Annotated in this window: 50 protein-coding genes, 1 other RNA gene, 1 pseudogene and 1 riboswitch (2 of these 53 cut by a window edge); of the genes and pseudogenes, 19 read left to right on the top strand and 33 right to left on the bottom strand. The window is 68.1% G+C overall.

The window, feature by feature from the left end; translation table 11 throughout:
• The 4 genes from HDC96_RS15490 to HDC96_RS15475 form a co-directional block, all read left to right on the top strand.
• A protein-coding gene (locus HDC96_RS15490) for a YcaO-like family protein (protein WP_179460786.1) crosses the window boundary here: on the top strand, positions 1–1,290 show its 3' portion. The gene continues 48 nt to the left of window position 1, outside the view; the window shows 1,290 of its 1,338 coding nt (coding positions 49–1,338); the start codon falls outside the window, past its left edge; its stop codon occupies positions 1,288–1,290.
• Between the two features lie 14 nt (positions 1,291–1,304).
• Entirely contained in the window at positions 1,305–2,051 is a 747-nt protein-coding gene (locus HDC96_RS15485; protein WP_179460785.1) for a SagB/ThcOx family dehydrogenase, read from the top strand.
• A 196-nt stretch (positions 2,052–2,247) separates the two neighbouring features.
• The gene (gene dusB / locus HDC96_RS15480) at positions 2,248–3,240 is read left to right on the top strand and encodes a tRNA dihydrouridine synthase DusB (protein WP_179460784.1); all 993 of its coding nucleotides are present in this window, start codon (positions 2,248–2,250) and stop codon (positions 3,238–3,240) included.
• A gap of 10 nt (positions 3,241–3,250) precedes the next feature.
• Positions 3,251–4,078, top strand: coding sequence for a methyltransferase domain-containing protein (locus HDC96_RS15475; RefSeq protein ID WP_179460783.1), 828 nt, complete (start codon positions 3,251–3,253; stop codon positions 4,076–4,078).
• Between the two features lie 13 nt (positions 4,079–4,091).
• On the opposite strand, the gene HDC96_RS15470 is transcribed toward HDC96_RS15475, so the two are convergent.
• The 3 genes from HDC96_RS15470 to HDC96_RS15460 are packed head-to-tail and all read right to left on the bottom strand — an operon-like array spanning position 4,092 to position 6,496.
• Complete coding sequence (locus HDC96_RS15470; RefSeq protein WP_179460782.1) at positions 4,092–4,532, bottom strand: hypothetical protein; 441 nt, start codon at positions 4,530–4,532, stop codon at positions 4,092–4,094.
• Positions 4,529–5,605 (bottom strand): metal-dependent hydrolase, encoded by a 1,077-nt coding sequence (locus HDC96_RS15465; protein WP_179460781.1) that lies wholly within the window; start codon positions 5,603–5,605, stop codon positions 4,529–4,531. Before HDC96_RS15465 ends, HDC96_RS15470 begins: the two co-directional genes overlap by 4 nt.
• 48 nt (positions 5,606–5,653) lie before the next feature.
• The gene (locus tag HDC96_RS15460) at positions 5,654–6,496 is read right to left on the bottom strand and encodes a UDP-2,3-diacylglucosamine diphosphatase (RefSeq protein WP_179460994.1); all 843 of its coding nucleotides are present in this window, start codon (positions 6,494–6,496) and stop codon (positions 5,654–5,656) included.
• A gap of 346 nt (positions 6,497–6,842) precedes the next feature.
• Here HDC96_RS15460 and metK point away from each other — a divergent pair, with 346 nt between their 5' ends.
• Positions 6,843–8,054 carry a methionine adenosyltransferase gene (metK, locus tag HDC96_RS15455; protein WP_019182462.1) on the top strand — a complete coding sequence of 404 codons (1,212 nt, stop codon included), beginning with the start codon at positions 6,843–6,845 and terminating at the stop codon, positions 8,052–8,054.
• 148 nt (positions 8,055–8,202) lie between these two features.
• On the top strand, positions 8,203–8,712 hold the full coding sequence (locus HDC96_RS15450; RefSeq protein WP_179460780.1) for an acyl-CoA thioesterase: 510 nt from the start codon (positions 8,203–8,205) through the stop codon (positions 8,710–8,712).
• 97 nt (positions 8,713–8,809) lie between these two features.
• Here the strand turns inward: HDC96_RS15450 and ppc are convergent, their stop codons facing one another.
• On the bottom strand, positions 8,810–11,521 hold the full coding sequence (ppc, locus tag HDC96_RS15445) for a phosphoenolpyruvate carboxylase (RefSeq protein ID WP_179460779.1): 2,712 nt from the start codon (positions 11,519–11,521) through the stop codon (positions 8,810–8,812).
• A 248-nt stretch (positions 11,522–11,769) separates the two neighbouring features.
• Positions 11,770–14,304, bottom strand: a complete 2,535-nt coding sequence (locus tag HDC96_RS15440; RefSeq protein WP_179460778.1) for a prolyl oligopeptidase family serine peptidase — start codon at positions 14,302–14,304, stop codon at positions 11,770–11,772.
• 126 nt (positions 14,305–14,430) lie between these two features.
• Positions 14,431–14,520, top strand: a riboswitch (S-adenosyl-L-homocysteine riboswitch).
• Positions 14,521–14,555: 35 nt separating this feature from the next.
• Between HDC96_RS15440 and ahcY the strand changes: the two genes are divergently transcribed.
• From ahcY to HDC96_RS15425, 3 genes are all read left to right on the top strand, one after another.
• The gene (gene ahcY, locus HDC96_RS15435) at positions 14,556–16,001 is read left to right on the top strand and encodes an adenosylhomocysteinase (RefSeq protein WP_179460777.1); all 1,446 of its coding nucleotides are present in this window, start codon (positions 14,556–14,558) and stop codon (positions 15,999–16,001) included.
• Between the two features lie 257 nt (positions 16,002–16,258).
• On the top strand, positions 16,259–16,732 hold the full coding sequence (ybaK, locus tag HDC96_RS15430; protein ID WP_179460776.1) for a Cys-tRNA(Pro) deacylase: 474 nt from the start codon (positions 16,259–16,261) through the stop codon (positions 16,730–16,732).
• Complete coding sequence (locus HDC96_RS15425) at positions 16,732–17,247, top strand: hypothetical protein (RefSeq protein ID WP_179460775.1); 516 nt, start codon at positions 16,732–16,734, stop codon at positions 17,245–17,247. The genes ybaK and HDC96_RS15425 overlap by 1 nt, the downstream gene beginning before the upstream one ends.
• Positions 17,248–17,449: 202 nt before the next feature.
• On the opposite strand, the gene HDC96_RS15420 is transcribed toward HDC96_RS15425, so the two are convergent.
• The 5 genes from HDC96_RS15420 to HDC96_RS15400 form a co-directional block, all read right to left on the bottom strand.
• A complete protein-coding gene (locus tag HDC96_RS15420) occupies positions 17,450–18,007 on the bottom strand; it encodes a DUF3228 family protein (RefSeq protein ID WP_179460774.1) in 558 nt (185 codons plus the stop codon).
• Positions 18,008–18,061: 54 nt separating this feature from the next.
• Positions 18,062–18,802 (bottom strand): LytTR family DNA-binding domain-containing protein, encoded by a 741-nt coding sequence (locus HDC96_RS15415; RefSeq protein ID WP_179460773.1) that lies wholly within the window; start codon positions 18,800–18,802, stop codon positions 18,062–18,064.
• On the bottom strand, positions 18,799–19,869 hold the full coding sequence (locus tag HDC96_RS15410; RefSeq protein ID WP_179460772.1) for a histidine kinase: 1,071 nt from the start codon (positions 19,867–19,869) through the stop codon (positions 18,799–18,801). Before HDC96_RS15410 ends, HDC96_RS15415 begins: the two co-directional genes overlap by 4 nt.
• Positions 19,870–19,889: 20 nt before the next feature.
• On the bottom strand, positions 19,890–20,810 hold the full coding sequence (locus HDC96_RS15405) for an alpha/beta hydrolase (protein WP_179460771.1): 921 nt from the start codon (positions 20,808–20,810) through the stop codon (positions 19,890–19,892).
• Positions 20,811–20,931: 121 nt separating this feature from the next.
• Positions 20,932–21,822, bottom strand: a complete 891-nt coding sequence (locus tag HDC96_RS15400) for a TIGR01777 family oxidoreductase (RefSeq protein ID WP_179460770.1) — start codon at positions 21,820–21,822, stop codon at positions 20,932–20,934.
• A gap of 125 nt (positions 21,823–21,947) precedes the next feature.
• Here HDC96_RS15400 and metF point away from each other — a divergent pair, with 125 nt between their 5' ends.
• Positions 21,948–22,775 carry a methylenetetrahydrofolate reductase [NAD(P)H] gene (gene metF / locus HDC96_RS15395; RefSeq protein ID WP_179460769.1) on the top strand — a complete coding sequence of 276 codons (828 nt, stop codon included), beginning with the start codon at positions 21,948–21,950 and terminating at the stop codon, positions 22,773–22,775.
• A 50-nt stretch (positions 22,776–22,825) separates the two neighbouring features.
• Entirely contained in the window at positions 22,826–23,392 is a 567-nt protein-coding gene (locus HDC96_RS15390) for a hypothetical protein (protein WP_179460768.1), read from the top strand.
• On the opposite strand, the gene HDC96_RS15385 is transcribed toward HDC96_RS15390, so the two are convergent.
• From HDC96_RS15385 to HDC96_RS15375, 3 genes are all read right to left on the bottom strand, one after another.
• On the bottom strand, positions 23,382–24,341 hold the full coding sequence (locus HDC96_RS15385) for a Nudix family hydrolase (protein ID WP_179460767.1): 960 nt from the start codon (positions 24,339–24,341) through the stop codon (positions 23,382–23,384). The two genes, HDC96_RS15390 and HDC96_RS15385, sit on opposite strands and share 11 nt — an antisense overlap.
• A gap of 201 nt (positions 24,342–24,542) precedes the next feature.
• The gene (gene secA, locus HDC96_RS15380) at positions 24,543–27,275 is read right to left on the bottom strand and encodes a preprotein translocase subunit SecA (protein WP_179460766.1); all 2,733 of its coding nucleotides are present in this window, start codon (positions 27,273–27,275) and stop codon (positions 24,543–24,545) included.
• A 168-nt stretch (positions 27,276–27,443) separates the two neighbouring features.
• Entirely contained in the window at positions 27,444–28,394 is a 951-nt protein-coding gene (locus HDC96_RS15375) for a M23 family metallopeptidase (RefSeq protein ID WP_019182479.1), read from the bottom strand.
• Between the two features lie 12 nt (positions 28,395–28,406).
• Here HDC96_RS15375 and HDC96_RS15370 point away from each other — a divergent pair, with 12 nt between their 5' ends.
• Entirely contained in the window at positions 28,407–28,847 is a 441-nt protein-coding gene (locus HDC96_RS15370; protein WP_179460765.1) for a DUF721 domain-containing protein, read from the top strand.
• Positions 28,848–29,143: 296 nt separating this feature from the next.
• Here HDC96_RS15370 and lpxC read toward each other — a convergent pair whose 3' ends face one another.
• The 15 genes and pseudogenes from lpxC to mraZ all read right to left on the bottom strand — a co-directional run bounded on the left by lpxC (position 29,144) and on the right by mraZ (position 46,097).
• Positions 29,144–30,055 carry a UDP-3-O-acyl-N-acetylglucosamine deacetylase gene (lpxC, locus tag HDC96_RS15365; protein ID WP_179460764.1) on the bottom strand — a complete coding sequence of 304 codons (912 nt, stop codon included), beginning with the start codon at positions 30,053–30,055 and terminating at the stop codon, positions 29,144–29,146.
• Between the two features lie 216 nt (positions 30,056–30,271).
• Complete coding sequence (ftsZ, locus tag HDC96_RS15360; protein ID WP_176990394.1) at positions 30,272–31,504, bottom strand: cell division protein FtsZ; 1,233 nt, start codon at positions 31,502–31,504, stop codon at positions 30,272–30,274.
• A gap of 266 nt (positions 31,505–31,770) precedes the next feature.
• Positions 31,771–33,006, bottom strand: coding sequence for a cell division protein FtsA (gene ftsA, locus HDC96_RS15355; protein WP_017355446.1), 1,236 nt, complete (start codon positions 33,004–33,006; stop codon positions 31,771–31,773).
• Positions 33,003–33,755, bottom strand: coding sequence for a cell division protein FtsQ/DivIB (locus HDC96_RS15350; protein ID WP_179460763.1), 753 nt, complete (start codon positions 33,753–33,755; stop codon positions 33,003–33,005). Before HDC96_RS15350 ends, ftsA begins: the two co-directional genes overlap by 4 nt.
• Positions 33,752–34,735 (bottom strand): D-alanine--D-alanine ligase, encoded by a 984-nt coding sequence (locus HDC96_RS15345; RefSeq protein ID WP_179460762.1) that lies wholly within the window; start codon positions 34,733–34,735, stop codon positions 33,752–33,754. Before HDC96_RS15345 ends, HDC96_RS15350 begins: the two co-directional genes overlap by 4 nt.
• Positions 34,732–36,168 carry a UDP-N-acetylmuramate--L-alanine ligase gene (gene murC, locus HDC96_RS15340; protein WP_176990397.1) on the bottom strand — a complete coding sequence of 479 codons (1,437 nt, stop codon included), beginning with the start codon at positions 36,166–36,168 and terminating at the stop codon, positions 34,732–34,734. The genes HDC96_RS15345 and murC overlap by 4 nt, the downstream gene beginning before the upstream one ends.
• Positions 36,169–36,205: 37 nt before the next feature.
• The gene (gene murG / locus HDC96_RS15335; RefSeq protein WP_179460761.1) at positions 36,206–37,300 is read right to left on the bottom strand and encodes an undecaprenyldiphospho-muramoylpentapeptide beta-N-acetylglucosaminyltransferase; all 1,095 of its coding nucleotides are present in this window, start codon (positions 37,298–37,300) and stop codon (positions 36,206–36,208) included.
• On the bottom strand, positions 37,297–38,625 hold the full coding sequence (ftsW, locus tag HDC96_RS15330; RefSeq protein ID WP_179460760.1) for a putative lipid II flippase FtsW: 1,329 nt from the start codon (positions 38,623–38,625) through the stop codon (positions 37,297–37,299). Before ftsW ends, murG begins: the two co-directional genes overlap by 4 nt.
• A complete protein-coding gene (mraY, locus tag HDC96_RS15325; protein WP_088433957.1) occupies positions 38,625–39,710 on the bottom strand; it encodes a phospho-N-acetylmuramoyl-pentapeptide-transferase in 1,086 nt (361 codons plus the stop codon). Before mraY ends, ftsW begins: the two co-directional genes overlap by 1 nt.
• Entirely contained in the window at positions 39,700–41,094 is a 1,395-nt protein-coding gene (gene murF, locus HDC96_RS15320; RefSeq protein ID WP_179460993.1) for a UDP-N-acetylmuramoyl-tripeptide--D-alanyl-D-alanine ligase, read from the bottom strand. The genes mraY and murF overlap by 11 nt, the downstream gene beginning before the upstream one ends.
• A gap of 15 nt (positions 41,095–41,109) precedes the next feature.
• Positions 41,110–42,570 (bottom strand): annotated as a pseudogene (locus HDC96_RS15315) (UDP-N-acetylmuramoyl-L-alanyl-D-glutamate--2,6-diaminopimelate ligase); the annotation flags it as partial.
• Complete coding sequence (locus tag HDC96_RS15310; RefSeq protein ID WP_179460759.1) at positions 42,567–44,411, bottom strand: penicillin-binding transpeptidase domain-containing protein; 1,845 nt, start codon at positions 44,409–44,411, stop codon at positions 42,567–42,569. The gene HDC96_RS15310 and the pseudogene HDC96_RS15315, both read right to left, overlap by 4 nt.
• Positions 44,408–44,671 carry a cell division protein FtsL gene (gene ftsL / locus HDC96_RS15305; RefSeq protein ID WP_123728341.1) on the bottom strand — a complete coding sequence of 88 codons (264 nt, stop codon included), beginning with the start codon at positions 44,669–44,671 and terminating at the stop codon, positions 44,408–44,410. Before ftsL ends, HDC96_RS15310 begins: the two co-directional genes overlap by 4 nt.
• Positions 44,668–45,636 carry a 16S rRNA (cytosine(1402)-N(4))-methyltransferase RsmH gene (gene rsmH, locus HDC96_RS15300; RefSeq protein WP_179460758.1) on the bottom strand — a complete coding sequence of 323 codons (969 nt, stop codon included), beginning with the start codon at positions 45,634–45,636 and terminating at the stop codon, positions 44,668–44,670. Before rsmH ends, ftsL begins: the two co-directional genes overlap by 4 nt.
• Positions 45,637–45,650: 14 nt before the next feature.
• Positions 45,651–46,097, bottom strand: coding sequence for a division/cell wall cluster transcriptional repressor MraZ (gene mraZ, locus HDC96_RS15295; protein ID WP_176990404.1), 447 nt, complete (start codon positions 46,095–46,097; stop codon positions 45,651–45,653).
• A gap of 324 nt (positions 46,098–46,421) precedes the next feature.
• Between mraZ and HDC96_RS15290 the strand changes: the two genes are divergently transcribed.
• The 3 genes from HDC96_RS15290 to rnpB all read left to right on the top strand — a co-directional run bounded on the left by HDC96_RS15290 (position 46,422) and on the right by rnpB (position 48,304).
• Complete coding sequence (locus HDC96_RS15290; RefSeq protein WP_179460757.1) at positions 46,422–47,198, top strand: NRDE family protein; 777 nt, start codon at positions 46,422–46,424, stop codon at positions 47,196–47,198.
• A gap of 235 nt (positions 47,199–47,433) precedes the next feature.
• Positions 47,434–47,913: a DM13 domain-containing protein gene (locus HDC96_RS15285; protein ID WP_179460756.1), complete on the top strand. Its 480-nt coding sequence runs from the start codon at positions 47,434–47,436 to the stop codon at positions 47,911–47,913.
• A gap of 40 nt (positions 47,914–47,953) precedes the next feature.
• Positions 47,954–48,304, top strand: an RNA gene (rnpB, locus tag HDC96_RS15280) — RNase P RNA component class A.
• Between the two features lie 174 nt (positions 48,305–48,478).
• Here rnpB and rsmI read toward each other — a convergent pair.
• Positions 48,479–49,300: a 16S rRNA (cytidine(1402)-2'-O)-methyltransferase gene (rsmI, locus tag HDC96_RS15275; protein WP_121042690.1), complete on the bottom strand. Its 822-nt coding sequence runs from the start codon at positions 49,298–49,300 to the stop codon at positions 48,479–48,481.
• A gap of 79 nt (positions 49,301–49,379) precedes the next feature.
• Between rsmI and HDC96_RS15270 the strand changes: the two genes are divergently transcribed.
• Genes HDC96_RS15270 through HDC96_RS15255 form a run of 4 tightly spaced genes read left to right on the top strand, consistent with a single transcriptional unit; the run spans position 49,380 to position 53,399 of the window.
• Complete coding sequence (locus HDC96_RS15270; RefSeq protein ID WP_179460755.1) at positions 49,380–51,101, top strand: penicillin-binding protein activator; 1,722 nt, start codon at positions 49,380–49,382, stop codon at positions 51,099–51,101.
• Positions 51,102–51,106: 5 nt separating this feature from the next.
• A complete protein-coding gene (locus HDC96_RS15265; protein WP_176990454.1) occupies positions 51,107–51,475 on the top strand; it encodes a YraN family protein in 369 nt (122 codons plus the stop codon).
• Entirely contained in the window at positions 51,475–52,011 is a 537-nt protein-coding gene (locus HDC96_RS15260) for a metal-dependent hydrolase (RefSeq protein ID WP_179460754.1), read from the top strand. Before HDC96_RS15265 ends, HDC96_RS15260 begins: the two co-directional genes overlap by 1 nt.
• Positions 52,012–52,013: 2 nt before the next feature.
• Positions 52,014–53,399 carry an FAD-linked oxidase C-terminal domain-containing protein gene (locus tag HDC96_RS15255; protein WP_179460753.1) on the top strand — a complete coding sequence of 462 codons (1,386 nt, stop codon included), beginning with the start codon at positions 52,014–52,016 and terminating at the stop codon, positions 53,397–53,399.
• Positions 53,400–53,405: 6 nt separating this feature from the next.
• On the opposite strand, the gene thiL is transcribed toward HDC96_RS15255, so the two are convergent.
• The 4 genes from thiL to ribB all read right to left on the bottom strand — a co-directional run.
• Positions 53,406–54,380, bottom strand: a complete 975-nt coding sequence (thiL, locus tag HDC96_RS15250; RefSeq protein ID WP_179460752.1) for a thiamine-phosphate kinase — start codon at positions 54,378–54,380, stop codon at positions 53,406–53,408.
• An 8-nt stretch (positions 54,381–54,388) separates the two neighbouring features.
• Entirely contained in the window at positions 54,389–54,868 is a 480-nt protein-coding gene (gene nusB / locus HDC96_RS15245) for a transcription antitermination factor NusB (protein ID WP_176990411.1), read from the bottom strand.
• Positions 54,865–55,332 (bottom strand): 6,7-dimethyl-8-ribityllumazine synthase, encoded by a 468-nt coding sequence (ribH, locus tag HDC96_RS15240; protein WP_019182514.1) that lies wholly within the window; start codon positions 55,330–55,332, stop codon positions 54,865–54,867. The genes nusB and ribH overlap by 4 nt, the downstream gene beginning before the upstream one ends.
• Before the next feature lie 133 nt (positions 55,333–55,465).
• Positions 55,466–55,577, bottom strand: the end of a protein-coding gene (gene ribB / locus HDC96_RS15235) for a 3,4-dihydroxy-2-butanone-4-phosphate synthase (protein WP_179460751.1). Its footprint extends 1,004 nt past the window's final position; 112 of the gene's 1,116 nt are visible here — the last part of the coding sequence; the start codon falls outside the window, past its right edge; its stop codon occupies positions 55,466–55,468.

Genomic DNA, 55,577 nt, shown 5'->3' with positions numbered 1-55,577 from the left:
TCGTCGCACCTGCTGCATGGCGCGGCGCGTCCGCGCTGCGGTCTGGTGCGCCCGGCCCAGCCGATCGAGGCCAATCCCTGCGATGCCACCGGGCCTCTGTTCGAGGGACGGCGCGTGCACAATGCCGCCACCCCGGCCGACCCGGCCAATCCCTGGCAGGGTGTCTCGGGCGCGGTCGCGCTGGACGCCGATGCGGCCGCTGATGGGGCGGTCGCCGAGGCCCTGGAGCGACTGGCGGCGGCGCAGGCGGGCCTGGAAGTGCGGCGCCGCGATGCGCTGACGCCCGCGCAACGCCTGGACGAATCGGCCTTCGCGCTGTTCTCGGCCGACCAACGCGCAACGCCGGGCTTCCCGTGGCCGATGCCCGAACGCGGGGACGATCTGTTCGCAGCGGTGCATGCGCTGGATGACAACCGGATGGCCTGGGTGCCGCAGGAACTGGTCGGACTGGGGCCGCGCAGCGGCCAGGCGCGATTGCCGTCGACGTCCAGTGGCCTGGCGGCCTGGCGCGATGGCCGCGATGGCGCTTGGCTGGCGCTGCTGCGCGCGGCCCAGGAGCTGCTGGAGCGCGATGCGCTGGCGGTGACCTGGCTCAACGGCGTGGCCGGCCGGAGAATCGCGCTGCCCGCCCAATGGCAAGCATTCGTGGACGCGCGCGGGGGCGAACTGCAGGCCTTCGACCTGACCCAGCACTGGAACCCGCACCCGGTGGTCGCGGTCGCGGGCGGCATCCCGTTCGAAGGCCGCGCCCGGCACGTCCTCGGCATCGCCTGCCGTGCCGATCCGGGTGAGGCGCTGCACAAGGCGCTGCTGGAATGGCAGCAGGCGCTGACCTTCGCCGCGCATCTGTGTGGCCGCGAAAGCGCGCGGCTTCCGCGTGAACCGGCCGCGCTGCGCAGCTTCGACGAACATGCCGCGTTCTACACCCTGCGCCCGGACCTGTGGCCGCAGTTGCCGCTGCTGCGGGAGGCGGGCGACAGCACGTTGCAGCTGCCGCCGCCGGGCGCGGCAATCCGGCCCGCCGCGCCGCGCGCCATCGCCGAGCTCGATCTGCTGCGGCGCCGGCTGGGCCGTGCCGGCATCGCGCTGTACTACCGCGAGCTGACCACCGCCGATGTGGCCGCGGCCGGCCTGCGGGTGCTGCGGGTGCTGTCGCCGCAGCTCAGCGGCCTGCATGCCGACGAGCGTGCGCCGTTCCTCGGCGGCCGTTGCCAGGACGTGGCCTGGCGGTATCCCGGCGTGCCGCACAGCGGCGCGTTTCCGAACCCTTTCCCGCATCCATTGGGCTGATCCCCGAGGACCGCATGCCGTCACCGCCTTCCCCCTGGCAGGATGCCCCGCTGTTCCATCTGTTCTGGCACAACGGCGAGCTCAATCCCGCGCGTGCTGAAGTGATGCGCGCGCGCATCGCCGAGGATGCCGCACGCGCCTGGTCACCGCCGCGGCCGGTGCATGCCGCGGCCGGCATCGCCCTGCCCGACCCGGTACATCCCGGCGATGCCTTGGCGCAGCGCCACAGTGGCCGTCGTTTCGGTGACGCACGCTGGGGGGCACAGGAACTGGGGCGCGTGCTGGCCCCGCTGCGGGCGCGGCCCGGCGACAGTGACACGCGGCGCCTGCCGTCCGGCGGGGCCAAATACCCGATCCAGGCGTATGCCGCGCTGTTCGGCACCGATGACGCGATCGCCGTAGCGCCTGGCATCCATTGGTACGACCCGATCGGGCATGCGCTGGTGCCGGTGGGGCCCTGCCCGGCATGGCCGGCGCTGTCCAGGCTGCTCGGCGTGGACTGGCCGGAGCGGCCGGCGGCCGTGCTGTTCCTGATCGCCGAACCGGCCGGCACGCTGGCCAAATACGGCGAGCGCGGTGGCCGCTTCGTGTTGATCGAGGCCGGGGTCTGGCTGGGGGCGCTCGGGCAGGAAGTGGCGGCGATGCATGCCGCCGGCTGCGCGATCTGCTCGTTCGAGGACGCCGCCGTGCTGGCCCTGCTCGGGCTGGACCCGCAGCGGCATCTGGCCGTGCTGGCCTATGCCTGTGGTCCAGCGCCCTGAGCGCGACCGTGGGTCGGTACGTATTCGCGCATGACCGCGACCGGTAACCGGTCAGCATCCGCCGCCGCTGGGGGCGGCGGAAGCCATCGTCAAGCATATGCTCATGACCGGAGCGCATCAGGCCCTTCCGGATCGGCCTGAACAGGTATCGGTACCTGCGTGGTTGCCGGCCAGCGGCCGGCACTACAATGCGCACATGCAGATTGGCCCCTACAACATCCAGCCCAACGTGGTGCTGGCGCCGATGGCCGGTGTCACCGACAAGCCCTTCCGCCTGCTGTGCAAACGGCTGGGCGCGGGTCTGGCTGCCTCGGAGATGACCATCTCCGATCCGCGCTTCTGGAACACCCGCAAATCGCTCCACCGCATGGACCATGCCGGCGAGCCGGACCCGATCAGCGTGCAGATCGCCGGTACCGAGCCGCAGCAGCTGGCCGAGGCGGCGCGCTACAACGTGGACCACGGCGCGCAGATCATCGACATCAACATGGGCTGCCCGGCGAAGAAGGTCTGCAACGCCTGGGCCGGCTCGGCCCTGATGCGCGATGAAGACCTGGTCGCGCGCATCCTCACCGCCGTGGTCAACGCGGTGGACGTGCCGGTCACGCTGAAGATCCGCACCGGCTGGGATTGCGATCACCGCAATGGCCCGCTGATCGCGCGCATCGCCGAAGACAGCGGCATCGCCGCGCTGGCCGTGCATGGCCGTACCCGCGACCAGCACTACACCGGCACCGCCGAATACGAAACCATCGCCGCGATCAAGGCCGCGCTGCGCATTCCGGTGATCGCCAACGGCGACATCGATTCACCGCAGAAAGCCGCGCAGGTGCTGAAGCAGACGGGCGTGGACGCGGTGATGATCGGCCGTGCCGCCCAGGGGCGCCCGTGGATCTTCCGCGAGGTGGCGCACTACCTGGCCACCGGCGCGCTGCTGGCGCCGCCCTCGATCGCCGAGGTACGCGACCTGCTGCTGGGGCACCTGCACGCACTGCATGATTTCTACGGCGAGCAGCAGGGCGTGCGCATCGCGCGCAAGCACCTGGGCTGGTACGCCAAGGACCGGCCGGAAAACGCCGCCTTCCGTGCGGTGGTCAACCGCGCCGAGGACGCCGCCAGCCAGGTCGCCCTGACCACCGACTATTTCGATGCCCTCGCTGCCGGCGAGCCGTTGTCGTCCGCTGCCTGAGCCTTCCGACATGACCCCGCCGATCACTGCACCGACCTACCTCCACGGCTTCTCCGATACCGAGCAGCACCGCCTGGTCACCCAGTCGCGCCTGTTCGAATCGAGCATCTTCAGCGGCATCGATTACAGCGGCGCGCAACGTCTGCTGGAAGTCGGCAGCGGCGTCGGGGCGCAGACGGACATCCTGCTGCGGCGCTTCCCGGAGCTGCATGTCACCGGCGTGGACCTGAGCGAGGCGCAGCTGGCCACCGCCGCCACCAACCTGGCCAAGACCCCGTGGTGCCGCGAGCGTTACACGCTGCTGCAGGCCGATGCCGGCAACCTGCCGTTCGGCGCCCGCGAGTTCGATTCGGCGTTCCTGTGCTGGGTACTGGAGCACGTGCCGTCACCGGCGCGGGTGCTCAACGAAGTGCGCCGCGTGCTGGTGCCCGGCTCGCCGGTGTATGTCACCGAAGTGATGAACGCCTCGTTCCTGCTCGATCCGTATTCGCCGCACATCTGGCGCTACTGGATGGCCTTCAATGATTTCCAGTACGACCACGGGGGCGATCCGTTCGTCGGCGCCAAGCTCGGCAACCTGCTGCTGGCCGGCGGCTTCCGCGACGTGCACACCGAGATCAAGACCATCCACCTGGACAACCGCGAACCGGCGCGTCGCAAGACCATGATCGCGTTCTGGGAGCAGCTGCTGTTGTCGGCCGCCGATCCGCTGCTGGACGCCGGCCTGGTCGACCAGGAGACGGTGGACGGCATGCGCCGCGAGTTCAGCCTGGTCCAGAACGACCCGAACGCGGTGTTCTTCTTCTCCTTCGTGCAGGCCCGCGCGACCGTGTACTGACCGCGTCGCGGACCTACCGCGTCGCCCAGGCGATCACGGTCACCACGACCGCGGCGGCCAGCAGCAACCAGATACCCAGTCCGCCCCGGTCCCCCGGGGCCACCGTGCTGCCACCGGCGGTGTTGCGGGCGCCTTCGCGCGGACGCGCGGTCGGCGTGGTGCCCACTTCCAGCATACCGGTGGCCGGTCGCTGGCTGCGCTCGGTGATCTTGTTCTGCATGCGTCGCGCGCGCTCGGGATCGACCTTGCGCAGCTCGTCCAGCAGCACCTGTTGCTGGCGTTCGCGGTCCGGCTGCGCCTTGGCCTTGCGCATGATCTCGCGCAACGGCACCGCCGGCTGCTCGGCGGACCGGCCCGGGGTCAGCTCCAGCAGCAGGGCGCGATACTCCGGCGGCACATCGGCCAGCCGGGTGTAGCGCGTGCCATTGATTTCCATGTCGAACCGCTCGGTCACGGTGCCTCCGTCCATCCTGCCTTGGGTGCGATGACCTCGGCGTTCGTCGGTGTGTGCCAGATGCGTTGCCACATCCCCGCGAACCGGCGCTTCACCATCGCCCTGCCCTGCTCCCCTTCATACGCCGGACGCAGCTGTCGCGGCGTGATCGCCGCCCAGCCTTCGCCGTCGGCCCGCGCCACCGCGAAGGTGAAGGTGTAGTCCGGCTCCAGGCCCATGCGCAGGTCGCTGAGCCGCAGCTCGCCATCGACCACCTGCGCGCGCATGAAGCCGCGGTTGAACCAGTTCAGTCGTTGCACGGCCGGCAGCGTGGCCGCCTGGCGCAGGGCCTGCACGTTGGAGGGATGGCCCTCGAAGGTCATCGGGCCGCGGTCGGCGATCAGCGAGCGCTCGCCGATCACGTAGCCGTTGGGCGTCATCGCGACGACCTGCCAGAGCAGCGTGTTGAACGGCATCGCCACCGAGAAGCGCGGGGCATCGCCCAGGCCCATCGCGGCCAGCGCACGATCCGCCTCACGATCGACGGTGTGCTTGGCCAGCAGCGACCAGCCCAGGTAGCCACTGCTGAGCACCAGGCCGGCCACCAGTGCCTTCTGCGCCAACGGCCGCGCCCGCACGAACCACGCCACCGCGCAGGCGAGCAGCAGCCACACCGTGTACAGCGGGTCGATGATGAAGACGCTGGCCCACATCGTCGGGGGCGGGGTGAACGGCCACCACAGCTGGGTACCGTAGACGGTGAAGGCATCCAGCAGCGGATGGGTGATCAGCGCCAGCAGGATCGCCCAGAACCAGCGGCCCGGCGCCTGCGCCACGCGGCCGTGACCAAAACGTTTGAACAGCCACCAGATCAGCGCGGCCACCCACGGCAGCACCAGCAGCGAGTGGCTGTAGCTGCGGTGTTCGACCATCAGCGCCACCGGATCGGCAGCAGTGAAGGCCAGCACCAGCGCGTCCAGGTCCGGCAGGGTGCCGAGTGCGGCACCGGCCAACAGCGCAGCGCGGCGATGGCCGGCCGGGGCGATGGCGGCGGCCACTGCGCCGCCGAGTACGATCTGGGTAAAGGAGTCCATCGGCCGATGCTAGCAGCCGCGAGCGTGCGTGCGCCGGGGCCGTTGCGCTCAGGCGGCTCTGGCCCATGCGGCGTTGCCGGGCAGCGCCACCAGGGTCCGCCCGGTGTGATCCAGCAGTCGCAGGGTCCCGTCCGGATCCTCGGCCAGCACGGTCAGGCTTTCGACCCAGTCACCGTCGTTGGCATAGATCAGCCCGTCGCGCTCCACCAGCGCGGCGCGGTGGATGTGCCCGCAGACGATGCCATCCAGGCCGCGCCGGCGCACGTCGTCCAGCCCGGCCTGGACGAAGCGCTCGATGTAGCGCTCGGCCGCGCCGCTGCGTTTCTTCAGGAATTCGGAGAGCGACCAGTAGCGCTGGCCGAGCCGCCGCCGCGCCGCATTGAGCAGGTGGTTGCCGGTGAGGATGCGGTAGTACAGCCAGTCGCCGAACTTCTCCTGCAGACCGCCGAAGTGGGTGACACCGTCGTAGTCATCGCCGTGCACGACCAGCAGCCGCCGCCCGTCCGCGGTCACATGGATTGCCCGGCGACGCACCTGCATGGCCGGCAGCATCAGCCCGCAGACCTTGCGCAGCGAGGCATCATGGTTGCCGGGGATGTAGATGATCTCGGTGCCCGCCCGCTGCAGCGCGTGCAGGGCCTGGATCACGTCGCTGTGGGCCGGCCGCCAACTGGCCCGGCGGTGTGCCATCCACCACAGGTCGATGATGTCGCCCACCAGATAGAGGCGCTCGCAGCGCAGGTCGGCCAGGAACCGGGCCAGCTCGGCGGCGTGGCAGTGGCGAGAGCCGAGGTGGACGTCGGAGAGAAACACGGCCCGCCGATGGGGCGCCAGGGTCGTCACGGGCCGCTTGGCGGCCTCCCGCGCGTCGCGCTGCTCGAGATCCTGCATGGCGTGCTCCTCATGCCCGGCGGCTGGATGCGCCGAAGCCTGCGCCAGACGCACGACAAGCCGATGGCGGTTCAACGACAGCGGGATGACGATCGGCCGCGGCTTGTGCGCCGGCTGCGCGGCCCTTGGGCGCCGGGAGGCCCGGGCTGCGGACCGCTGCCGCCCACTGTCACGCTGGTGGAACACTGGGCGGTGACGCTGGCCCTCAATCCCGTCACACCGGGCCCTGCGACGGGCACGCGGGCTTAACCACGGGCAACCCGTGCTGGCGCACAATGCAAGTGCGCGACTTGCCGTGTATCATTCGCGCCCATCTTTCCATCCGAATCAAAGGATATTACGCCTGATGTCCAGCTACCTGTTCACCTCCGAATCGGTCTCCGAAGGCCATCCGGACAAGATTGCCGACCAGATCTCCGATGCGGTGCTGGACGCGATCCTGACCCAGGACAAGCGTGCGCGCGTGGCCTGCGAAACCATGGTCAAGACTGGCGTGGCGATCGTCGCCGGTGAAATCACCACCAGCGCCTGGATCGACCTGGAAGCCTTGACCCGCAAGGTGATCCTGGACATCGGCTACGACAGCTCCGACGTCGGTTTCGACGGCGCGACCTGCGGCGTGCTGAACCTGATCGGCAAGCAGTCGCCGCACATCGCCCAGGGCGTGGACCGCAAGAAGCCCGAAGAAATGGGCGCTGGCGACCAGGGCCTGATGTTCGGCTATGCCACCAACGAGACCGATAGCTACATGCCGGCCGCGATCCACCTGTCGCACCGCCTGGTCGAGCAGCAGGCCAAGATCCGCAAGAAGAAGAACTCGCCGCTGTCCTGGCTGCGCCCGGACGCCAAGAGCCAGGTCACCCTGCGCTATGAAAACGGCGCCGTCTCGGCCATCGACGCGGTGGTGCTGTCGACCCAGCACGCCCCGGGCGTGAAGCAGAAGGACCTCATCGAGGCCGTCCGCGAAGAGATCATCAAGCCGGTGCTGCCGGCCAAGTGGCTGCACAAGGGCACCAAGTTCCACATCAACCCGACCGGCAAGTTCGAGATCGGCGGCCCGGTGGGCGACTGCGGCCTGACCGGCCGCAAGATCATCGTCGATACCTACGGCGGCTGGGCCCGTCACGGTGGTGGTGCATTCTCGGGCAAGGATCCGTCCAAGGTCGACCGTTCGGCCGCCTACGCGGCCCGTTACGTCGCCAAGAATGTCGTGGCCGCCGGCCTGGCCGACCGTTGCGAAGTGCAGGTCTCCTACGCCATCGGCGTGGCCGAGCCGACCTCGATCTCGGTCACCACCTTCGGCACCGGCAAGATCAGCGATGACAAGATCGAAAAGCTGATCCGCAAGCATTTCGACCTGCGCCCGTACGGCATCATCCAGATGCTGGACCTGATCCACCCGATGTACCAGCAGACCGCCGCCTACGGCCACTTCGGCCGCAAGGCCAAGGAGTTCAGCTACACCAACGGTGCTGGCGAACAGGTCAACGCGACCGCCTTCTCCTGGGAGAAGACCGATCGCGCCGCCGCCCTGCGCGCGGATGCGAAGCTGAAATAAGAAACACGAAGGGCCGCGCAAGCGGCCCTTCTCTTTTGCGGAAGTGCCGGCCGCTGGCCGGCAACCTCGTGACGTCCGGCAGGATCCGCCTGGCTGTCGGCCCGCGGCCGGCACTACCGGGCCTCCGATCGGCCGCTACAATCGGCCCATGCCCGAATTCAAATCCAACCAGCTGTCCATGACGGTGCTGATGTCGCCGGACATGGCCAATTTCTCCGGCAAGGTGCACGGCGGTGCGGTGCTGCGCCTGCTCGACCAGGTCGCCTACGCCTGTGCCAGCCGCTATGCCGGCAGCTACGTGGTCACCCTCTCGGTGGACCAGGTGATGTTCCGCCAGCCGATCGCGGTCGGCGAGCTGGTCACCTTCCTGGCCTCGGTGAACTACACCGGCACGTCCTCGATGGAGATCGGGGTCAAGGTGGTGGCCGAGGACATCCTCAAGCGCAGCGTGCGCCATGCCAACAGCTGCTTCTTCACCATGGTCGCGGTGGACGAGGACGGCAAGCCCACGCCGGTACCGCCACTGCAACTGGACACCAGCGACGAACGCCGCCGGCACGCCGCCGCGTTGATCCGCCGCCAGCTGCGCGAGGAGATGGAGCAGCGCCACCTGGAGCTGCTGGCGTCCAATCCGCCGGCGCCGGGCGATGCGCCATGACCAACGGTCATGGCCTACCGGTCATGAGGTCGAGCGGGTCTGAGCTCTGCCAGACGGCGCGAGCTGCCGGCCAGCGGCCGGCACTACCCGTGATGCCCTACCCGGTGTTCTGTACGCCCTGCGAGACGCCATTCACGCAGGCAACCAGCGCACGCAGCACGTCATCGTCTTCGCCCCCGCTGTCGCGCCAGCGCCTCAGCAGGTCCACCTGCAGCACGCTGATCGGATCGATGTAGGGGTTGCGCAGCCGGATCGACAGCGCCAGGCGCTGATCGTGCTGGAGCAGCTCGTCCTGCCCGGTCAGCGCGAGGATCCACTGCGAGGTCAGTTCGAGTTCGCTCTGGATCTGCGGGAAGAAGCGGCCATGCAATGCGCCGGACAGCTGCGAGAACTGCTCGGCGATGGTCAGGTCGCCCTTGGACAGCACCATCGCGATGTCGTCCAGGAAGGTGCTGAAGAACGGCCAGTCGCGCGCCATCTCTTTCAGGATCTCTTCGTGGCCAGCGTCGATCGCCGCCTGCAGGCCACTGCCGACGCCATACCAGCCCGGGATCACCGCACGCGCCTGGCTCCAGGCGAACACCCATGGAATCGCGCGCAGGTTGGTCAGCGCGGCATCCTCGCCCAGGCGGCGCGAGGGGCGTGAGCCCAGGGTCATCCGCTCGATCACGTCGATCGGCGTGGCCAGGCGGAAGTACTGCATGAAGTCTTTCTGGCCGACGAAGGCGCGGTACGCATCCGCACTCTTCTGCGCGATCAGGTCCATCACCGGGCGCCACTGGTCCTCGCGCGGCTCTGCTGCGCGCGGGCGCAGGCTGGAGCGCAGCACCGCACCGGTGGACTGCTCCAGCGAACGCAGCGCCAGCGCGCGGATGCCGTACTTGCGGTGGATCACTTCGCCCTGTTCGGTCACGCGCAGGCGGCCATCGATACTGCCGCGCGGCGAGGCATCCACGGCGTGCGTGGTCTTGCCGCCACCGCGGCTGATCGAGCCGCCACGGCCGTGGAAGAAGGTCAGCCGGATGTCGTTCTCGGCGGCGACCTCCAGCAGCTCCACCTGGGCGCGCTGCAGGCCCCAGCGCGAGGCCGCGATCCCGCCGTCCTTGCCACTGTCCGAATAGCCGAGCATCACCATCTGCACATCGCCGCGCGAGGCCAGGTGCGTGCGGTAGACCGGATCGGCGAGCAGATCGCGCAGAGTCTCGGTGCCGCGCTTGAGATCGTCCACCGTTTCGAACAGCGGGGCGATGTCGAGCGGCACCGCGCCGGCGTCATCCACCAGGCCACCGCGGCGCGCCAGCGCGAGCACCGCGAGCACGTCGCTGCGGTCATGTGCCATCGAGATGATGTAGCTGCCCAGCGCGTCGGCACCGTGCCGGTGGCGTGCATCGGCCAGGGCCGCGAACACCGCGTCCAGGCGCTCACCGCCTTCTTCACTGCTCGCCGGCAGTGCCTGCTCGCCACTGGCGAACGGGGCCAGGCGCGCCGCGCGGGTGACCGCATCGGCGGCGTCCCAGGCGTCCTGCCCATCCAGCACGCTGGCCAGCGCGCGGCCATGCACGCTGGATTCCTGGCGCACATCCAACCGCGCCAGATGGAAGCCGAAGGTGCGTACCCGCCACAACAAGCGACGCACCGCGAAACCGCCGGCGTGGTCGCCCTTGTTGTCGTGCAGGCTGCGCAGGATCAGCTCGATGTCGTCGGTGAGTTCCTGTGGCGATGCATAGGCACCGTCCGCATCCTCCATCGTTGCCTGCACGCGTGCGCGCATGCGGTCGTTGAGCAGGCGGTAGGGCATGTCGGCATGCCGCGGCCGCGAGGTCACCTTGGGCAGCAATGCCTTGTAATGGTCGACGCGGGCCTGCAGTTCATCGCTGACCGCCACCCGTTCGGTGGACTGGCTGAGCAGGCTGGCCAGCTGCAGCAGGTCTTTCTGGTAGCGGCCGAGCACGGCCTGGCGCTGCGCATCGAGCGTGTTGCGGATGGTGCCGGCATCCACGTTCGGATTGCCGTCCATGTCGCCGCCCACCCACGTGCCGAAGCGCAGCAGGCGCGGCAGCGGCAGTGCTTCGCCATAGGTCTCCAGCAGCGCCTGCTGCAGCGATTCGTACAGCACCGGGATCACCCGGTACAGCACCTGCACCAGATAGAAGCCGACGTGTTCGCGCTCGTCTTCCACGGTCGGGCGCACCGGCGAGGAATCGGTGGTCTGCCACGAGGCGGTCAGCGCCATGCGGAAGCGCGCGGCGTCGGCGGCGGCTTCACCCGGCGTGCGCTGGCCGTCGAGATTGTCGACCAGGCTGGCCACCATCAGCTGCTCTTTTTCCAGCAGCGCGCGGCGGACCGCTTCGGTCGGATGCGCGGTGAACACCGGCTCGATGTCGATGCGCGGCAGCCACTCGGCAAGCTCGGCCAGGGTCACGCCCTGCGCCTTGAGATTGACCAGTGCATCCTGCAGGCCATCCGGCTGCGGCGTGGCGGTACCGGCGCGCTGGTAGTCGCGTCGGCGGCGGATGCGATGCACGCGCTCGGCGATGTTCACCACCTGGAAATAGGTACTGAACGCACGCACCATCGCTTCGGCGCGCGCCGGCGGCAGGCCGGTCAGTGCATCGTTGAGATCGGACAGGGGGGCGTCGCTTTCGCGGCGGGCAATGGCGCGCGTACGCACCTGTTCCACATCATCGAAAAACTGCGTGGAGACCTGCTCGGCGAGCAGGTCACCGACCAGTGCGCCGAGTCGGCGTACATCGTCACGCAGGGGAATATCGGGAGTGGCAAAAACGATGCTGCTACGGTACTCGTTCATCTGCGACGCACTGGCCTCGGGAACGGAATCCGCTCAAGCCTACCCCACATTGGGGTCGTTGCTGCGTCGCGCAAATAGTTACATCTGGTAGTGCCGGCCGCTGGCCGGCAGGTGCCGATCATTTCTGGTACCGGCCAACGGCCGGTACCTACCCGTCATTTTCCGTGGATGCCAACCGGTCGGCATCCACGATCATGATCTGCATCGGCTCGTAGCCGGTCCCGCCGCGGCGGGACCGGCGGGTGTGGTCAGCGCTTCTTCTTGATCGGCTTGCCCTCGCCGACGGTCTGCTCCAGCCAGCGCTCGCTCTCAGCCAGCATGGTCATGATCGATTCGCGCGCGCGGTAGGCATGCGATTCGTTCGGCAGCATCACCAGCCGCGAGGTACCGCCCAGCCCCTTCACCGCGGCGAACATGCGCTCGCTCTGGATCGGGAACGTGCCGGAGTTGTTGTCGTCCACGCCGTGGATGAAGAGGATCGGGTCCTTGATCCTGTCGGCGTAGTTGAACGGCGACATCTTCTGGTAGACGTCCTGCGCCTGCCAGTAGTTGCGCTCCTCGGCCTGGAAGCCGAACGGGGTCAGCGTGCGATTGTAGGCGCCGCTGCGCGCGATGCCGGCCTTGAACAGGCGGGTATGCGCGAGCAGGTTGGCGGTCATGAACGCCCCATAGGAATGGCCGCCGATCGCGATGTGCTCACGATCGGTCACGCCACGCCGCACCACTTCGTTCACGGCCGCCTCGGCATTGGCGATCAGCTGCGGCAGGTAGGTGTCGTTCGGTTCCTTGTCGCCCTCGCCGATGATCGGCATCGACGGGCTGACCAGCACCGCGTAGCCCTTGGCCAGGAACGCCTGCGGACCCCAGTAGCTGATCGCGTTGAAGCGGTACGGCGAATCGGTGACCTGGCTGGCGGCTTCGGCCGTCTTGAACTCGCCCGGGTAGGCCCACATCAGCAACGGCAGCGGACCGTCCTTCTTCGCGTTGTAGCCCGGCGGCAGCATCAGCGTGGCGGTCAGGTCGACACCATCGTTGCGCTTGTAGCGGATCTGCTCCTTGCTCACCCCCCGCAGCTGCGGCAGCGGGTGCTGGAAGTGGGTCAACGCCGTCGGCGCCGCGGTGGCATCGGCCAGCGACTGCACGTAGAAGTTGGCCGGCTCATCGGGCGATTCACGGGTCAACAGCAGCGAGGTGCCTTCCTGGTCGAGCAGGGCCACCGGCGCGGCATAGGAAGGGGCCTGCGAGTGGAACAGGCGGGTGGTCTGCTTGCTGTCCAGATCGAAACGGTCCACGAACGGACGGTCGCCTTCCGGCGAGGCACCCAGCCCATACAGGAAGATGCTGCGGCCATCGGCACTGACCTGCAGACGCGAGCGACCGTTGACGTCGCGCACCAGGCCGGGGCGGCCCGGGTCGTTGTAGCGGTCCTGCGAGGAACGCGCCGACAGCAGCTCGGCCGCCTTTTCCGGCTGGTCCGGTGCGATCCGCCACTGCTTGACCTCGCGGTTCTTCCACCACGATTCGTTGAGCAGGGCCAGATCGCCACGGCCCCACTGGATGCCCGCATAGCGGCTGCCCAGCTGCGCCAGCGTGACCGGCGGCGTGTCGAAGGGGGCAGCCTGCATCAGTACCGCATCGCGCACCTTGGCCTCGCGGTTCGGGTCGCCACCGTCCTGCGCTTCGGCCCAGACCAGGGTCGCCGGCGCATCGGCGCGCCAGTCGATCCGGCGCACGCCGGTGGCCACGGCATCGTTGCCGGTCGGCAGGCCCTCCTTCAACGGCAGGTTGGCGACGGTGTGTTCGAGCTTGCCGTCCACGGCGGACAGCACTTCGATGCGACGCGCGAACGCACTCGCCGGCACCAGGTAGGAGTACGGGCGCACGACGCGCTCGCTCAGCAGGTAGCGGCCATCCGGGGAAAGGGTGATATCCCAGTAGACCCCACCGCTGGACAGCGGCGTGGTCACGCCGTTGAGCGCGACCTTGGCCGGCTGCGCGCTGGCGTAATAATCGAACAGGCGCGCATCGGCCTCGTTCTTGAGCATGTCCTGGTAGGTACGGATCGTACGGACGCCGGCGTCGGCCTCGGTCTGCTGGATCGCCGGGCCGGTCGGAATGCCGCCGGTGGCCGGCGCCGGACCCTGGCTCTTGAGCTGCTGCATCACCAGCAGGCCGCGGCTGTCGGGCTGCCAGCTGTAGCCATCGCCCATCACCGTGTTCAGGTCACCGACCAGGCGGCGCGCCGAACCGGCCTCGACATCGACGATCCACAGTTCATTGGTCCCGGTGGCGGCGTGCACCTGGTTGAAGGCGATGTATTTCTGGTCCGGCGACCAGGCGAAGGTGGCGATCGACAACGGCTGCGGCAGTCCAGTGATCTGACGCTCTTTGCCGTCGGCCACGCTCATCAGCCACAGCTTGTCGGCGAAGCTGAAGCGGCTGGCCGAATGCGTGGCCGGGTTGATGCGCAGGCCGGCCAGCTTCAATTCGGGCTGGGCGACGTCGTTGATCGACGGCAGCGCCGGGGTCTGCAGCAGCGCGGCCAGGTCACGCCGCGGGGACAGGCTCAGGGTCGGGGCACGCGGCGCATCGACCACGGCCTGCAGGGCCGGCGACGGCAACTGGTAGCCGCCCTGATCGCCCTTGGTGGGGGCCACGGTCTGCGCAGTGGTCTTCGCGGCCGGGGCGGCGGCCAGCGCCATCGGCGGCACCGCCAGCAGGGCCAGGCCGAGGATCAAGGTAGGGCGCCACTGGGGAGCGCGTCGACCGGGGGTGCGTGTCATGTTCTGTGCCTGTGCTGATACGAACCCCCGACCTTAACAGCCGCTCGCCGATCGCCCCCCTGCCGATGGTTGGGGGCGGGGACCGATTCATGCCACTGCAACCGGCCGCGATATACTGGGTGACCCTCCACCGAGGGGCGCTGCGACCGTTCCGGACCTTGTCCGGGGGCGGCCAGGCTCGGTGGCCAGGATTGGTTCCAACGGCGCCCGGCGAACACGAGTATCGACTCGTCATTACACCGGAGCTTTGAATGAACGCTGTTGCCAAGACCTTCTCCACCGAAGGCGATTACAAGATTGCCGATATCTCCCTGGCCGATTGGGGCCGCAAGGAGCTGGACATCGCCGAGCATGAAATGCCGGGCCTGATGTCGATCCGCCGCAAGCACGCCGCCACCCTGCCGCTGAAGGGCGTGCGCGTGACCGGCTCGCTGCACATGACCATCCAGACCGCGGTGCTGATCGAGACCCTGAAGGACATCGGCGCCGACGTGCGCTGGGCCTCGTGCAACATCTTCTCGACCCAGGACCACGCCGCCGCGGCGATCGCCGCGTCCGGTACCCCCGTGTTCGCCTGGAAGGGCGAGTCGCTGGAGGAATACTGGGACTGCACCCTGGACGCGCTGACCTTCACCCTGCCCGACGGCACCCTGACCGGCCCGGAGCTGGTGGTGGACGACGGCGGCGACGTGACCCTGCTGATCCACAAGGGCTACGAGCTCGAAAACGGCAGCACCTGGGTCGATGAAAAGGCCGCCTCGCACGAAGAACAGGTCATCAAGAACCTGCTCAAGCGCGTGGCCAAGGAGCGCCCGGGTTACTGGGGCCGCGTGGTCAAGGACTGGAAGGGCGTCTCCGAAGAGACCACCACCGGCGTGCACCGCCTGTACCAGCTGGCCCAGGCCGGCACCCTGCTGATCCCGGCGATCAACGTCAACGACTCGGTCACCAAGAGCAAGTTCGACAACCTGTACGGCTGCCGCGAGTCGCTGGCCGATGGCCTGAAGCGCGCGATGGACGTGATGCTGGCCGGCAAGGTCGCCGTGGTCTGCGGCTACGGTGACGTGGGCAAGGGCTGCGCCGCTTCGCTGCGTGCTTACGGCGCGCGCGTCGTGGTCACCGAGATCGATCCGATCTGTGCCCTGCAGGCCGCGATGGAAGGCTTCGAAGTCAACACGATCGAGTCCACCCTGGGCCGTGCCGACCTGTACGTCACCACCACCGGCAACAAGGACATCATCCGCATCGAGCACCTGAGCGCGATGAAGGACCAGGCCATCGTCTGCAACATCGGCCACTTCGACAACGAGATCCAGGTCGATGCGCTGGTCGGCTTCCCGGGCGTGAAGCACGTCAACATCAAACCGCAGGTGGACAAGTACGTCTTCCCGAACGGCAACGCGATCTTCCTGCTGGCCGAAGGCCGCCTGGTCAACCTGGGCTGCGCCACCGGCCACCCGAGCTTCGTGATGTCCAACTCGTTCGCCAACCAGACGCTCGCGCAGATCGACCTGTGGGCGAACAAGGACAGCTACGAGAAGAAGGTGTACCTGCTGCCGAAGAAGCTGGATGAGGAAGTCGCGCGTCTGCACCTGGAAAAGATCGGCGTGAAGCTGACCACCCTGAGCCAGGAACAGGCTGACTACATCGGCGTGCCGGTGGATGGTCCGTTCAAGCCGGAGCATTACCGCTACTGATCGGCATGCCGGTCCAGTTGCGTTGAAAACAGACGGGCGCCGAAAGGCGCCCGTTTTTGTTGGGTTGAACGCCGTCACGACCAACGGTCGTGACCTACCAGGTGGCGGACATTGACCGTTCGTCGGCGCGCAGAACACGGTAGGTACCGACCGTTGGTCGGTACGCAGAACGCGGTAGGTACCGACCGTTGGTCGGTACGGCTGCTCCGATAGCCTGGGTCAAGCCGACACGCCGTACCCCACGCTACGATGCCGCCATGACCCCCGCCATCAATCTATTGAAGCAGTCCGGCATCGCGCACAGCGTGCTGTCCTATCACCATGACGCCGCCGCCGAATCCTACGGTGGCGAGGCAGTGCAGCAGCTCGGGCTGGATCCGGGGCAGGTGTTCAAGACGCTGCTGGCAAGCACCGAGACGCACGAGCTTCTGGTGGCGATCGTGCCGGTGAGCGGCACCCTGGACCTCAAGGCACTCGCCGCAGCGGCCGGCTCCCGGAAGTGCGGGATGGCCACCGCCGAGGCGGCACAACGCGCTACCGGCTACCTGGTCGGGGGCATCAGCCCATTGGGGCAGAAGAAGAGGCACCGCACCTTCCTCGATGCCAGCGCAAGGGCGCTGCCAGTGCTGCATGTCAGCGCCGGGCGGCGTGGGTTGGAGGTGGCGCTGGCACCGGCCGATCTGCTGCAGCTCACCGGCGGATGCTACGCCGCCATCGGCAAGGCCCGGTGATGCGCTGGCCTTTCAACCGTGACCCATCCGTCCCCACCGAGGGACCTGGCGCGCAGCACCTGCAGGCGCTGCTGTCGTCAGAGCCTGACCGCATCTACAGCGCAGCCTGCGCCATCGCCCAGCTCCGTGATCCGGCCGAACTGGACGCGCTGGTGCCGTGGATCGAACGAATCGATCGCGCCACCGCGCACATCGCGCTGGGTGGCGCCCTGTTCGCCAACAACCACCACCTGCAGTTCGCCCTGCGCCGGCTGCGCTTCTGGCGGGACCGGGCCGGCTGCCTGTGTGTGCTTTACCCACACTACCCGTTCTTCGATCCGCGTCGCGAGGCCACGCGCGGGCACGTGGTCATCGATGCCGTGGGCGAAGCCGAGGACGGCTGGGGCGAGGCGCATTCGGTCACCTGCGTGGACTGCGCAACGCACTGGCTGGCCACCGACCGCGAGTATCACTACCCGTGGTGGGAGTGGAAACTGGCGCGTCCCACCGTGGAGGGAACCCCAACGCATGCGTGATTTCATCGCCGCTGCACATCGCCCCGGCGTCTCCGCCGGAGGATGTGGCCGCATTCGCCGCGATGCTCCAGCGCATGGGCATCCAGCTGGACGCTTCATAGACCTGTAGAGCCACGCCATGCGTGGCTGCGTTTCGCCCCGGTCCGCGTACAGCCACCCATGGGGTGGCCCTACAGGGGAGGCGGGCAGCGGGCCTGGGCGCTCAGGGGCGCCAGTTGGCGTTGCGGTCCCAGAACGTCATCGCGCGCTGATACGCCTCGCGATCCAGCGGCACGCCCGAGCCGCCCTCTTCCACGCCCAGCGCATTGCGCATCATGGTGATCGGCGCCATCGGCACTTCTTCCGGTTCGGCGGTGTAGATGCAGCCGACGATGCCCCAGTCCGCGTCGATGGGCGAGCCTTCCTTGGCCAACTGCCCGGCGCTGTACAGGATGACGACCAGATAGTTCGCACGCGGCGATTCCACGCCTTCGAACCAGCGCACCAGCACTGGCAGCTCGTCGCGGTTGCGCGCTTCATACCCGCTGCGCAGCTGGTGGCGGTTGGCCTCGGTGATCGGCACGGTCAGGCAGCGCGTGGAGGTCCAGTTCTCATACACATGCAGCTTGCAGAACGGCGCATAGCCATCGAGCACCTTCAACGGCGCGTGCGTGTTGAGGTGCTGTTCGAACTGCTCGGCACTGCAGTCCTGGAGGGTGTTGCCGCGCGGGACACGCGGGAACAGGCGGGGACGGGCAAACGCAGTGAGGACGATGGACATGGGCACGGTCAGGCGATGGAAATCCCGCACAGGGTAACCCGTGCGGCGCGTGCCCTACAGCGCCAGCCGCTCACGCAGCTCGCGCGCCTGCCGCCGCGAGACCTCGACTTGGCTGCCGTCATCCAGGGTCAGGTCGTAGCCATCGCCCAGGGATGGCTCGATCGCCCGCACGCGTCGCAGATTGACCAGGGTATTGCGGTTGGCGCGGAAGAACAGCGCCGGCGACAGCCGTGCCTCCAGCGTACTGAGACTGCGCGCCAGCACCGCGTTCTGGTCGCGGAACCACAGCCGTGCGTAGTTGCCGTCGACCACAACCTTGCGGATCTCGCCGAGCGCCACGAACCAGCAACGTTCGCCATCGCGCAGGAACACCTGATCGTCGGCGCCCAGCGCATCGCGAACACTGTCCGTCGCAGCGGGAGCGGCCGGCGCCGGGAGGCGCTCCCGACCGCGTTCCAGCGCCGCCTGCAGGCGGCCTGCTTCCACCGGCTTGACCAGGTAGTCGAGTGCGTTGGTTTCGAAGGCGCGCACCGCGTACTGGTCGTAGGCCGTGACGAACACCACCATCGGCACCGTTTCCAGTCCGTCGAGCACGTCGAAGCCTTCGCCCGAAGGCATCTGCACATCGAGCAGGACCAGGTCGGGCTGCTCGCGCAGGATCGCCTCGCGTGCCGCGGGCACGTCGTCGGCCTCGCCGACACACTCCACCCACGGGATCGCCGCCAGCAGGGTGCGCAGCTCGCGGCGCGCCAGCCGCGCGTCATCCACAATCAACACGCGCAGTGGTGCGTTCATTGCGACACCTCCAACCGGGCCAGCATGCGATCTCCCTGATGCTCCAGCAGGAACGTGCCCCGACTGGAGGGTGATGGCGTCGCGTCGATGCCGATCTGCGCGCGCAGATACGCCAGCCCGATGCCGTGGCCTTCGCTACTGGCGTCGTGCGCGACGGGATTGTCCACCTCCACCCGCAGCCGGTCGCCCTCGAGGTGCGCGCGGAGATGCAGCTCTCCACCGCCGGGATGGACCGCGATGCCGTGCTTGATCGCGTTCTCCACCAGCAACTGCAGCGCCATCGGGGGCAGCCGCGCGGACAGCGCCGCCGGCTCGATGTCGGTGTGCACCCGCAGGCGGTCTTCGTAGTGGATCGCCTCCACCGCCAGGTAGTCCTGCACCACGCGCCACTCCTCGGCCAGGGTGACCCAGCCGCCGTCGGTATGCACAAGGGCGTGGCGCAGCGTGCTGGACAGATGGGTGACCATGTCGCGTGCCCGTGCCGGATCTTCGTTGATCAGCGCACGCAGGTTGTTGAGCGCATTGAACACGAAGTGGGGATTGAGCCGCGCACGCAGCGCCTGGTGCTCCAGCGTCGCCCGCTGCGCTTCGGCGCGCAGCTGCGCCATCTCGCTGTGCCGCGCACGCTGCAACGCGCGGCGGCCGGTCCACAGCGCGCACCACACGCCCAGCACGATGGCGGTATTGAACCAGTAGCCGAAGACAGCGGCCGGGCGATAGTTCGCGCGCTGTCCCGGCAGTTGCACCCAGTCCCAGGCCAGCGCGGGCAACAACGCGGCGGCGGTAAGCACTTGGGCAGCCGCCGCCACGATCACCACCGCGAGCAGCAGCCGCCACGTCAATCCAAGCAGATCGCGCTGCAACCAGTCATCCCGCAGCGCCCAGCCGCGGATGAACGCGCTGCCCGCCCACAGGGAAAGCGACACCATCACAGAGATCAGGACGATGCCGGACCAGTGCCCTCCGTAGGTGAACCCGAGCAGCAGGCTCACGCCAAGGTAGGCCAACCAGAACGCGCTGTTGCGCCACCAGAAACTGGTATCGCGTGCTGTCCGCTTCTCGCTCATTCTTTCCACGCCGCTACCGGTCAGGGCGCTGCAGGCAGATCAAGGAAGTCCCGGATCTGCGTCTGCAGCCAGCGCGGATCATCCCACATCAGGAAGTGGTAGCCGGCGCGGCTCATCTCGATCCGCACGCCGGGCAGCGCGGCGTACTGGGTCGTAAACACCTGCCGCGTGCTGGCTTCGGTCGCACCGAACGGCTGATAGGCCGCCCACGCGCCCAGCACCAGCACCGGCGTGGTGATGCCGGCGATCGGCTCGCGCAGGTCGGTCATCGTCATCGAATACATCGCGTTGGCGGTGGTGGCGCGGTCACTGTCGCGCCCCCACTGCTTCAAGGTCGCCACATGCCCGGAGGCGTGCGCCATGTTGGCGACCGCCGCGTCGGTCTGTGCCGCGTACTGCCTGGCGTCGGCGGCGAGCATGCCGGCCCGCATCTGCTCGGCCATCGGCGTGAGCGTGGCCGGCGTTGCCGCCGGATTATGGACCGCGCCGAAGTACGGCAACGCATCGACAATCACCAGTGGCCCGATCTGCCGTGGCGCCGCGATCGCCATCTGCAACGCCAGCACACCACCGAGACTGTGGCCGATCACGGCCGGATGATCGAGCCTGCGGTCCGCGCTGTAGGCCAGCAGGCGGTCACGCATGGCGCTCAGGAAATCATCGCTGGCCACGGCGGGCGCACCGGCAAAGCCCGGGAGCTGGATCAGATGGCATTGCACCTGCGGCTGCAGCGCGATGCAGGTCTCGCGCCAGACCCCGGCACCGCTGTTGAGACCGGGAATCATCAGCACCGGCTGGCCGCTGCCAATCACCTCGACCTGCAGATCCTGGAAGCGCTCGGTCGCCGCGTGGGCCGGGCTGAGCAGCGTGGCCCATGCGGTGAGGGCAAGCGCGGCCAGAGGCGCGACGGAATGGATACGGCGGTGGCGGATGGTCGACATGGCAGGCTCCTGCTGGGTGAGCAGGGAGACTGGCGCGGGTCGAGGCGGCGGGGGCAATTACATGAGCAGCGGCGGCGGACAGGCGATGAGCGGTCGAGAGAGGCGGACGAATAGCCGCGCCTCAGCGTTCCGGCGCGCCCACGATTGCCTGCAGCGCCTCCGGCAGCGTCGGATACTGGAACGCGAAGCCCTCGGCCAAGGCGTGCACCGGCTGCACGTTCTGTCCGGTCAGCAGCAACCCGGCCATTTCACCGAAGCCCAGTTTCAGCGCGAACGCCGGCGTGGTCAGCCGGGCAGGACGATGCAGCACCTCGCCCAGCGTGGTGGCGAAGGTCCGGTTGGTGACCGTGCCGGGCGCGGTGCCGTTGTAGGCGCCGCGCGCCTGATCGCGGGTCAGCAGCCACAGGATCATCCCGACCAGGTCCTCGCGATGGATCCAGCTCATCCACTGCCGCCCATCGCCCATCGGCCCGCCGAGCCCCATCCGGAACGGTGGCAGCATCTTCTGCAGTGCGCCGCCCTCGCGTTCGAGCACGATCCCGGTCCGCAGCACGCAGGTGCGCACGCCCAGATCCTCGGCCTTGAGCGCCTCGGCTTCCCACTGCCGGCACAGCATCGCCGCGAAGTCATGCCCGGGCGAGGCGGTCTCGTCCAGCGGCGCGCTGTCACGCGGACCGTACCAGCCGATCGCCGAGCCGGACACCAGCACCCTGGGGCGCTCGGGCAGCGCGGCCATCCACGCCAGCAGCGCCTGCGTGGTGCCGATCCGGGACTCCCGCAGCGCCTGCTTGCGCGCATCGGTCCAGCGGCCGTCCATCAATGGCTCGCCCGCCAGATTGACCACGGCCTGGACCGGGCCGACCTCCTCCAGCGCCGCAACGCGGCGTACGCCCGGCTGTGGGTGATGGCCGGGGCGGCGGGTCAGGACGATCGGGTCATGGCCATCGGCCAGCAGACGCGTGCACAGGCGGCGTCCGATGAACCCGGTGCCACCGGTGACGAGAATCTGCATGGCCGTGCTCCGTTGAAGTTCACCGTCACTGTACCCGGCGGCATGTGCAGACGACATGCCACGCACTTCACATTCATCGCGATGAAGAGATATGATTCACCCACACCCGCCGACGCGCCCCGCCCATGACCGCCATCAGCTTCGAGTTCTATCCGCCCAAGACCGACGAGCAGCGTGCCCAGCTGGACCGGACCGCGGCCAGGCTCAAGGTGTTCGCGCCGGAATATGTGTCCTGTACGTTCGGTGCCGGCGGCTCGACGCTCAGCTACACCTCCGAGACCGTCCGTCACCTCAAGCAGCATCATGGCTTCGATGCGGCTCCGCACCTGTCCTGCGTCGGTGGCAGCCGCGAAGAGATCCGCGAACTGCTCAAGCTGTACCGCGCGATCGGGTGCCGCCGCATCGTCGCCCTGCGCGGTGACCTGCCCTCCGGCATGGGCCATCCCGGCGACCTGCGCTATGCCTCCGAACTGATCAGCTTCATCCGCGCCGAGCACGGCGATGCGTTCCGGATCGAAGTGGGCGCGTATCCGGAGACCCACCCGCAGGCCAACGATGCGCTGCTGGACCTGAAGCACTTCAAGACCAAGATCGACGCCGGCGCCGATGCGGCGATCACCCAGTACTTCTTCAATGCCGACGCCTACTTCCACTTCGTCGATGCGGTGCGCAAGCTGGGCGTCACCGTGCCGATTGTGCCGGGCATCATGCCGATCTCCAATTTCAGCCAGCTGCGGCGCTTCTCCGAGCAGTGCGGCGCGGAAATCCCGCGCTGGATCGGCAAGCGCATGCAGGCCTATGGCGATGATGCCGAATCGGTCCGCGCGTTCGGTGCCGAGGTGGTGGCCAGCCTGTGCGAACGGCTGGTCGCCGGCGGCGCGCCGGGCCTGCACTTCTACACCCTCAACCTGGCCAAGCCGACCACCCAGGTGCTGAAACTCCTGCGCAGCTGAGCCTGCGACGCATCGCTTGCAGATAACGCGTGCGCCGCTACGCTGCTGCGATGAAACCGTTCGTGTGGCCCCTGCTGTGTGCGCTGTGCCTGCCCTCGCCGCCTGCGCAGGCGCAGGCGCCGCAGCGCGTGAACCGCTGCACCAACGCGCAGGGCGACACCGTCTTCACCGACCGCCGCTGCGATGCCCTGGGCGCGACCTCGCGGCTTCCCGCGCGCACGGCCAGCGTGGGCAACACCGGCATCTACCGCGCCGGCTGCGCGCGCCGGCTCAGTGAACTGACCGGGCAGATCCGCGACGCGGTCAGCGCCCGGGACGTCAACCGGCTGTCCTCGATCTACCTCTGGAGCAACGTCTCCAACGCCACCGCGAACCAGATCATCGGGCGGCTGGAATCCGTGGTGCAGCGCCCGCTGATCGACATCGCGCCGGTCTACCCGGAAAGCGCGCCTGTGATGGTGGACCCGGCGCTCGCCGCTGCAGGCCCTGTCGAGGCCCCCTCGCGCCCCCGCCCGATCGGCCTGCGCATCGAACAGACCCTCGGCAGCACGGCCACCCCGGCCCGCACCGTGTTCGGCCTGCGCCGTCAGTACGGCTGCTTCTGGATCACGCTGTAGCCGGCCACAGCGACCGGATCGCCGCGATGCCCTGCGCGCCATGCCGGCGCGCCTCGCCGATATCACCCGGGGCCAGTCCGCCCAGCGCGTACAGCGGCAGCGACACCTGCTCGCGCAGCGCCTCGAAGGCCTCCCAGCCCAGCGGCGTGGCGTCCGGGTGGCTGGCCGTCGCCTGTACCGGCCCCAACACCGCGAAATCACAGCCCAGCCGCTGCGCCGCCTGCAGCTGCGCCAGATCGTGGCAGGACGCCGCCACCAGCTGACCCGCCGGCAGCGGCCGCGCATCCAGCGACAGCAGTTGCTCACTGCCCAGATGCACCCCGACGCCCAGCCGTCCGGCCAGGTCGATGTCCCGGTTCAGCAGCCACTGGGTGCGCGGTCCATGCTGCTGGATCACGCGCTCGGCCAGCGCCACCCGCGCCGGGCTGGACGGCGTGCGCAGCTGTACCCGGCGCACGCCACTTTCCAGCGCCTGCGCCAAGCGCCCCAGCCAGGCCTGGTGGACGCTGTCCTCCTCACCCTCCGGCTCCGGCGTGATCAGATACCGGTCCGGCTGCCGGAGCGCCGCGACCACCGGCAGGTCCGCCGGCGGCATCGAATACCGGTGCAGCTTGTCCGGCGCCACCCAGGTGATCGCCTGCCCCTCCCGGCCACGCGGCGAGCCCTTCCACCCTTGGATGCGACGCACCTCCAGGCGCAGCCGCTTGTCCGGATAGATCTGCGGCACGTCCATGATCCACTCGCCGACCTCGGCCTCGATCCCCAGCTCCTCGCGCAGCTCCCTCACCAGCGCCTCCTCGGAGGTCTCGCCGGGCTCCCGCTTGCCACCCGGGAACTCCCACAGGCCGGCCATATCGCGGTTCTCGGTACGACGGTTGAGCAGGATGCGGCCGCGGGCGTCGGTGATGACGCCGGCCACGACATGGATCGAACGAAGGGGAGATGACATACCCCGAGGATGCCCAAACCGGGGCACGTGACGCAATGCCCCTTCGGTTGGTCGTCCAGGCGCGATGTAGATCGTGATGGTGTCTCCGCTGGCGGCTGCCGCGAGCGCAAGGGCCCCGCAGCGACCGGCAGGCCAAAAAAAGCCCCGCACAAGGCGGGGCTTCTTCAGCACATCCAATCAGCCAATCAGCCAATCAGCCGATCAGCTCAGCTGACCATGGCAGTGCTTGTACTTCTTGCCGCTGCCGCACGGGCACGGATCGTTGCGGCCGACCTTCGGCTCGTCGCGGGTGACCTGCGGCACGCCATTCTGCGCCGCCTCCACCTGTGCCGCCTCTTCGTCCGCACTGTAGCTGCCGGCGTCCTGGTGCTGGAACTGCGACTGCAGCAGACGCGCCTCCGCCTGCTGGCGCTCGGCCTGCTCCAGCGCCGCCACTTCCTCTTCGCTGCGGATGCGCACGCGCGCCAGCAACGTCACCACTTCGCGCTTCACGTTCTCCAGCATCTCCGAGAACAGCTCGAACGCTTCCTTCTTGTATTCCTGCTTCGGCTGCTTCTGCGCGTAACCACGCAGGTAGATGCCCTGGCGCAGGTAATCCATGCGCGCCAGGTGCTCCTTCCAGCTCTGGTCCAGCACGGTCAGCATCACGTGCTTCTCCAGCGCGCGCATGGTCTCGTCGCCCACGCCGGCTTCCTTCGCCGCGAAATGCTCGTCGACCTTGGCCTGCACCTTCCCGGCGATGCCCTCGGCATCCAGCTCCTCGTGCGACTTGACCAGCTCGGTCAGCGACATGTCGATGCCGAAGTCCGACGCCAGAGTCGCTTCCAGGCCCTGCAGGTCCCACTGCTCGTCGATCGAGTTCGGCGGCACGAAACGCGCCACCACGTCGAAGATCACGTCGCCGCGGATGCCATCCACGTTGTCCTTCACCGACTCCGCATCCAGCAGCTCATCGCGCTGGCTGTAGATCACCTTGCGCTGATCGTTGTTGACGTCGTCGAAGTCCAGCAGGTTCTTGCGGATGTCGAAGTTGTGCGCCTCGACCTTACGCTGCGCCTTCTCGATCTGCCGGCTGACCAGGCGATCCTCGATGACGTCGTCTTCCTTCATGCCCATCATGCGCATCGCCTTCTGGACCCAGTCCGAGGCGAAGATGCGCATCAGGTTGTCTTCCAGCGACAGGTAGAAGCGGGACGAACCCGGATCGCCCTGGCGGCCCGAACGGCCACGCAGCTGGTTGTCGATACGACGCGATTCATGGCGCTCGGTACCGACGATGTGCAGACCACCGGCCGCCTTGACGGCATCATGGCGGACCTGCCACTCGGCCTTGACCTGGGCACGCTGTTCCGGCGTCGCGTCTTCGCCCAGCTCATGCAGCTGCGCTTCCAGCGAACCACCCAGCACGATGTCGGTACCACGGCCGGCCATGTTGGTGGCGATGGTCACCGCGCCCGGCATGCCGGCGTTGGCGATGATGGTTGCTTCGCGGTCATGCTGCTTGGCGTTGAGCACTTCGTGGTGCACACCGGCCTTGCGCAGATGCTCGGACAGCATCTCCGAGGTCTCGATCGAGGTCGTGCCCACCAGCACCGGCTGGCCACGCTCGTTGCAGGCCCGGATATCGGCCAGCACCGCGTTGAACTTGCCGTTGCGGTTGAGGAACACCTGGTCCGAACCGTCCTTGCGGATGGTCGGGCGGTTGGTCGGGATCACCACCACTTCCAGGTTGTAGATGCTCTGGAATTCGTAGGCTTCCGTATCGGCCGTACCGGTCATGCCGGACAGCTTCTTGTACATGCGGAACAGGTTCTGGAAGGTGATGCTCGCCAGGGTCTGGTTCTCGCGCTGGACCGGCACGCCCTCCTTCGCTTCCACCGCCTGGTGCAGGCCATCGGACCAGCGGCGGCCGGCCAGGGTACGGCCGGTGAATTCATCGACGATCACCACTTCGCCATCGCGCACGATGTAATCCACGTCGCGCTGGTAGATGGCATGCGCGCGCAGGGCGGCATTGAGGTGATGCACCACGGTCAGGTTCTGCGCGGCGTACAGGCCTTCGGTCTCGGCATTGAGGATGCCGGCTTCGACCAGCAGCGCCTCGGCATGCTCCATGCCCGCTTCGGACAGATGGACCTGCTTGCCCTTCTCGTCGACCCAGAAATCGCCCTCGCCTTCCTCGGCCTCCTGCTTGATCAGGTGCGGAACGACGCGGTTGACGCGGATGTACAGCTCCGGGGAATCATCGGCCGGGCCGGAAATGATCAGCGGGGTACGGGCTTCATCGATCAGGATCGAGTCGACTTCATCGACGATCGCGTAGTGCAGGCCGCGCTGGTAGCGGTCCGCACGGGACAGCGCCATGTTGTCGCGCAGGTAATCGAAGCCGAATTCGTTGTTGGTGCCGTAGGTGATGTCGCTGGCATAGGCCTCGCGCTTGTCACCGTGCGGCATGCCCGGGTAGACCACGCCCACGCTCATGCCCAGCCAGTTGTAGAGCTTGCCCATCTGCGCCGAGTCACGGCGGGCCAGGTAGTCGTTCACGGTGACCACGTGGACGCCCTTGCCTTCCAGCGCATTGAGGTACACCGGCAGCGTGGCGACCAGGGTCTTGCCTTCACCGGTGCGCATCTCGGCGATCTTGCCCAGGTGCAGGACCATGCCGCCGATCAGCTGGACGTCGTAATGGCGCATGCCCAGCACGCGGCGGCTGGCTTCACGGCAGACCGCGAACGCTTCGGGCAGCACCTTGTCCAGGGCCTCACCGTCAGCGATGCGCTGCTTGAACTCCGGGGTCTTGGCCTTGAGCTGCTCGTCGGAGAGCTTTTCGATTTCCGGCTCCAACGCATTGATCTTGGCGACGATGCGGTTGAGCTGGCGCAGCTGTCGTTCATTACGACTGCCGAAGACGCGGGTAAGCAGGCTGTTGATCATTGAAGGAACCGGTTGGAATGAGACGCCCCAACGGCGGCGCTTTCCCCGGGGGATGCGCACGCCGCAAACGAAACAGGGCGCACTGCGCCCTGTCTATGGCAACACCCATTGTAGCTTGGGACGGGGGTCCGGCGTTTCAAGCACCCCCGTTCAAGTTCGTTACCGTGATCAGCCCCGCGAAACGCGGCCGACCGGGGTGTTGCCGCCATCACCGAGGAACTTGCGCGGATTGACCACCTGGCCGCGTTCCCAGACCTCGAAGTGCACGTGGGCACCGGTGGAACGGCCCGTGGAACCGGCCTTGGCCACTTCCTGGCCGGCCCGGACCAGGTCGCCCGGCTTCACCACCAGGCGCGAATTGTGCGCATAGCGGGTCACATAGCCGTTGCCATGGTCCACATCGACCACGTTGCCGTAGCCGCCCTTCACGCCGGCGAAGCTGACCACGCCGTCGGCCACCGACATCACCGGGTCACCGACCTTGGCGTGGAAATCCATGCCCTTGTGGGTGGCCGCACCGCGACCGAACGGATCGCTGCGGGTGCCGAAGTTGGAGGTGATGTAGGTATTGCGGATCGGCATGCGCGAGGGCACCGCGTTCTGTTCGAGCTGGTGGTCGAACATCAGCGATTCCATCACCGACAGCTGGCGGCCTGAAGCAGCGAAGCGCTGCTCCAGCACCTGTAAGTCGGCGTTGACCGCGCTGACCGGGATGTCCTGGGTCGGCCCGGGTTCGCCTTCACCGAGGCCGGGGGTCTCGTTGAAGTCGAATTCGCCGTCCTCCAGTTTGCCCATCTGGGTGAGTCGTTCGCCCAGGGCATTGAGACGGGTGGCCTGCGCCTGCAGCTCGCCCATCCGCGCAGCCAGCGCGTTGACCTGGGTCTGAGCGTCCTTCTGGGCCTGCGCCAGTTCGCGTTCCTGCTGTGCGACCTTGGCGTGGAGCCGGGAATCGTTGAACATGCTGCCACCGATACCGGCACCGAAGCCGATCAGGCAGCCCACCCCCAGCACACTGCCCAGCAGGGCACGGGGGGAATCTTCGAAGTAGAAACGCAAACGCGCCAGCGGCGTCTTGGCCTGTCCTTCACGCGTTTTGATTACGATCTTTTTGAATGCCATCAGTGAGTTTTCATGTCTGAGCCGAAATCCAGTGCCCGTTCCCCATCCACGCCGAAGCCGGCGCTGGATGCGGTCATGGCGGACAAAGCCGGTAACCCGCTGCGTCGTGCCCTGTGGCTCGACGCGCTGGACCGTCAATTGCGCCCCCATTTGCCGCCTGCACTGGCCACCCGTTGCCGGCTGGCGAATGTAAACGGCGAGCACCTCGTTTTTCTCGTCGAATCTCCCGTGTGGCACGCCAAGGTCCGGCTTGCCGAAGCACAGTTGATCGACGCGGCCCGGTCCATCGGGCTGAAGGTCACCAAGGTGACCGTCAAAACAGCATCTGCCCCTCCCCCACGCTCCCCAGCGATCGACAACAGGAATGGCCCCCACGCTGTTTCAGCCGCCACGCACAAAGGGCTACGCGACGCGTTGGCTTGTCTGCGCGATGTGGATTCCTCCAAACCGTGAAGCCATCGGGGCATCCCGCCCCTTCCCGGCCGCGTCACGATCACGTGAACTTTGGCTGGGAGCCGGTCTGCACTGTAGCGGCCGAACCGCCTCCAGTCGTTAGTGTTTTATTAAATTAACGTTAAATCTGGCAAGAACCTTGATCAGGTTCACAAATCTGTGCGCTGTGCACCCCTACGGTTCATTGACGTCAAGATCACGCCGCTTTCAGCCCGTTGTTACCGCTGGAAACAGAAACGGCGCCTTGGGCGCCGTTTTGTTTTGTTTCAAATCAATGGGTTGCGGCGAAACCGCGCTCAGGCGTATGCAGGCAGGCCGTAGACCACCGGCGACGCAGCGGCCGGAGACGCGTAGCTGACCCACTCCCAGGCGCTGGCATCGGCCAGCAGGGCACGCACCAGCTTGTTGTTGAGCGCATGACCCGACTTGAAGCCTTCGTAGGCGCCCAGCACCTGGCCGCCGGCCAGGTACAGATCGCCGATCGCGTCGAGGATCTTGTGGCGCACGAACTCATCGGCGTAGCGCAGGCCGTCGTCATTGAGCACCCGGAACTCGTCGAGCACGATGGCGTTGTCCATCGAACCGCCCAGGCCCAGGTTGCGCTCGCGCATGTATTCCAGGTCCCGCATGAAACCGAAGGTCCGGGCGCGCGAGATTTCCTTGGTGTAGGCCAGGGTCGAGAACTCAATTTCCGCCCGCGACTGCTTGGCCGGGATCATCGGGTGGTTGAACTGGATGGTGAAACCGAGCTTGTAGCCTTCGTACGGCTCGAAGCGGGCGACCTTGTCGCCCTCGGTGACTTCCACCGTCTTGAGAATGCGCAGGAAACGTTTCGGCGCGTCCTGTTCGGCAATGCCCGCCGACTGCAGCAGGAACACGAACGGGCCGGAGGAACCGTCCATGATCGGCAGCTCGGCCGAGGACAGCTCCACGATGATGTTGTCCACACCCAGGCCGGCCAGGGCCGACATCAGGTGTTCGACGGTCTGGATCTTGGCCTCGTGATAGGTCAGGCCGGTGCACAGCGTGACTTCGGTGACCAGGTCCGCGCGTGCGGGCACTTCCACCACCGGGTCCAGATCGACGCGACGGAACACGATGCCATGGTTGACCGGGGCCGGGCGCAGGGTCATGTAGACCTTGTCACCGCTGTGAAGGCCAACGCCGGTGGCGCGGATCGTGTTCTTGAGGGTGCGTTGCGGAGTCATCGGGGGGCAGGACCAGAAAGCGCGCGGTCAGCGCGGCTGTGACAAACAAGAATAACACGCACTACCGCTGTCCCTTCCGTGAACCGTGGTGCGTCGACAGCACTGCCCGGACGTGCGTGATGCACGACGGCGGTCAGACTGCCGGGCCGATCCTGGCCCGGCAGCATGGGACATGGAGGCGCTCACCGGGGAGGACAAGGCCCCGGCACGCGTGGCTCAGTCCGCCTGGCGGCGCAGGAACGCCGGGATGTCCAGGTAATCGTTGGGCAGTTCAGCAGCGGCCGGACCCGACGCGCTTGGGGCGGTCGGCGCCACGGTGTCGGCGCTGGGACGACGCAGTCCCATGCCCATGCCCATCCCGCCGACGGCCTTGGAGACCGCATCGCCGCCGTTGTCGAACTCGCCGAACTCCGGCTGGCCGGTGGTGGCGTTGCGGACCAGCTTGATCGGCGCGCGCTCGCCCGGACGCTGGGTCTTGGCGGTGACCGCACGGTTCAGGCCGGTGGCGACCACGGTCACGCGGACTTCGTCCTGCATGTCCGGATCCAGCACGGTACCCACGACCACGGTGGCATCTTCGGAAGCGAAGCCGTCGATGGTGCGGCCGATCTCGTCGAACTCGGCCATCGTGAAGTCGGCGCCGGCGGTGATGTTGACCAGGATGCCGTTGGCACCGGCCAGGTTCACGTCGTCCAGCAGCGGGTTCTGGATGGCGGCTTCGGCCGCGGCCTGGGCGCGGTCATCGCCACGCGCGGTGCCGGTGCCCATCATCGCCAGGCCCATTTCGGACATGACGGTGCGGACGTCGGCGAAGTCGACGTTGATCAGGCCCGGACGCACGATCAGGTCGGCGATGCCCTGAACGGCGCCCTGGAGGACGTCGTTGGCGGCACGGAAGGCCTGGATCATGGTGGCGTTGCGGCCCAGCACGGTGATCAGCTTTTCGTTCGGGATGGTGATCAGCGAGTCGCAATGCTGGCTCAGCTCTTCGATGCCCTTCAGCGCGACCTGCATGCGGCGACGGCCTTCGAACGGGAACGGCTTGGTGACCACGGCGACGGTCAGGATGCCCATCTCCTTGGCCAGCTGTGCCACGACCGGGGCGGCGCCGGTCCCGGTGCCGCCGCCCATGCCGGCGGTGATGAAGACCATGTCCGCACCCTGCAGGGCGTCCATGATGCGCTCACGGTCTTCCAGCGCGGCCTGGCGGCCCACTTCCGGGTTCGCGCCTGCGCCCAGGCCCTTGGTAACGTTGGTACCCAGCTGCAGCTGCAGCTTGGCACCGCAGTTCTTGATGGCCTGCGAGTCGGTGTTGGCGGTGATGAATTCCACGCCGTCCACACTGGTGCTGACCATGTGCGCCACGGCGTTGCCGCCGCCGCCGCCCACGCCGATCACCTTGATCACCGCATTGGGTGCCATCTTTTCAATCAGTTCGAAATGCGCCATGTCCGTGTCCTCTTGTTGCCGTTTACGCGGGACGGGGCTTCGGAGAATCCTTCTCCTGTCCTCCCCACCGTCGTGCCGGCGAGTTGTAGTTGGTATGCCGGGCCGGATAGAGCCAACCGCGGCAGTGTTGCCTGCTTCAATGAACGACCCGGGGGCCGGTGGTGCTGCATCGTGTTGCGAGTTGGTGCCGGTGTTGCGTGGACTACGTGGATTTTTCGGGGACTGCTTATCGCTTATTACATGTGTACTGCGTGTTGCGACCGCGATCAGAATTCGCCGCGGAACCAGGTTTTGAGTTTCTTGAACATGCTGCCGGCACGGCCGGTGGGCAGCGACGGGCGACGCGGGTGTTCGATCTGGCTGCCCATCAGCAGCAGGCCGACGCCGGTGGCATGCACCGGGTTGCCGACCACTTCGCCCAGCCCGGTGACGTGCTGCGGAATGCCCACGCGCACCGGCATCTGCAGCATTTCCTCGGCCAGTTCGACCACGCCTTCCATCTTCGAGGCGCCGCCGGTGAGCACCATGCCGGCGCGCACCAGTTCCTCGAAGCCGGAGCGGCGCAGTTCGGCCTGCACCATCTCGAAGATTTCCTCGTAGCGGCCCTGCACTGCCTGGGCGAGTGCGTGGCGCGGCATCCGGCGTGGCGGACGATCGCCGACGCTGGGCACCTGGATGCTTTCCTCGGCGGTGGCCAGCTGGGCCAGGGCGCAGGCATAGCGCACCTTGATCTGCTCGGCTTCCGGGGTCGGCGTGCGCAGCATGTGCGCGATGTCGTTGGTGACGTGGTCGCCGGCGATCGGCAACGACGCGGTATGGCAGATCGCGCCCTGCACGAACACAGCCAGGTCGGTGGTGCCGGCGCCCATGTCGACCAGCACCACGCCAAGCTCACGCTCGTCGGCGGTCAGCACGGCCACGCTGGAGGCCAGCGAGGACAGCACCAGGTCATCGACCTGCAGGCCGCAGCGCTGCACGCACTTGGAGATGTTGGCCGCGGCCGACTGTGCGCACACCACCAGGTGGGCGTGCACTTCCAGGCGCACGCCGGTCATGCCGACCGGATTGCGGATGCCTTCCTGCGAGTCGTCCAGCACGTACTCGCGCGGGATCGCATGCAGGATCTTCTGGTCGGCCGGGATCGCCACCGCCTTGGCCGCGTCCAGCACGCGATCCAGGTCACCCCAGGTCACTTCGCCGTCGCGGATCGGCACGATGCCGGGCGAGTTCTTGCACTGCACGTGGTTGCCGGAGATCGAGGCATACACCGAGCGGATCTCGCAGCCGGCCATCAGCTCGGCTTCTTCGACCGCACGCTGGATGGACTGCACGGTCGATTCGATATCGACCACCACGCCGCGCTTGAGACCGCGCGATTCGTGCGAGCCGATGCCGATGACCTCGATCGGATTGCCCGGCGAATACTCGCCGACCAGCGCCACCACCTTGGAGGTGCCGATATCCAGACCGACGATCAGTGATTTGTCACCCTTGCGATTCATGTCCTGTCCTGCGTCCTGTGCGCCACATTGGCCGGCGCGGCCGGTGCGGCCGGAGCCGGGGTACCCCAGCTCAGCGTGAAACCATTGGTGTATCGGAGGTCGGCGCGCTCGATCGGCGCCGCCTGGTTGGCCAGCTGCGGCAGCACGCGCACGAAGCGCTGCAGCCGCGAACGGGCATCGTCGCGGCCGACGACCACTTCGGTGCCGTTGCTCAGCACCAGCGACCAGCTGCCGCGTGCGTCCATGGTGACCCGCTTGACGTCCACCCCGGCCGGCGCGAACAGCGCGCGCGCATCGTTGTAGAGCGCCACCACTTCTTCGGTCTGGCTGTCCGGACCATCGAGGTCGGGCAGCGCCAGGTCCTGCAGCTTCTTCGGCGTGGCGAACAGCTTGCCCTGCTCGGAGAGCAGGCGGTCATTGCCCCAGCGCGCGAACGGCTTGTGCTCGACCAGGGTGATTTCCAGCACATCGGGCCACTGCTTGCGGACCTGTGCGCTCTCGACCCACGGCAGGGTTTCGATCGCGTCCTGCGCATCCTGCAGCTTGACCGCGAAGAAACCGGACTTCGCATACGGCAGCACGACCTGCTGCAGCTGCTCCGCCGGTACCCGCTTGAACTCACCGTGCACGCGCAGCTTGGCCAACGGCCACCGCTCGGCACCGACCCAGCCGTTGAGCACCGCCACCACGGGCAGTGCCACGACCGACAGGGCCAGCAACCAGACGAAGATGCGCAGCACCGCGTTCATGCGTGGCTGTTCTCCTGCGCTGCGTAACCCGGCAGGGTCTGCTCGAGCACGCGCCAGACCAGCTCTTCAAAGCCGATCCCGGCCTGGCTGGCCGACTTGGGCACCAGCGAATGGCTGGTCATGCCCGGCGCGGTGTTCACTTCCAGCAGGTAGAAGTGGCCCGTGCTGCGGTCGCGCATCACGTCCACCCGGCCCCAGCCACGGCAGCCCGCGGCGCGGAACGCGGCCAGTGCGAGGCGGCGGATCTCGATTTCGTCTTCGCCGTCCAGGCCCGGGCACAGGTACTGGGTGTCCTCGGCGATGTACTTGGCGTTGTAGTCGTACCACTGGCCCTTGGGCACGATGCGGATCGACGGCAGCGCCTGGTCGCCCAGGATCGCCACGGTCAGCTCGTCGCCGACCACCATCTGCTCCATCAGCAGCTGGCCGTCGTAACGCACCGCCAGCGCGACCGCCTCATCCAGCCCGGCGTCTTCGGTGACCCGGCTGATGCCGACGCTGGACCCTTCGTTGGCCGGCTTCACCACCACCGGCAGGCCGAGTTCGGCGGCAGCGGCGTGGACATCGGCAGCCTGGTCCAGCGCGATGAAGCGCGGGGTCGGCAGGCCGTGCGACAGCCACACCTGCTTGGTGCGGATCTTGTCCATGCTCAGCGCCGAGCCGAGCACGTCCGAGCCGGTGTACGGCACGCCGAAGGCTTCCATCAGGCCCTGCACGATGCCGTCCTCGCCACCGCCGTTGTGACCGTGGAGGATGTTGAACACGCGGTCGAAACGCTTCTCGACCAGCGCGAGCGCCAGCGCCGGGATGCCGTCGACCGCGATCGCATCGACGCCGCGCGCACGCAGCGCTTCGATCACGTTGCGGCCGGAATCCAGCGAGACGTTGCGCTCGCTGGAGGTGCCGCCCAGCAGCACGGCGACGCGGCCGAACAGGGCCGGGTCGGTGATGCGCAGCGGCGGGAAGGTCAGCGTGTTCATGCGGCCGGGGTCTCCTGGAAGCCTTCACCGGCGATCTGCTGGGCGATGTAGCCGATGTCGCCCGCCCCCATCATCAGCAGCAGGTCACCGTCCTGCAGCACGTCGGGCAGCACGTGCGCCAGTTCGGCGGCATTGCCGACCACGACCGGCTCGCTGCGGCCGCGCGCACGGATGGCGCGCGCCAGCGAACGCGAATCGGCGCCCGGGATCGGCGCTTCGCCGGCCGGATAGACCTCGCTCAGCACCAGCGCGTCCACTTCGGACAGCACCGCGGCGAAGGCATCGAACTGATCGCGGGTGCGGCTGTAACGGTGCGGCTGGAACGCCACGACCAGACGCTGGCTCGGCCAGCCACCCCGGGCGGCGGCGAACACGGCGGCCAGCTCACGCGGATGATGGCCGTAGTCGTCGATCACGCGGACCTTGGCGCCGGTGTGCGTGGTGACGATGCCCAGGTCATTGAAGCGACGGCCGATGCCGGCGAAGCTTTCCAGCGCACGCGCGATCGCTTCCGGCGCCACGCCGAGCTGCCAGCCCACGGCCGCGGCGGCCAGCGCATTGAGCACGTTGTGCGCGCCCGGCAGGGCCAGCGTCACCGGGTGGCTGCTGCCCTCCGGCAGGCGCAGGGTGAAATGCATGCGCGGACCGTCCTGGACCACGTCTTCGGCACGCACATCGGCGTTGCTGCTCATGCCATAGCTCATGACATGGCGCGGCGTCTGCGCGGCCAGCGCGGCCACTTCCGGATCGTCGATGCACAGCACCGCCAGCCCGTAGAACGGCAGGCGCTGCAGGAATTCGGCGAACGCGGCCTGGACCCGGGCGAAATCGTTGCCGTAGTTTTCCAGATGATCCGAATCGATGTTGGTGATCACCGACACCAGCGGGTTCAGGCGCAGGAAGCTGCCATCGCTCTCGTCGGCTTCCGCCACCAGCCACTGGCCACCGCCGAGCTTGGCGTTGGCACCGGCGGCGAGCAGCTGGCCACCGATCACGAAGGTCGGGTCCAGCCCGCCTTCGCTCAACACCGCGGCGGTGAGGCTGGTGGTCGTGGTCTTGCCGTGCGTACCGGCCACCGCGATGCCGCGGCGGAAGCGCATCAGTTCGGCGAGCATCGCCGCGCGCGGCATGATCGGAATGCGCTGGCTGCGCGCTTCCATCAGTTCCGGGTTGTCATCACGGATCGCGCTGGAGACGACCACGCAGTCGGTGCCGAGCACGTTGGCTGCCGAGTGGCCGCGCATCACGCGCGCGCCCAGGCCGGCCAGGCGGCGGGTCGCGGCATTGTCGGCGTTGTCCGAACCGGAGACTTCATAGCCCAGCGTCAGCATCACTTCGGCGATGCCGCTCATGCCGGTGCCGCCGATGCCGACGAAGTGCACGCGCGGGAACGCGCGTACCAGGTCGTTGGTGTCGTGGAGGCGGCGAATCATGCGCGGCCTCGCGCCAGGCTGGCGCACGTAGCGGTGTTCATTTGGATTCCTCGAGAATGATGTCGGCGATGCGCTCAGCGGCATCGACCTTGGCCAGGGCACGCGCGGCGTTGGCCATCTGCATGCGTCGGGCGGAATTTTCGGACAATTCGCGCAGCACGCCTTCCAGCTGTGTCGCCAGCGTTTCATCCTGCTTCAGCAACACGGCAGCGCCGCGCTCGACCAGATATTCCGCATTGCGGGTCTGGTGATCGTCGACGGCCGCCGCGAACGGCACCAGCACGCTGCCCACGCCGACCGCGCACAGCTCGGCCAGGGTGGAGGCGCCGGAGCGGCACACAACCAGATCGGCCCAGGCGAATGCCTCGGCCATGTCGGCAATGAAGGGTTCCACGCTGGCCTGCACGCCGGCATCGGCATACGCCTGCAGCGCTTCGGCGTGCAGCTTCTCGCCGCTCTGGTGGCGTACCTGCACCGGCATGCCGGTGCCCAGCGCGGCCAGTGCCTTGGGCACCGCGTTGTTGAGCACGCGTGCCCCCTGGCTGCCACCGAGCACCAGCAGGCGCAACGGGCCCTGCCGGTTGGCCAGGCGCAGCTCGGGCGGGGTGATCGCGGCGATCTCGGCGCGGACCGGGTTGCCGACCGCTTCCTCGCGCTGCGCGAAGCTGCCCGGGAAGCCGGCCAACACGCGACGCGCGACGCGCGACAGCACGCGGTTGGTCAACCCCGGGGCGCGGTTCTGTTCGTGCACCAGCAGCGGCAGGCCATGCAGGCGCGCGGCGATGCCGCCGGGGCCGGAGGCGTAGCCACCGAACGCGATGACCGCACGCGGCTGGCGATCACGGATAACGAACCCGGCCGCGCGGATCGCACGCAGCAGGCGCACCGGCGCGCCGAGCAGGGCCAGCTTGCCCTTGCCGCGCAGGCCGCCGATGGCCAGCGTATCGATGTGGATGCCCTGCTGCGGCACCAGGCGCGTTTCCATCGCGCCATCGGCACCCAGCCAGGTGACCGGCACGCCGCGTTCGCGCAACACCTTGGCCACGGCCAGGCCGGGGAAGATGTGCCCACCGGTGCCGCCGGCCATGATCATGACCGGGCGCTGGGAGGGATCGAGGCGAGGCGTGCTCATCCCATCCTCCCCAGGGTCGGTTCGATGCGCTGCTGCATGCGGCTGGTGCCACGGGGTGCGCTGTCACGCGGTGCGGCATCGCGTGCGGCGCTGTCCTGCATCGCCGCCGCATTCGCGCCGGCGCTGTCGGCCTTGGGCAGATCGCCCGGCAGCGGGCCCTCCTGGTCGGCGCCCATGCGCACGGCCTGGCGGCGCTCGGCGCGGTCCAGTTCATAGGACACGCGCAGCAACAGGCCCATCGCCACGCAGGTCATCAGTACGCTCGAGCCGCCGGAGGAGATCAGCGGCAGGGTCAGGCCCTTGGTCGGCAGGATGCCGAGGTTGACCCCGATCGAGACGAAGCTCTGCATGCTGATCCACAGGCCGATGCCGAAGGCGATGTAGCCGGAGAAGTGGCGCTTCATTTCCACGCAGCGCATGCCCAGCCAGAAGGTGCGGCCGACCAGCAGCGCATACAGCGAAATGATCAGGCAGGTGCCGAGGAAGCCCAGCTCCTCGGCGGTGACCGAGAAGATGAAGTCGGTATGCGCTTCGGGCAGGTAATAGAGCTTCTGCACCGAGTTGCCCAGGCCCACACCGGTCCACTCGCCACGGCCCACGGCCATCAGCGCATTGGACAGCTGGTAGCCGTCACCCTGCTGATCAGCCCACGGGTCCAGGAAGGAGGTGATGCGGCGCATGCGGTACGGTTCGATGATCGCCAGCGCGCTCATGCCGACCATGCCGATGATCACCGGCATGGACATGCGCGGCAGGTTGACCCCGCCCAGCACCAGCATGCCGGCGGTGATCGCCAGCAGCAGGGTGGAAGAACCGAAGTCCGGCTGCAGCAGCAGCAGCACGACCAGCGCGCCGGCCACGCCGAGCGGCTTGAGCATCGCCGGCCATGTGGCATTGACCTCGTCGCGGAAGCGGACGAGATAGCTGGACAGCCACACGATGTAGAGCACCTTGACCGCTTCGACGGTCTGGAACTTGGAGATGCCCAGGTTGATCCAGCGGCGGGCACCGTTGACGCTGCTGCCCAGGCCCGGGATGAACACCACCACCAGCAGCGCGAAGCAGCCCAGCAGCAGGATCTGGTTGTACTGCTCGATGCTCTTGAGCTCGGTGCGCATGGCGATGATCGCCAAGCCGATACCCACCGCCAGGAAGATCAGGTGGCGGTTGAGGTAATAGAACGGACTGCTCATCAGCGCGATCGAGCTCGACGCGACCATCACCACGCCCAGCCCGGTGAGCGTGATGATCACGCCCAGCAGCCACTTGTCGAAGTGGCCTCCGATGGCTTCCAGGCGGGTGGCTTGGCGCGACAGGTCGTTCATCAGCGGACCTTCAACGTGGCCAGGCCGATCAGGACCAGCACGACCGAGATGATCCAGAAGCGCACGATCACGCGCGGCTCCGGCCATCCCTTCAGTTCGAAGTGGTGGTGGATCGGCGCCATGCGGAACACGCGCTTGCCGGTCAGCTTGAACGAGGCGACCTGGATCATCACCGACAGGGTCTCGATCACGAACACGCCGCCCATCACCACCAGCACCAGTTCCTGGCGGGTGATCACCGCGATCGTGCCCAGCACCGCACCCAGCGCCAGCGCGCCGATGTCGCCCATGAAGACCATGGCCGGATAGGTGTTGAACCACAGGAAGCCCAGGCCGGCGCCGGCGATCGCCGCGCAGATGATGACCAGCTCACCGGCACCCGGGATCTGCGGGATCTGCAGGTAGCTGGAGAACACCACGTTGCCCGAGGCATAGGCGAACACGCCCAGTGCGCACGCGACCAGCACGGTCGGCATGATCGCCAGCCCGTCCAGGCCGTCGGTCAGGTTGACCGCGTTGGAGAAGCCGACGATCCAGAAATACGCGATGGCCACGAAGCTGATGCCGGCCAGCGGCAGCGCGATCGACTTGAACATCGGGATGTAGAACGTCATCGCCGCCGGGACATCGGCGGTGTAGAACAGGAACAGACCCGCAGCCAGGCCGAAGATCGACTGCAGCAGGTACTTCCAGCGCGACTTCAGGCCGTTCGGGTCGCGGCGGACGATCTTGATCCAGTCGTCGTACCAGCCGATTGCGCCGAAGCACAGCATCACGGCGAGCACCAGCCAGACGTAACGGTTGCGCAGGTCGGCCCACAGCAGCACCGACAACGTGATTGTCAGCAGGATCAGCGAGCCGCCCATGGTCGGCGTGCCGGCCTTGGCGAAATGGGTCTGCGGACCATCCGTACGGATCGGCTGGCCACCCTTGAACTGGGCGAGCTTGCGGATCATCGCCGGGCCGAGCCACAGCGACAGGAACAGGGCGGTCAGCGCCGCGAGGATGCCGCGCAGGGTCAGGTAGCCGAACAGCCCGAACAGGCTCTCCAACTGCTGCAGCCATCGGGCCAGTTCAAGCAACATTGGGGGTTTCCTCTCCTTGCGCGAGCAGCGCTTTGACGATCGTGTCCATGGCGCTGCCACGCGAGCCCTTGACCAGGCAGCGCACGCCGGCATGCAGTTCGCTGGCGAGCGCGGCGGCCAGGGCCGGGTGGCTCTGGAAATGCTGGCCGCCTTCACCGAAGGCGGTCGACGCGGCGGCGCTCAGTGGGCCGAGCGTGTACAGCCGCTTCAGGCCGGCCTCGCGGGCACGGCGGCCGGCCTGGGCATGCAGCGCCTCGCCGTCCGGGCCGAGTTCGCGCATGTCGCCCAGCACCAGCCAGCCCTCTTCCTTCGCGCCGGCCAGGGCATCGATGGCGGCCGCCAGCGAGCCCGGGTTGGCGTTGTAACTGTCATCGATCAGCACCGCGCCGCTCGGCAGCTGGTGCGCGATCTGGCGGCCCGGGACCGGCTCGGCGCGGGCCAGCCCGGCGGCGATCTGCGCCAGCGTGATGCCCGCGGCCAGTGCCAGCGAGGCGGCGGCCAGCGCATTGCTGATGTTGTGCCGGCCCGGCAGGCCCAGCGTGATCTCTGCATCGCCCTGCGGCGTGGACAGCACGAACTGGCTGCCCTGCGCGGCCGGACGGATCGCACGCGCGCTGACATCGGCGCTGTGGTCCAGGCCGTAACGCAGCACGCGGCAGCGCGGTGGCTGGCCGACGATGTGCTGTTCGAACCAGATCCCGAAGGCGTCATCGGCATTGATCACGGCCACGCCATCGGAGGGCAGCGCCGCATAGATCGCGCCCTTGGTGGTGGCCACGCCCTGCAGGCTGCCCATGCGTTCCAGATGCGCCGGGGCGATGTTGTTCACCAGCGCGTAGTGCGGGCGCACGATCTCGGTCAGGTAGGCGATGTCGCCCGGCTTGCCGGCGCCCATTTCATAGACGGCGAAATCGGCGTCTTCGGGCGCGTCCAGCACGGCCAGCGGCAGGCCGATTTCGTTGTTGCGGTTGCCCGGGTTGGCGTAGACCACCTTGCGGTCGTCATGCGCGACCTGTTCCAGGATCGCCAGCAGCAGGCTTTTGACGCTGGTCTTGCCGTTGCTGCCGGTGATCGCGAACACCGCGGTGTCGCGGTCGCGCTGCATGCCGGCAGCGATGCGCCCCAGGGCATGCTCGCTGTCGGCGACCACGATCTGCGGCAGGGCCACATCCAGCAGGCGCTCGACCAGCATCGCCGAGGCACCACGCGCCAGCGCGTCGGCCGCGAAGTCATGGCCATCGAAGCGCTCGCCACGCAGGGCCACGTACAGGCTGCCCGGGGCGAGCGTGCGGGTGTCATTGGCGATGGCATCGATGGCGGTGTCTTCGCCATGGATCTCGCCACCGGCCCAGTGGGCGATCAGCGACAGCGGGGTGCGCTTCATTCGTTCACCCCTGCGCGCGCGCAGCACACGGCCGGCCACTTCGGTGTCATCGAAGGCATGCTTGACCCCATGGATCTCCTGGTAGGGCTCGTGGCCCTTGCCGGCGATCAACACGATGTCGCCCGCGCCGGCCTGGCCGATCGCGGTGGCAATCGCGGCGGCGCGGTCGCGCTGCACGGTGACGGCAGCGGGTGCATCGAATCCCTTGAGGATGTCGGCCACGATCACGTCGCCGTCTTCGCCGCGCGGGTTGTCGTCGGTGACGATGACGACGTCGGCATGCCGTTCCGCGATGGCGGCCATCTGTGGACGCTTGCCGGTATCGCGTTCGCCGCCGCAGCCGAACACGCAGACCAGCCGCCCGGCCAGATGGCCCTGCACGCTGGTCAAGGCCTGCTCCAGCGCATCCGGGGTGTGGGCGTAATCGACCACGACGGTGGGCAGGCCGCCCTCGCCGCCCAGGCGGTTCATGCGGCCGGCGATCGGCTGCAGCTGCGAGAGCAGCGCGGCGATCGCGGCCGGGGCGTGGCCCAGCGCATGCAGCGCACCGGCGACCGCCAGCAGGTTGTCGACATTGAAACGACCCAGCAGCGGCGACTGCACCGGATGGCGCTGGCCGTCGACCATCAGGTCGAAGGCGATGCCGCGGCCGTCCAGCGTGAGCGAATCGGCGCGCAGGGTGGCCTGCGCGGCACCGCGCGAACTCACGCCGATCGGGCGCACGCTGGCGCCGACGGTGCGCAGCAGTTCGCTGCCGAAGCTGTCATCCAGATTCACCACGGCGGCCTTGAGTCCGTCGCGGTGGAACAGCTTGGCCTTCGCCGCGCCGTACTGCGCCATGTCGCCGTGATAGTCCAGATGATCGCGGGTGAGATTGGTGAACACCGCCACGTCGTAATGGACGGCATCCACGCGGCCCTGGTCGAGGGCGTGCGAACTGACTTCCATCGCCACGGCCTGGGCGCCGCCATCGCGCAGCTGGGCCAGCACGTCATGCATCTGCAGCACCAGCGGCGTGGTGAAGCCGGTCGGCACGACATCGCCATAAAGGCCGACGCCCAGCGTGCCGATGCTGCCACTGCGGGTGCCGAGCAGGTGCCAGGCCTGGGCCAGCAGCTGGACGGTGGAGGTCTTGCCGTTGGTGCCGGTCACGCCGACCATCGTCATCGCGCGCGAGGGATGGCCGTGGAACTGGTCGGCCATCGCCCCCATGCGGTGGCGCAGGCCCGGCACGGCAATCGCGTCGACCGGCGCCGGCAGCTCGGCCGGGGCCGGGGGGTCGAACAGGATCGCCCCGGCGCCATTGGCGCGGGCCTGGTCGACAAAGCCCAGCCCGTGCGCACCGAAGCCGGCGATCGCCACGAAGGCATTGCCCGGGCGCACCGCGCGGCTGTCCAGCACCAGGCCGGTGATGGTCGGGTCGTGGCTCAGCGCCACATCGGGAAGCAACTGCGACAGCAACATCATCTGGCTCATTGCGTGCCTCCCTGCGCGGGCGGCACTGTGGCGTGCGCGCTGGGCAGCGCGGCATCGAATTCTGCGGCGGCGTCGGGCGCGACCACCGTTTCCGGCGGCGGCATCGGCAGCACCGAGGCCGAGTGACCCATCTTTCCGGACTGCTGTGCGGCCAGCCACGACTCGATGTCATCCGGCGGCACGTCCATCAGGCGCAGCGCGCCCTCCATGACGTTGTGGAACACCGGCGCGGAGACCAGGCCGCCGTAGTACTTGCCGCCCTGCGGGTCGTTGATCACGATCACCGTGGCGAAGCGCGGATTGGTCGCCGGCACCACGCCGGCGAACAGCGCGTTGTAATGCCCGCGCTCGTACCCGCCCGGCCCGGCCTTGCGCGCGGTGCCGGTCTTGCCGGCCACGTGGTAGCCCAGCACCGCCGCCTGCTTGGCGCCGCCCTGGGTGACCACGGTTTCCATCATCGCCACGACTTCCTTGGCGATGTTCTCGTCGATGATCTGCTTGCCTTCGTTGCGCTGACCCTTGACGAAGGTCGGCGCGATCAACCTGCCGCCGTTGCCCAGCGCCGAATAGGCGGTCGCGATCTGCAGCGGGCTGACATTCAGGCCGTAGCCGTAGGACATGGTGGTCTTGGATGGACCACTCCAGCGCGCCGGGCGCGGCAGCACGCCGGCCGATTCGCCGGGGAAGCCGCTGTGCGGGGCGACGCCATAGCCGAAGCTGTGGATGTGGTCGTAGAACACCTGGTCCGGCATCTTCGCCGCGATCTTGGCCGCGCCGATGTTCGAGCTGCGCGTGATCACGCCGGTGACGTTGAGCACGCCATTGTTCCGCGGCACGTCCCTGATCGTGTAGCGGCCAAGCGCCATGTAGCCCGGGTTGGTGTCCACCGTGGTGTCCTTGGTGACCACGCCGGACTGCAGCGCCGAGGCGATGGTCAGCGGCTTCATGGTCGAACCCGGCTCGACCAGATCGGTCACCGCGCGGTTGCGGCGGGTGTCCGGTGCCGCGCCACCCACGGCATTGGGGTTATAGGTCGGCAGATTGACCATGGCCAGGATCTCGCCGGTGGCCACATCCATGATCACCATCGAGCCACCTGCGGCCTTGTTCTCGATCAGCGCGTTGCGCAGCTCCTTGAACGCCAGGAACTGGATGCGGCGGTCGATGCTGAGGGTGAGGTCCTTGCCCGGCTCGGCGGCGCGCAGCAGATCGCTCTCCACCGTGTCGCCCTTGCGGTTGCGGATCACGCGCTTGGCGCCGGCCTTGCCACGCAGCCATTCGTCGAAGGCCAGCTCCAGCCCTTCCTGGCCGCGGTCGTCGATGTTGGTGAAGCCGAGCACGTGCGCCATCGCCTCACCCTGCGGGTAGAAGCGGCGGAACTCGCGCTGCGAGGCCACGCCCGGAATCTTCAGGGCAACCACTTTTTCCGCGTCGTCCGGATTGATCCGGCGGCGCAGATACATGAATTCCTTGTCCGCCTTCTGCGAGAGCTTGGAGGTCAGCTCGTCCAGCGGCATGCCCAGCGCGGTGGCCAGCTCGGGGATGCGGTCCGGCGAGCGCAGCAGTTCCTGCGGGTTGACCCAGATCGAGGCGACCGGGGTGGACACCGCCACCGGCTCGCCGTTGCGGTCGGTGATCATGCCGCGCGAGGTGTTGATCGGCAGCTCGCGCAGGTAACGCGCTTCGCCCTGGCGCTGGTAGAACTCGCTGTTGATGATCTGCACGTAGGCGGCGCGGCCGACCAGCGAGACCGAGCACAGGCCGAGCGCCAGCCCCACCCACTTCAGGCGCTGGCGGAGGTTGAAGCTGTTGCGCGCACGGTTGCGGCCGGATTTGTTCATGGCCGGATCACCACGACATCGGCCGCTTCGGGGAACTTCATGCCCAGGCGCTCGCGGGCGACGCGGTCGACCCGGGTCGCCTCGGCCAGGGTTGCCTGCTCGAGCTGCAGGCGACCGAACTCGATGTTGATCTCATCGCGCGCACGCTCGACCCGCGACAACTCCACGAAGGTCTGGCGGTGGCGATGGCGCATGAACACCACGCCGATCGCCGACGCGATGGTGCAGGCCAGCAGCACGATCAACAGCAGGCGGCTCATCCGCCCACCCCACGCTTTTCGGCGACGCGCAGCACGGCGCTGCGTGCGCGTGGATTGACCGCCAGCTCGTCGTCTTCGGCCTTGATGGCGCCACCGTGCAGGTCCAGCGTCGGCACGAACGCGGCCAGCTCGGGCAGCCGGCGATTGCTCGGCGGGGCTTTGGCGTGGCGGTTCATGAACTGTTTGACGATGCGGTCTTCCAGCGAGTGGAAGCTGATCACCGCCAGCCGGCCACCGGGCTTGAGCCGCGCCATCGCCGCGTCCAGGCCCGCCTCAAGGTCGGCCAGTTCGCGGTTGATATGGATGCGGATCGCCTGGAAGCTGCGCGTGGCCGGGTGGATCTTGTCCTTGCCACGCGGCATCACCGAGGCGATCAACTCGGCCAGCTCGGCGGTGCGGGTGAAGGGTTGCTTGTCGCGGCGGGCGACGATGGCCTTGGCGATGCGGCGGCCCTGGCGCTCTTCGCCGTAGGTCCACAGCACGTCCATCAGCTCGCGCTCTTCAACGCGGTTGAGCCACTGCGCCGCGCTTTCGCCGCTGTCCGGGTCCATGCGCATGTCCAGCGGGCCGTCCTTGCCGAAGCTGAAACCGCGCTCGGCGACATCCAGCTGGGGCGAGGACACGCCCAGGTCGAACAGCACGCCATCCAGGCCCTCGGCGGTGGCATCCCAGTGCAGCAGATCGGCGAAGCTGCCACGGAAGATCGAGACGCGCGGGTCCGGCGCGAAATCGCGCTCGGCTACCGCAATCGCCTCGGGATCCTTGTCCATGACCAGCAGCCGGCCTCCAGGACCGAGTTGCTCGAGCACGCCGCGGGCGTGACCGCCACGACCAAACGTGCCATCGAGATACACTCCGTTTTCGATCACCTTCAGGCCATCCAGGACCTGCGTGTACAGGACCGGCAGGTGGCCCGCCGGCGACTGCGACACCGGAAGGTGACCGGTCTGCGCTGCTCCGCGCATCCGGGCACCCCGGCTCACAACTTCAGGTCGAGCAACCCATCGCCGAGATCCTCGTCAGACAACGTCTGCTGGATCAACGCGCGATGAGCCTGCTCGCTCCACAATTCGAATTTGTCGCCCATACCGAGCAGCACCGCCTTCTTTTCAATACCAACGGCACCACGGTGGCTGGCAGGAATACTGATGCGGCCGTTGGCGTCCAGCTCCAGATGCGCGGCCGAACCGACCAGCTTCTGTTGCAGCAGACGCACGACGCGCTGTGTGTTGGGCTTGGACATGACGTCGTCACGGACGCGTTCCCATTCCTGTTCGGCGTACAGCCACAGACAGCCGGACTCGAACGGGTTGTAGGTCAGGACCAGACGGTTGTTGCTCACACGCGCGACAAGGTCGCGATGCGCGGTCGGAACCGCCATGCGCCCTTTGTCGTCAACAGTGATGGCCGTCTCGCCTTGAAACACGACGTTTTCACCTTTCCTTCGCCCGGTGAAACATTGAACCACGAAAAACCACAAAAAACCCGGTTTCCCCTCTGATGCCCACCTTAGCAGTGCCGATTGGGTTGTCAACAACTTTGCGAAGCGGAAATCACTTTGAACATCAAGGGCTTGCAGCAATCTTTAGAGACTTGTTCAAGGCTTATCCACAAGTTGCTGTTTCATCTCATTTTTTGAGATTTCGCCGAAGTTCAGGCCTGTGGAGACCGCGTGAAACATCGGTCCGTATTCAGACCTGGCCGGGTCGTCATCGCCTCGGTGCTGCGCAGAACCGGCACACTGTGAGGCATGTGTCTGCTCGCCCTTGCCTGGAAAACGCACCCCCGCTGGCAGCTGGTGATGGCCGGCAACCGCGATGAATTCCACACGCGGCCTACCGCCGCCCTGCACCGCTGGGCCCCACCGGACGACGGCGTCGCCGCCGGTCGCGACCTGCGCTCGGGCGGGAGCTGGGCCGGAATCGGCGCGGACGGACGGATGGCGGTGGTCACCAACGTGCGTGACCCCCTCGCCCGGCAGACCGGCCCCTCCCGCGGCGCGCTGGTGGCCGACTACCTGCGCGACGACGCGCCCGCCGCCCTGTTCGCCGACCAGCTGGCCCGGCGGGCGCTCGAGTTCGCCCCCTTCAATCTCCTGCTGGCCGACCGCGGCAGTTGCCAGTTCCTCGGCAACCACCCGCTGCACCGGCAAGCGCTGGCCCCGGGCATCCATGGCATGTCGAACGGTCCGCTGGACGCGCCGTGGCCGAAAACCGTGACATTGAACGCCGCCCTGCGCGCATGGGTGGACCTGGGCGGCGACGACCTGAGCCCGCTGTGGGACGCCCTGCGCGATGAGACCCGCGCCGACGACAGCGCGCTGCCGGATACGGGGATCGGCCTGGACCGTGAGCGATGGCTGTCGTCCGCCTTCATCCGCAGCCCCGAGTACGGCACCCGCGCCAGCACGATCATCGCGCTGGACGCCAACGGTCACGGCTTCATCGCCGAACGCCGGTTCGATGCCGCAGGCAACGGCATCGGCGAGACACGGCTGACGTCGGCCCCGCTGTCGGCGCAGATATGACGGAATAGGTCTGTTTGGGCCGACGCCGGAGCGGGTACTTCAGCTCCGATTGAACGTGTTCACCAAAGTTTAACGCGTTGCCCCACAACGGATTGCGGCCCCTCAGCGACTTCCGGACGGGGCGAGCGCGGGCGGTGATCCAAGCCCAGCCCGATCCGCGCTTGACCCCGGACAGACGGCAGAGAGGATGGCCCGGCGGCACCCTCGCCGCCTTCTCTTCGGACCGGAGCCCTGCATGCGACGCATCATCCTTCTATTGGCCAGCCACCTGCTCACGCTTGGCGTGGGATTCGGACTGGGGGTGTATTTCCTGCCTCTGCTGACCGCGCCTGACGATCCGCCCGAACAGCAGGTGCAGGCCGCGATGGACCAGGCGCGTTACCACGCCACCTTCCACCGCGACCAGAAGGGGAGCGACGCGCTCCACTGGGCCGACGGCAAGCTCAGCGTGAGCGCTACCGAAGTCGCGTTCACCGGCAAGATCGCCCCGGGCCCGGATTACAAGGTGTACCTGACCCGGGAGTTCGTCGACACCAAGGCCGGGTTCGAACGCATCAAGGCCGATGCGGTGCGGATCGGCGAGGTAAAGACCTTCAACCGCTTCGTGGTGGACGTGCCGGCGAATGTGGACGTGGAGGAGTTCACCACCGTCGTGGTGTGGTGCGAGCGCTTCGCGCAGTTCATCTCGGCCGGGCAGTACCGCACCCCAGGTTGATTGCCCGCCAAAGGTGCGGATGTGGGACACTACGTACGGCGGAGTCGGCCAGACAGTCGCGTCATCCCTTGCGGATGCCGAGGAAAGTCCGGGCTCCACAGGGCAAGGTGCCAGGTAACGCCTGGGCGGCGCGAGCCGACGGAAAGTGCAACAGAAAGATACCGCCTACGTTTCCTTCGGGAAGCCGGTAAGGGTGAAATGGTGCGGTAAGAGCGCACCGCGAGTCTGGTAACAGACCGGCACGGCAAACCCCACCTGGAGCAAGACCAAATAGGGACCTAATGGCGTGGCCCGCGTCGGGTCCGGGTAGGTTGCTCGAGCGCTGCGGTGACGCAGCGCCTAGAAGAATGACTGTCCACGACAAAACCCGGCTTATCGGCCGGCTCCGCCCTTTCTTCGCGATGCCGCGAAGAAGCCCCACGGTTTGCGATGCAAACCGTGGGCCCCGGGCGCCACCAGCGTCCAATTCCCCGCGGCTGTCGCCGCGCCCCCTTTACTAAAGGGGGCTGTGCCTCCAGACGGTTGGCGTAGGGCGGCATTCAATCTACCCGCCCACGTGGGGCGATCAACCGCCGTACAGGGCTTTTCTGGGGGCGCCGGTGATTTCGGCCGCCAGCTTGGCCGCGGTCGAGGGCGGCAGGTGCTCGCTCAGCTTGGCGTACAGGCGCCGGCCCTGGACCAGCTGGGCCTCCTCGTCGTCGGCCGCGCCCTGCACCATCACCACGAACTCGCCCTTGCGCTGGTTGTCGTCCGCCTCGACCTGCTGCAGCAGCGAGGCCAGGTCGCCGTCCAGCACGGTCTCGAACAGCTTGGTCAGCTCACGCGCCAGCACCGCCGGCCGCTCCGGCCCGAACGCGGCGACCATGTCCGCCAGCGATTCGGTAATCCGGTGCGAGGATTCGTAGAACACCAGGGTGCGGGTTTCACCGGCCAGCGCATGCAGGCGCTCGCGGCGGCCGGAGGCCTTGGCCGGCAGGAAGCCTTCGAAGGTGAAGCGGTCGCTGGGCAGGCCGGCCACGCTGAGCGCGGCGATCGCGGCACAGGCGCCGGGAATCGGGCTGACCTTGATCCCGGCTTCGCGCGCGGCGCGGACCAGGCGATAGCCCGGATCGCTGACCAGCGGCGTGCCGGCATCACTGACCAGCGCCAGCGACTCGCCCGCCAGCAGGCGCGCCACGATCCGCTGCGACAACGCTTCTTCATTGTGGTCATGCAGCGCCACCAGCGGTTGCTGGATGCCGAAGTGGGCCAGCAACTGGCCGGAACGGCGGGTGTCCTCGGCGCAGATCGCGGCCACCGAACGCAGCACGTCCTGCGCGCGCGGGGTCAGATCGGCGAGGTTGCCGATCGGGGTGGCAACGACATACAGCGTGGGGACAGCACTCATCAGCGGCTCTTCCGTGGTCAAGGGTAGAATCGTACCGTTCCCCGGCCACGGCCGCTGCCCCCATCGAATGGACCTGATCATGAACAAGCCCGTCGTACGGATCTCCGCCCTTTCGTTGTCGCTGATGCTGCTTGCCGGCTGCGCCACGACCAGCTTCACCAGTACGCCGGAATCACCGGCCCAGAGCCAGGCCCTGGCGCTGATCGAGCAGGGCAAGCCGCGCGATGCGGCGGTCCAGCTGGAAGCGCTGGCCAACACCCTGCGCGGCGGTGCCCGCAGCGCCGCCCTGGCCGATGCCGCGTTCGCCTGGCACGAAGCCGGCGATGCCGCCCGCGCCCGCACCCTGCTGGCCCAGGTCACCGCGCGCCAGCTCAGCGGCGCCAGCCTGCAGCGTTACCAGCTGACCACCGCCGAACTGGCCCTGGCCGACAAGCAGCCGGCACAAGCGCTGGCCGCGCTGAAAGAACCGTCCGAAACAGTGACGCCTGCGCTGCGTACGCGCTGGCAGCTGGCCCGCGCCAGCGCTTTGCAGGCCACCGGCGACAACCTCGGTGCCGCGCTCGAGCGCGCCCGAGCCCACGCCGCGCTGACCGGCAAGGCGCGCGCCGACAACCAGCAGGCCATCGCCGGCCTGCTCGGCACGCTGGACGATGCCACCCTGCGTGCCCGCACGGCGGCGTTGCCGGCCAATGAGCCGCTGTACAACTTCGCCGGCCGTGCGCTGATCGCCCGCGGCCTGCCGCTGCCGCGTCCGTTCGATCGCGAAGGCGCCGCGCAGTTCGATACCAGCAAGCGCCCGCCGGCGATGAGCGATGGCTACCGGCCACCGATGAAGATGGCCGTGCTGCTGCCGCTCAGCGGCCGCCTGGCCACTGCCGCGCAGCCGGTCCGCGACGGCCTGCTCAGTGGTTACTACGGTGAGACCCGCCGCCGCCCGGACATCCAGTTCATCGATACCGCCGGCACCGCCGCCGGCGCCGTGGCCGCCTACGACAAGGCAGTCACCGCCGGTGCCGACTTCATCGTCGGCCCGCTCGGCCGCGACGAAGTGGATGCCGTGTTCGGCCGCCGCGAGCTGCCGGTGCCGGTGCTCGCCCTGAACCGCGGAAAGGACACCCCACCGGCCGGCAGCGCTGGTTTCTCGCTGGCCCCGGAAGACGACGGCATCATCGCCGCCGAGTACCTGCGCGGCCGCGAGCGCAGCAAGGTGCTGGTGATCCACAGCAACGACGACAACGGCCGCCGCGCCGCCGCCGCCTTCCGCGAGCGCTTTGCGCAGCGCGGTGGCCAGGTGGTGGCCACGATCGGCGTGAGCGACACGGTCGGCGACATCGGTGCGCAGGTGCGCGGCGCCGGCGCCATCGATGGCGTGCTGCTGGCGGTCAAAGCCCCGCAGGCGCGTGCGCTGGCCCCGCAGCTGGCGCTGGCCGGTGCCGGTGGTGCGACCCGCGTCGGTACCTCGCAGTTGACCGTCGGTGCCGGCAAGCCCGAGGAGGACATGGCGCTGGACGGCATCGTCTATCCGAACGAAGCGTGGAACGTGCGCGGCGTGCCCGGCCTGCCGGCCGCCTCCACCGCCGGCCAGATCCTGCCCTCGGCGCGCGGCGCGTCCGGCCGCCTGTTCGCGTTCGGCTTCGATGCCTGGAAGATCAGCGCCTACCTGGACAAGGTCGCGACCGAAGGCGGCCTGGCCGGCGCCACCGGCACCCTGTTCCTGGACAGCAACGGCAACGTGCTGCGGGTGCCGGCGTGGTCGACCTTCAGCGGCGGCCGGCCGATGCCGATCGCCACCAGCAACTGAAGCACGTGCCGACCGGGCGCGCGGTGCGTGGCGCGGCGGTGGAAGCCGCCGCGCAGGCCCATCTCCGCGATGCCGGGCTGCGCCCGGTCACCACCAATGCGCGCTATCGCGGCGGTGAGATCGACCTGATCATGCGCGACGGCGATGTCGTCGTATTCGTGGAAGTGCGCTACCGCGCCAACGACCGCTTCGGTGGCGGCGCGGCCTCGGTGGATCGGCGCAAGCGACGCAAGCTGGTGCTGGCCGCGCAGCTGTTCCTGCAGTCGCATCCGTGGCTGGCCGAGCAGCCCTGCCGTTTCGACGTGGTCGAAGGCAGTGGCGATCCGCCGCAGCTGAACTGGCTGCGCGACGCGTTCCGGCTGGAAGACTGCTGATGCCCTCCATCTTCACCCACGCCGCCATTCCGCTGGCGCTGTGGTGCGCCACCGATCGCGGCCGCATCGCCACGCCATTGCTGGCCGCCGGCGTCGTCGCGGCCATGCTGCCGGATGCCGACGTACTCGCCTTCGCGCTGCACATTCCCTATGCCGACAGCTTTGGCCATCGGGGCGCCAGTCATTCGATGCTGTTCGCCGCGCTGATGGCGTTGCTCGCCGCGCTGCTGCACCGCCGCCTGCGCGCCACGGCGGTGCAGGCGGCCGCGTTCGTCGGCCTCTGCGCGCTGTCGCACCCGCTGCTGGATGCGTTGACCTCCGGCGGTCTCGGCGTCGCGCTGTGGTGGCCGTGGAGTGGCGAACGCTTCTTCGCCCCGTGGCGACCGATCCGCGTCTCGCCCTTCGCGCCGCAGTTCTTCAGCGCGCGCGGCATGGCGACCGTCCTTTCCGAACTGCGTTGGGTCTGGCTGCCCCTGACCCTGGCCGTGATCGGCTGGCGGGCGATCCAACGTGCGCCCGTCAATTCCCGGACCTGATGATGACCCCTGCCCTGCCCGCTGCGTTCGCTGCCACCCTGCATGCCCTGCTGGGCGAGGATGGCTGGCGCACCGATGACCGCGCACTCGAGGCCCACGCGCAGGACAACTCCTGGCGGCACACACGTCCGGCCGGCGTGGCGTTCCCGCGCGATCGCGCGCAGGTGGTCGCCCTGGTCCGCGCCTGCCGCGAGCACCGCATCGCGCTGGTCGCGCGTGGCGCGGGCACCGGCACCACCGGCGCCGCGGTGCCGATCGAAGGCAGCATCGTGCTCTCGTTCGCGCGCATGAACCGCATCCTCGCCATCCAGCCCGGCGACCGCTGCGCGATCGTCGAACCCGGCGTGCTCAACGGCGACCTGCAGCAGGCGCTGATGCCACACGGCCTGTTCTGGCCACCGGATCCCTCCAGTGCGGAGATCTGCAGCATCGGTGGCAACCTCGCCTGCAATGCGGGGGGACCGCGTGCGGTGAAGTACGGCACCAGCCGCGACAACGTGCTCGGCCTGGTCGCGGTCACCGGCGCCGGTGAACTGATCACCTGCGGCGGCCCCTACACGAAGGACGCCACCGGTTACGACCTGACCCACCTGCTGGTCGGCAGCGAAGGCACGCTGGCGTTGATCGTGGAAGCCACCTTGAAGCTGACCCCGCTGCCGGTGACGCAGGCCGGGCTGCGCGTGCTCTATCGCGATGCGGATGCGGCCGCGCAGGCGGTGTCGCGCCTGATGGCGCAGCCGGTGGTGCCCACCCGCCTGGAATTCATGGATGCGCGCAGCCTTGAGTTGCTGCGACGCAACGGGGCCGAGGTGCCCGAGGCCGGCGCGATGCTGCTGGTGGAGGCCGACGGCGACCACGACACCCTCCCCTACCTGCTGCAGGCGCTGGCCGCGGCCGCCGAAGGTGACGGTCTGATCGCGCTGGACGTGGCGATGGAAGGCAGCGCGCGCGAAACCCTGTGGGCCGCGCGCAAGGCCCTGTCACCGGCGCTGCGCAGCATCGCCCCGGGCAAGATCAACGAAGACGTGGTGGTGCCGGTCTCGCGCATTCCCGCGCTGGTCGCCGGGGTGCAGGCGCTGTCGGCGGAGTTCGATCTGCCGATCGTCACCTTCGGCCATGCCGGCAACGGCAACCTGCACGTCAACATCCTCTACCACCCGGACGATGCCGGTGAAAACGCACGCGCGCATGCGGCGCTGCCGCGCGTGTTCGCGTTGACCCTCGCGCTGGGCGGCACGCTCTCCGGCGAACACGGCATCGGCCTGGCCAAACGCGATTTCATGGCGCAGGCGTTCACCCCGGCCACGCTGGCGGCGATGCGCGCGATCAAGGCCGCGCTGGATCCGGAGGGGATTCTCAACCCCGGGAAAGTGCTGCCGCCGGGGTAAGCCGTTCTAACGGCGTGCGGCGAAATGCTCGTAGCCACCATCGGTGGCGTCCGCATCGGCGCAGTGCACGCCCTGTCCTTCCACGATCCGCCCGATGCGGGTCAGCGGCAGGCCCAACGACGCCGACAAGGCCTCGATTCCCTCGCGCTGCGACGGCGCGACGGTGAAGCACAGTTCGTAATCATCGCCACCGCGCAGCGCGCAGTCGCGGGCGCCATCGCGCCCCAGCAGCGCGCGCAGCGCCGGTGAGATCGGCAATGCATCCGCATCGACCTCGGCGCGCACCTCGCTGCATGCGGCGATGTGGCCCAGATCGGCGAGCAGGCCATCGGAGATATCCACGGCCGCATGCGCGTACGCACGCAGTCGCAGGCCGAGCGTGACCCGCGGGGTAGGACGCAGCAGGCGCTGGCGCAAGGTTTCGTCATCGCCGAGCAGGGTGGCGACCGCCACCTTCAACCGGTTCTGCTGCCACAGGCGCAGGGCGCCGGCCGCATCGCCCAGGCTGCCGCTGACCCAGATGTCGTCCCCCACCTGCGCGCGATCGCGGCGCAGGGCCTGGCCGGGCGCGACCTGGCCTATCGCGGTGACCGACAGCGACAACGGCCCCCGTGTGGTGTCGCCCCCGATCAGCACGATGTCGTGTTCGTCGGCAAGCGCGAAGAAGCCATCGGCGAACGCCTCGATCCAGTCCGCGTCGGCATCCGGCAGGGACAGCGCCAACGTGCACCACGCCGGGCGGGCGCCCATCGCGGCGAGATCGGACAGGTTCACCGCCAGGGTTTTCCAGCCGACGTCGTAGGCCGGGGTTTCCGCCGGGAAGTGCACGCCGCTGTTGAGCGTATCGACGGTGACCACCAGCTGCTCACCCGCGCGCGGCTGCAGCAGCGCCGCGTCATCGCCGATGCCGAGCACGACATCGGCCCGCGCGGTGGTGCGCGCACGGATGCGGTCGATCAGAGCAAATTCGGCAAGCGACATGCGGCGGATCAGTGACCCGATTCGACCTTGCGCCACTCGACGGAGGCGCGGTCCAGCACACCATTGACGTAGGTGTGGCCATGCTCGGAACCAAAACGCTTGGCCGATTCGATCGCTTCGTTGATCACGACGCGGTACGGCACGTCCAGGCGGAAGCGCATTTCATAGGCGGCCACGCGCAGCGCGGCGCGCTCGATCGCATCCACTTCTTCGATGCCGCGATCCAGGTACGGATCCAGCGCCGCGTCGAGATCCTTGCGGTTGTCGAGCACGCCGTGGACCAGCGCTTCGAAGTAGGCCAGATCGGCCACTTCGCGGGCCTGCTCGTGGGCGAACTGGGCGATCACGCTCTGCGCGTTGCCGCCCGAGATCTGCCACGCATAGATCGCCTGCAGCGCACGACGACGGGCGCGCGAACGCAGCACCGGGTCGACGCCATCGCGGCGGACGGGCTTTCCAGCAGGCTTGCCCTGGTTTGACTTGTTCATGGCAGCTGCTCCAGAAGATTGACCATTTCCAACGCCGTCAGTGCGGCTTCCTCACCCTTGTTGCCGTGGCTGCCGCCCGCGCGGGCTTCGGCATCCTCGACCCGCTCCACCGCCAGCACGCCATTGAGCACCGGCACGCCGAAGTCCAGTTGCACGCGCATCAGGCCCTCGGCGCAGCGGTCGGCCACGTGTTCGTAATGGCGCGTATCGCCCCGGATCACGCAGCCCAGGGTGATGATCGCGGCATGCTGATGGGCCGCCGCCAGACGCGCGGCGACCAGCGGCAGTTCCCATGCGCCGGGCACGCGGATCACGTCGATGGCGGACTCGTCGATCCCGTTGCCGGCCAGGCTCTGCCGCGCGCCGGCCACCAGCACGTCGGTGATGCGGGCGTTCCAGCGGCTGGCGAGGATGGCGAAACGGGCCTTTTCCGGAGTACGGAGGTCGCCTTCGTAATGGCTCATGTTCGGCGTGGGGTCCATTTAATAGGTGAATATTCTAGCGCATGGGCGCGTGTAGCCGGGTCGCCGCGCGTTACGGCACGGCTCGGGTGCAACAGCCCCCTGAGTCAGGGGGCTGCCGCGAAGCGGTGGGGCGTCAGCGCGCATGCGATGACGTGTTCCCCACGGTCTCGACCACTTCCAGGCCGTAGCCGGCCAGGCCGATCTGGCGGCGCGGCGTGCCCAGCACGCGCAGCTTGCCCAGACCC

The sequence above is a fragment of the Stenotrophomonas sp. JAI102 genome, assembly GCF_013409105.1.
Lineage (GTDB): Bacteria > Pseudomonadota > Gammaproteobacteria > Xanthomonadales > Xanthomonadaceae > Stenotrophomonas > Stenotrophomonas maltophilia_AA.
This window is presented reverse-complemented; position numbering and strand designations above follow the sequence as displayed.

What these genes read in the sequence shown, in the direction of transcription:
- HDC96_RS15485 (WP_179460785.1), top strand. Translation starts at nt 1,305, where the DNA reads ATGCCGTCACCGCCTTCCCCCTGGCAGGATGCCCCGCTGTTCCATCTG.
- dusB (WP_179460784.1), top strand. Translation starts at nt 2,248, where the DNA reads ATGCAGATTGGCCCCTACAACATCCAGCCCAACGTGGTGCTGGCGCCG.
- HDC96_RS15475 (WP_179460783.1), top strand. Translation starts at nt 3,251, where the DNA reads ATGACCCCGCCGATCACTGCACCGACCTACCTCCACGGCTTCTCCGAT.
- HDC96_RS15465 (WP_179460781.1), bottom strand. Translation starts at nt 5,605, where the DNA reads ATGGACTCCTTTACCCAGATCGTACTCGGCGGCGCAGTGGCCGCCGCC.
- HDC96_RS15460 (WP_179460994.1), bottom strand. Translation starts at nt 6,496, where the DNA reads ATGCAGGATCTCGAGCAGCGCGACGCGCGGGAGGCCGCCAAGCGGCCC.
- metK (WP_019182462.1), top strand. Translation starts at nt 6,843, where the DNA reads ATGTCCAGCTACCTGTTCACCTCCGAATCGGTCTCCGAAGGCCATCCG.
- HDC96_RS15450 (WP_179460780.1), top strand. Translation starts at nt 8,203, where the DNA reads ATGCCCGAATTCAAATCCAACCAGCTGTCCATGACGGTGCTGATGTCG.
- ppc (WP_179460779.1), bottom strand. Translation starts at nt 11,521, where the DNA reads ATGAACGAGTACCGTAGCAGCATCGTTTTTGCCACTCCCGATATTCCC.
- HDC96_RS15440 (WP_179460778.1), bottom strand. Translation starts at nt 14,304, where the DNA reads ATGACACGCACCCCCGGTCGACGCGCTCCCCAGTGGCGCCCTACCTTG.
- ahcY (WP_179460777.1), top strand. Translation starts at nt 14,556, where the DNA reads ATGAACGCTGTTGCCAAGACCTTCTCCACCGAAGGCGATTACAAGATT.
- ybaK (WP_179460776.1), top strand. Translation starts at nt 16,259, where the DNA reads ATGACCCCCGCCATCAATCTATTGAAGCAGTCCGGCATCGCGCACAGC.
- HDC96_RS15425 (WP_179460775.1), top strand. Translation starts at nt 16,732, where the DNA reads ATGCGCTGGCCTTTCAACCGTGACCCATCCGTCCCCACCGAGGGACCT.
- HDC96_RS15420 (WP_179460774.1), bottom strand. Translation starts at nt 18,007, where the DNA reads ATGTCCATCGTCCTCACTGCGTTTGCCCGTCCCCGCCTGTTCCCGCGT.
- HDC96_RS15415 (WP_179460773.1), bottom strand. Translation starts at nt 18,802, where the DNA reads ATGAACGCACCACTGCGCGTGTTGATTGTGGATGACGCGCGGCTGGCG.
- HDC96_RS15410 (WP_179460772.1), bottom strand. Translation starts at nt 19,869, where the DNA reads ATGAGCGAGAAGCGGACAGCACGCGATACCAGTTTCTGGTGGCGCAAC.
- HDC96_RS15405 (WP_179460771.1), bottom strand. Translation starts at nt 20,810, where the DNA reads ATGTCGACCATCCGCCACCGCCGTATCCATTCCGTCGCGCCTCTGGCC.
- HDC96_RS15400 (WP_179460770.1), bottom strand. Translation starts at nt 21,822, where the DNA reads ATGCAGATTCTCGTCACCGGTGGCACCGGGTTCATCGGACGCCGCCTG.
- metF (WP_179460769.1), top strand. Translation starts at nt 21,948, where the DNA reads ATGACCGCCATCAGCTTCGAGTTCTATCCGCCCAAGACCGACGAGCAG.
- HDC96_RS15390 (WP_179460768.1), top strand. Translation starts at nt 22,826, where the DNA reads ATGAAACCGTTCGTGTGGCCCCTGCTGTGTGCGCTGTGCCTGCCCTCG.
- HDC96_RS15385 (WP_179460767.1), bottom strand. Translation starts at nt 24,341, where the DNA reads ATGTCATCTCCCCTTCGTTCGATCCATGTCGTGGCCGGCGTCATCACC.
- secA (WP_179460766.1), bottom strand. Translation starts at nt 27,275, where the DNA reads ATGATCAACAGCCTGCTTACCCGCGTCTTCGGCAGTCGTAATGAACGA.
- HDC96_RS15375 (WP_019182479.1), bottom strand. Translation starts at nt 28,394, where the DNA reads ATGGCATTCAAAAAGATCGTAATCAAAACGCGTGAAGGACAGGCCAAG.
- HDC96_RS15370 (WP_179460765.1), top strand. Translation starts at nt 28,407, where the DNA reads ATGTCTGAGCCGAAATCCAGTGCCCGTTCCCCATCCACGCCGAAGCCG.
- lpxC (WP_179460764.1), bottom strand. Translation starts at nt 30,055, where the DNA reads ATGACTCCGCAACGCACCCTCAAGAACACGATCCGCGCCACCGGCGTT.
- ftsZ (WP_176990394.1), bottom strand. Translation starts at nt 31,504, where the DNA reads ATGGCGCATTTCGAACTGATTGAAAAGATGGCACCCAATGCGGTGATC.
- ftsA (WP_017355446.1), bottom strand. Translation starts at nt 33,006, where the DNA reads ATGAATCGCAAGGGTGACAAATCACTGATCGTCGGTCTGGATATCGGC.
- HDC96_RS15350 (WP_179460763.1), bottom strand. Translation starts at nt 33,755, where the DNA reads ATGAACGCGGTGCTGCGCATCTTCGTCTGGTTGCTGGCCCTGTCGGTC.
- HDC96_RS15345 (WP_179460762.1), bottom strand. Translation starts at nt 34,735, where the DNA reads ATGAACACGCTGACCTTCCCGCCGCTGCGCATCACCGACCCGGCCCTG.
- murC (WP_176990397.1), bottom strand. Translation starts at nt 36,168, where the DNA reads ATGATTCGCCGCCTCCACGACACCAACGACCTGGTACGCGCGTTCCCG.
- murG (WP_179460761.1), bottom strand. Translation starts at nt 37,300, where the DNA reads ATGAGCACGCCTCGCCTCGATCCCTCCCAGCGCCCGGTCATGATCATG.
- ftsW (WP_179460760.1), bottom strand. Translation starts at nt 38,625, where the DNA reads ATGAACGACCTGTCGCGCCAAGCCACCCGCCTGGAAGCCATCGGAGGC.
- mraY (WP_088433957.1), bottom strand. Translation starts at nt 39,710, where the DNA reads ATGTTGCTTGAACTGGCCCGATGGCTGCAGCAGTTGGAGAGCCTGTTC.
- murF (WP_179460993.1), bottom strand. Translation starts at nt 41,094, where the DNA reads ATGAAGCGCACCCCGCTGTCGCTGATCGCCCACTGGGCCGGTGGCGAG.
- HDC96_RS15310 (WP_179460759.1), bottom strand. Translation starts at nt 44,411, where the DNA reads ATGAACAAATCCGGCCGCAACCGTGCGCGCAACAGCTTCAACCTCCGC.
- ftsL (WP_123728341.1), bottom strand. Translation starts at nt 44,671, where the DNA reads ATGAGCCGCCTGCTGTTGATCGTGCTGCTGGCCTGCACCATCGCGTCG.
- rsmH (WP_179460758.1), bottom strand. Translation starts at nt 45,636, where the DNA reads ATGCGCGGAGCAGCGCAGACCGGTCACCTTCCGGTGTCGCAGTCGCCG.
- HDC96_RS15290 (WP_179460757.1), top strand. Translation starts at nt 46,422, where the DNA reads ATGTGTCTGCTCGCCCTTGCCTGGAAAACGCACCCCCGCTGGCAGCTG.
- HDC96_RS15285 (WP_179460756.1), top strand. Translation starts at nt 47,434, where the DNA reads ATGCGACGCATCATCCTTCTATTGGCCAGCCACCTGCTCACGCTTGGC.
- rsmI (WP_121042690.1), bottom strand. Translation starts at nt 49,300, where the DNA reads ATGAGTGCTGTCCCCACGCTGTATGTCGTTGCCACCCCGATCGGCAAC.
- HDC96_RS15270 (WP_179460755.1), top strand. Translation starts at nt 49,380, where the DNA reads ATGAACAAGCCCGTCGTACGGATCTCCGCCCTTTCGTTGTCGCTGATG.
- HDC96_RS15260 (WP_179460754.1), top strand. Translation starts at nt 51,475, where the DNA reads ATGCCCTCCATCTTCACCCACGCCGCCATTCCGCTGGCGCTGTGGTGC.
- HDC96_RS15255 (WP_179460753.1), top strand. Translation starts at nt 52,014, where the DNA reads ATGACCCCTGCCCTGCCCGCTGCGTTCGCTGCCACCCTGCATGCCCTG.
- thiL (WP_179460752.1), bottom strand. Translation starts at nt 54,380, where the DNA reads ATGTCGCTTGCCGAATTTGCTCTGATCGACCGCATCCGTGCGCGCACC.
- nusB (WP_176990411.1), bottom strand. Translation starts at nt 54,868, where the DNA reads ATGAACAAGTCAAACCAGGGCAAGCCTGCTGGAAAGCCCGTCCGCCGC.
- ribH (WP_019182514.1), bottom strand. Translation starts at nt 55,332, where the DNA reads ATGAGCCATTACGAAGGCGACCTCCGTACTCCGGAAAAGGCCCGTTTC.